48 protein-coding genes and 1 pseudogene (2 of these 49 cut by a window edge) are annotated in these 57,671 nt (G+C 45.9%); 21 read left to right on the forward strand and 28 right to left on the reverse strand.

Annotated features, from left to right (window positions below):
• Together Q1A40_RS15510 and Q1A40_RS15515 are read right to left on the reverse strand one after the other, a co-directional pair.
• Positions 1–2,217: the 5' portion of an FdhF/YdeP family oxidoreductase gene (locus Q1A40_RS15510; protein ID WP_300001598.1), read on the reverse strand. 99 nt of this gene lie to the left of the window's left edge; only the first 2,217 of its 2,316 coding nucleotides appear in the window; it begins with the start codon at positions 2,215–2,217; its stop codon lies off the left edge, out of view.
• 538 nt (positions 2,218–2,755) lie between these two features.
• A complete protein-coding gene (locus tag Q1A40_RS15515) occupies positions 2,756–4,378 on the reverse strand; it encodes an ABC transporter substrate-binding protein (protein WP_300001716.1) in 1,623 nt (540 codons plus the stop codon).
• Positions 4,379–4,603: 225 nt separating this feature from the next.
• Here Q1A40_RS15515 and mpaA point away from each other — a divergent pair, with 225 nt between their 5' ends.
• The gene (gene mpaA, locus Q1A40_RS15520; protein ID WP_300001600.1) at positions 4,604–5,314 is read left to right on the forward strand and encodes a murein tripeptide amidase MpaA; all 711 of its coding nucleotides are present in this window, start codon (positions 4,604–4,606) and stop codon (positions 5,312–5,314) included.
• Here the strand turns inward: mpaA and ycjG are convergent.
• Entirely contained in the window at positions 5,311–6,276 is a 966-nt protein-coding gene (ycjG, locus tag Q1A40_RS15525; protein WP_300001603.1) for an L-Ala-D/L-Glu epimerase, read from the reverse strand. The genes mpaA and ycjG overlap by 4 nt on opposite strands.
• Positions 6,277–6,408: 132 nt before the next feature.
• Between ycjG and tpx the strand changes: the two genes are divergently transcribed.
• Positions 6,409–6,915, forward strand: a complete 507-nt coding sequence (gene tpx / locus Q1A40_RS15530; RefSeq protein ID WP_300001606.1) for a thiol peroxidase — start codon at positions 6,409–6,411, stop codon at positions 6,913–6,915.
• Positions 6,916–6,997: 82 nt separating this feature from the next.
• Here tpx and tyrR read toward each other — a convergent pair whose 3' ends face one another.
• The 6 genes from tyrR to pspA form a co-directional block, all read right to left on the reverse strand.
• A complete protein-coding gene (gene tyrR, locus Q1A40_RS15535; protein WP_300001609.1) occupies positions 6,998–8,560 on the reverse strand; it encodes a transcriptional regulator TyrR in 1,563 nt (520 codons plus the stop codon).
• Between the two features lie 140 nt (positions 8,561–8,700).
• Entirely contained in the window at positions 8,701–9,777 is a 1,077-nt protein-coding gene (locus Q1A40_RS15540; RefSeq protein ID WP_300001611.1) for a YcjF family protein, read from the reverse strand.
• Positions 9,774–11,171, reverse strand: a complete 1,398-nt coding sequence (locus Q1A40_RS15545; protein WP_300001612.1) for a YcjX family protein — start codon at positions 11,169–11,171, stop codon at positions 9,774–9,776. Before Q1A40_RS15545 ends, Q1A40_RS15540 begins: the two co-directional genes overlap by 4 nt.
• 145 nt (positions 11,172–11,316) lie before the next feature.
• The gene (gene pspC / locus Q1A40_RS15550; RefSeq protein ID WP_300001614.1) at positions 11,317–11,676 is read right to left on the reverse strand and encodes an envelope stress response membrane protein PspC; all 360 of its coding nucleotides are present in this window, start codon (positions 11,674–11,676) and stop codon (positions 11,317–11,319) included.
• Positions 11,676–11,900, reverse strand: a complete 225-nt coding sequence (pspB, locus tag Q1A40_RS15555; protein WP_300001616.1) for an envelope stress response membrane protein PspB — start codon at positions 11,898–11,900, stop codon at positions 11,676–11,678. Before pspB ends, pspC begins: the two co-directional genes overlap by 1 nt.
• Positions 11,901–11,964: 64 nt before the next feature.
• The gene (pspA, locus tag Q1A40_RS15560) at positions 11,965–12,633 is read right to left on the reverse strand and encodes a phage shock protein PspA (protein WP_300001618.1); all 669 of its coding nucleotides are present in this window, start codon (positions 12,631–12,633) and stop codon (positions 11,965–11,967) included.
• Positions 12,634–12,812: 179 nt separating this feature from the next.
• Here pspA and pspF point away from each other — a divergent pair, with 179 nt between their 5' ends.
• From pspF to Q1A40_RS15580, 4 genes are all read left to right on the forward strand, one after another.
• A complete protein-coding gene (gene pspF / locus Q1A40_RS15565; RefSeq protein ID WP_300001621.1) occupies positions 12,813–13,808 on the forward strand; it encodes a phage shock protein operon transcriptional activator in 996 nt (331 codons plus the stop codon).
• A gap of 121 nt (positions 13,809–13,929) precedes the next feature.
• Positions 13,930–15,567: an ABC transporter substrate-binding protein SapA gene (gene sapA, locus Q1A40_RS15570; RefSeq protein WP_300001624.1), complete on the forward strand. Its 1,638-nt coding sequence runs from the start codon at positions 13,930–13,932 to the stop codon at positions 15,565–15,567.
• Positions 15,567–16,517 carry a putrescine export ABC transporter permease SapB gene (gene sapB, locus Q1A40_RS15575; RefSeq protein WP_300001626.1) on the forward strand — a complete coding sequence of 317 codons (951 nt, stop codon included), beginning with the start codon at positions 15,567–15,569 and terminating at the stop codon, positions 16,515–16,517. Before sapA ends, sapB begins: the two co-directional genes overlap by 1 nt.
• 369 nt (positions 16,518–16,886) lie before the next feature.
• Positions 16,887–18,647 carry a hypothetical protein gene (locus Q1A40_RS15580; protein ID WP_300001629.1) on the forward strand — a complete coding sequence of 587 codons (1,761 nt, stop codon included), beginning with the start codon at positions 16,887–16,889 and terminating at the stop codon, positions 18,645–18,647.
• Positions 18,648–18,769: 122 nt separating this feature from the next.
• On the opposite strand, the gene Q1A40_RS15585 is transcribed toward Q1A40_RS15580, so the two are convergent.
• From Q1A40_RS15585 to Q1A40_RS15595, 3 genes and pseudogenes are all read right to left on the reverse strand, one after another.
• Positions 18,770–20,143 carry a rhodanese-like domain-containing protein gene (locus Q1A40_RS15585; protein ID WP_300001632.1) on the reverse strand — a complete coding sequence of 458 codons (1,374 nt, stop codon included), beginning with the start codon at positions 20,141–20,143 and terminating at the stop codon, positions 18,770–18,772.
• A 25-nt stretch (positions 20,144–20,168) separates the two neighbouring features.
• On the reverse strand, positions 20,169–21,161 hold the full coding sequence (locus tag Q1A40_RS15590) for a YeeE/YedE family protein (RefSeq protein ID WP_300001634.1): 993 nt from the start codon (positions 21,159–21,161) through the stop codon (positions 20,169–20,171).
• A 538-nt stretch (positions 21,162–21,699) separates the two neighbouring features.
• Positions 21,700–21,900: pseudogene (locus tag Q1A40_RS15595) on the reverse strand (Arm DNA-binding domain-containing protein); the annotation flags it as partial.
• A 144-nt stretch (positions 21,901–22,044) separates the two neighbouring features.
• Between Q1A40_RS15595 and sapC the strand changes: the two are divergent.
• The 8 genes from sapC (at position 22,045) to Q1A40_RS15635 (ending at position 30,650) form a co-directional block, all read left to right on the forward strand.
• Complete coding sequence (gene sapC, locus Q1A40_RS15600; RefSeq protein ID WP_300001637.1) at positions 22,045–22,935, forward strand: putrescine export ABC transporter permease SapC; 891 nt, start codon at positions 22,045–22,047, stop codon at positions 22,933–22,935.
• Positions 22,935–23,927 carry a putrescine export ABC transporter ATP-binding protein SapD gene (sapD, locus tag Q1A40_RS15605; protein ID WP_300001639.1) on the forward strand — a complete coding sequence of 331 codons (993 nt, stop codon included), beginning with the start codon at positions 22,935–22,937 and terminating at the stop codon, positions 23,925–23,927. Before sapC ends, sapD begins: the two co-directional genes overlap by 1 nt.
• The gene (sapF, locus tag Q1A40_RS15610) at positions 23,927–24,733 is read left to right on the forward strand and encodes a putrescine export ABC transporter ATP-binding protein SapF (RefSeq protein ID WP_300001642.1); all 807 of its coding nucleotides are present in this window, start codon (positions 23,927–23,929) and stop codon (positions 24,731–24,733) included. Before sapD ends, sapF begins: the two co-directional genes overlap by 1 nt.
• 308 nt (positions 24,734–25,041) lie before the next feature.
• Positions 25,042–25,833 (forward strand): enoyl-ACP reductase FabI, encoded by a 792-nt coding sequence (fabI, locus tag Q1A40_RS15615; protein ID WP_300001644.1) that lies wholly within the window; start codon positions 25,042–25,044, stop codon positions 25,831–25,833.
• A 202-nt stretch (positions 25,834–26,035) separates the two neighbouring features.
• The gene (locus Q1A40_RS15620; RefSeq protein WP_300001646.1) at positions 26,036–27,220 is read left to right on the forward strand and encodes a CMD domain-containing protein; all 1,185 of its coding nucleotides are present in this window, start codon (positions 26,036–26,038) and stop codon (positions 27,218–27,220) included.
• Between the two features lie 77 nt (positions 27,221–27,297).
• Positions 27,298–29,232 (forward strand): exoribonuclease II, encoded by a 1,935-nt coding sequence (locus Q1A40_RS15625; protein WP_300001649.1) that lies wholly within the window; start codon positions 27,298–27,300, stop codon positions 29,230–29,232.
• A 347-nt stretch (positions 29,233–29,579) separates the two neighbouring features.
• The gene (locus Q1A40_RS15630) at positions 29,580–29,762 is read left to right on the forward strand and encodes a hypothetical protein (protein ID WP_300001652.1); all 183 of its coding nucleotides are present in this window, start codon (positions 29,580–29,582) and stop codon (positions 29,760–29,762) included.
• A gap of 315 nt (positions 29,763–30,077) precedes the next feature.
• Positions 30,078–30,650: a hypothetical protein gene (locus Q1A40_RS15635; protein WP_300001656.1), complete on the forward strand. Its 573-nt coding sequence runs from the start codon at positions 30,078–30,080 to the stop codon at positions 30,648–30,650.
• Positions 30,651–30,757: 107 nt separating this feature from the next.
• On the opposite strand, the gene yciH is transcribed toward Q1A40_RS15635, so the two are convergent.
• The 4 genes from yciH to Q1A40_RS15655 form a co-directional block, all read right to left on the reverse strand.
• Positions 30,758–31,081, reverse strand: coding sequence for a stress response translation initiation inhibitor YciH (gene yciH / locus Q1A40_RS15640; protein WP_300001659.1), 324 nt, complete (start codon positions 31,079–31,081; stop codon positions 30,758–30,760).
• Positions 31,078–31,815: an orotidine-5'-phosphate decarboxylase gene (pyrF, locus tag Q1A40_RS15645; protein ID WP_300001662.1), complete on the reverse strand. Its 738-nt coding sequence runs from the start codon at positions 31,813–31,815 to the stop codon at positions 31,078–31,080. Before pyrF ends, yciH begins: the two co-directional genes overlap by 4 nt.
• A 282-nt stretch (positions 31,816–32,097) precedes the next feature.
• A complete protein-coding gene (lapB, locus tag Q1A40_RS15650; RefSeq protein WP_300001665.1) occupies positions 32,098–33,267 on the reverse strand; it encodes a lipopolysaccharide assembly protein LapB in 1,170 nt (389 codons plus the stop codon).
• A 6-nt stretch (positions 33,268–33,273) separates the two neighbouring features.
• The gene (locus Q1A40_RS15655) at positions 33,274–33,573 is read right to left on the reverse strand and encodes a LapA family protein (protein WP_300001667.1); all 300 of its coding nucleotides are present in this window, start codon (positions 33,571–33,573) and stop codon (positions 33,274–33,276) included.
• A 495-nt stretch (positions 33,574–34,068) separates the two neighbouring features.
• On the opposite strand from Q1A40_RS15655, the gene ribA reads away from it, so the two are divergent.
• The gene (ribA, locus tag Q1A40_RS15660) at positions 34,069–34,659 is read left to right on the forward strand and encodes a GTP cyclohydrolase II (RefSeq protein ID WP_300001669.1); all 591 of its coding nucleotides are present in this window, start codon (positions 34,069–34,071) and stop codon (positions 34,657–34,659) included.
• Between the two features lie 148 nt (positions 34,660–34,807).
• Here the strand turns inward: ribA and acnA are convergent, their stop codons facing one another.
• From acnA to topA, 4 genes are all read right to left on the reverse strand, one after another.
• Positions 34,808–37,474: an aconitate hydratase AcnA gene (gene acnA / locus Q1A40_RS15665; protein WP_300001672.1), complete on the reverse strand. Its 2,667-nt coding sequence runs from the start codon at positions 37,472–37,474 to the stop codon at positions 34,808–34,810.
• 158 nt (positions 37,475–37,632) lie between these two features.
• Positions 37,633–38,106 (reverse strand): SDR family oxidoreductase, encoded by a 474-nt coding sequence (locus Q1A40_RS15670; RefSeq protein WP_300001674.1) that lies wholly within the window; start codon positions 38,104–38,106, stop codon positions 37,633–37,635.
• A gap of 382 nt (positions 38,107–38,488) precedes the next feature.
• Entirely contained in the window at positions 38,489–39,463 is a 975-nt protein-coding gene (cysB, locus tag Q1A40_RS15675) for an HTH-type transcriptional regulator CysB (protein ID WP_300001677.1), read from the reverse strand.
• Positions 39,464–39,762: 299 nt separating this feature from the next.
• Positions 39,763–42,360: a type I DNA topoisomerase gene (topA, locus tag Q1A40_RS15680; protein WP_300001679.1), complete on the reverse strand. Its 2,598-nt coding sequence runs from the start codon at positions 42,358–42,360 to the stop codon at positions 39,763–39,765.
• 400 nt (positions 42,361–42,760) lie between these two features.
• On the opposite strand from topA, the gene Q1A40_RS15685 reads away from it, so the two are divergent.
• Positions 42,761–43,006, forward strand: coding sequence for a YciN family protein (locus Q1A40_RS15685; protein WP_300001681.1), 246 nt, complete (start codon positions 42,761–42,763; stop codon positions 43,004–43,006).
• A 48-nt stretch (positions 43,007–43,054) separates the two neighbouring features.
• Here Q1A40_RS15685 and sohB read toward each other — a convergent pair whose 3' ends face one another.
• Positions 43,055–44,104 carry a protease SohB gene (gene sohB, locus Q1A40_RS15690; RefSeq protein WP_300001683.1) on the reverse strand — a complete coding sequence of 350 codons (1,050 nt, stop codon included), beginning with the start codon at positions 44,102–44,104 and terminating at the stop codon, positions 43,055–43,057.
• A gap of 375 nt (positions 44,105–44,479) precedes the next feature.
• On the opposite strand from sohB, the gene Q1A40_RS15695 reads away from it, so the two are divergent.
• Both Q1A40_RS15695 and cobO read left to right on the forward strand, forming a co-directional pair.
• The gene (locus Q1A40_RS15695; protein WP_300001719.1) at positions 44,480–45,241 is read left to right on the forward strand and encodes a YciK family oxidoreductase; all 762 of its coding nucleotides are present in this window, start codon (positions 44,480–44,482) and stop codon (positions 45,239–45,241) included.
• Entirely contained in the window at positions 45,238–45,828 is a 591-nt protein-coding gene (gene cobO / locus Q1A40_RS15700) for a cob(I)yrinic acid a,c-diamide adenosyltransferase (protein WP_300001685.1), read from the forward strand. The genes Q1A40_RS15695 and cobO overlap by 4 nt, the downstream gene beginning before the upstream one ends.
• A 78-nt stretch (positions 45,829–45,906) precedes the next feature.
• On the opposite strand, the gene rluB is transcribed toward cobO, so the two are convergent.
• On the reverse strand, positions 45,907–46,965 hold the full coding sequence (gene rluB, locus Q1A40_RS15705; protein WP_300001687.1) for a 23S rRNA pseudouridine(2605) synthase RluB: 1,059 nt from the start codon (positions 46,963–46,965) through the stop codon (positions 45,907–45,909).
• Positions 46,966–47,416: 451 nt separating this feature from the next.
• Between rluB and Q1A40_RS15710 the strand changes: the two genes are divergently transcribed.
• Positions 47,417–48,151 (forward strand): inovirus-type Gp2 protein, encoded by a 735-nt coding sequence (locus Q1A40_RS15710; RefSeq protein ID WP_300001689.1) that lies wholly within the window; start codon positions 47,417–47,419, stop codon positions 48,149–48,151.
• Between the two features lie 479 nt (positions 48,152–48,630).
• On the opposite strand, the gene Q1A40_RS15715 is transcribed toward Q1A40_RS15710, so the two are convergent.
• From Q1A40_RS15715 to Q1A40_RS15735, 5 genes are all read right to left on the reverse strand, one after another.
• Entirely contained in the window at positions 48,631–49,047 is a 417-nt protein-coding gene (locus tag Q1A40_RS15715) for a hypothetical protein (RefSeq protein WP_300001691.1), read from the reverse strand.
• Between the two features lie 615 nt (positions 49,048–49,662).
• Positions 49,663–51,414: an ATP-binding protein gene (locus tag Q1A40_RS15720; RefSeq protein ID WP_300001693.1), complete on the reverse strand. Its 1,752-nt coding sequence runs from the start codon at positions 51,412–51,414 to the stop codon at positions 49,663–49,665.
• Between the two features lies 1 nt (position 51,415).
• Positions 51,416–52,501 (reverse strand): SIR2 family protein, encoded by a 1,086-nt coding sequence (locus Q1A40_RS15725; protein WP_300001695.1) that lies wholly within the window; start codon positions 52,499–52,501, stop codon positions 51,416–51,418.
• A 325-nt stretch (positions 52,502–52,826) separates the two neighbouring features.
• Positions 52,827–53,426 (reverse strand): recombinase family protein, encoded by a 600-nt coding sequence (locus Q1A40_RS15730; RefSeq protein WP_300001697.1) that lies wholly within the window; start codon positions 53,424–53,426, stop codon positions 52,827–52,829.
• A gap of 333 nt (positions 53,427–53,759) precedes the next feature.
• A complete protein-coding gene (locus Q1A40_RS15735) occupies positions 53,760–54,431 on the reverse strand; it encodes a hypothetical protein (protein WP_300001699.1) in 672 nt (223 codons plus the stop codon).
• A 394-nt stretch (positions 54,432–54,825) separates the two neighbouring features.
• On the opposite strand from Q1A40_RS15735, the gene Q1A40_RS15740 reads away from it, so the two are divergent.
• Positions 54,826–55,038: a hypothetical protein gene (locus tag Q1A40_RS15740; RefSeq protein ID WP_300001701.1), complete on the forward strand. Its 213-nt coding sequence runs from the start codon at positions 54,826–54,828 to the stop codon at positions 55,036–55,038.
• Between the two features lie 382 nt (positions 55,039–55,420).
• Entirely contained in the window at positions 55,421–57,034 is a 1,614-nt protein-coding gene (locus tag Q1A40_RS15745) for a restriction endonuclease (RefSeq protein ID WP_300001703.1), read from the forward strand.
• Between the two features lie 304 nt (positions 57,035–57,338).
• Here Q1A40_RS15745 and Q1A40_RS15750 read toward each other — a convergent pair whose 3' ends face one another.
• Positions 57,339–57,671: the 3' portion of a tyrosine-type recombinase/integrase gene (locus tag Q1A40_RS15750; RefSeq protein ID WP_300001705.1), read on the reverse strand. It continues 315 nt past the right edge of the window; 333 of the gene's 648 nt are visible here — the last part of the coding sequence; the start codon falls outside the window, past its right edge; it ends in the stop codon at positions 57,339–57,341.

Raw genomic sequence — 57,671 nt, forward strand, 5'->3', positions numbered from 1 at the left:
GAAATTATCCAGCGCAATCAGGTTATTTGATTCAGGAAAATAGGTTGCCACACAGCGATCCGCCATATCGTGAATCACTATCTGAAGATTATCCACCCGTCGGTGCGTTTTGTTTTGCTGTTTATCCAGCGCGATAACATTCACTCTGTCACCTGCCACCAGTTTCTGTTTATCTGCCTCATCCTGGCTGATAAACAACACATCTCGCTGACCCAAAATACCCCGATAGCGGTCATTTAAACCATAGATGGTGGTGTTATATTGGTCATGGCTCCGTACTGTGGCTAATACCAGTTCACTGGCATTTGCTGATTCAGGATCTTCGAGTAAACCTTCAGTGGTAAAAAAGTTTGCCCGACCCGATGCGGTGGTCCACTTACGTTCAGACGCCGGGTTAGTCAAATGAAAGCCTCCCGGCTGGAGGATCCTCTCATTATAATTATCAAACCCAGGTAACACTGCCTCCATAGCATCACGTATCACATTGTAATCGTCTACCATACCTTGCCAGTCCACTTTACTATTCGGCAGCGTCGCTTGGGCAAGACCAGCAACAATCGCACATTCGGATTTCAGATAAGGACTGGCCGGCTCTAACATACCGCGTGAAGCATGTACCATCGACATGGAGTCTTCGACAGTTATCGCCTGTTCACCGCTCTTCTGTGTATCACGTTCGGTCCGGCCTAAGACAGGAAACAGAAAGGTATTACGCGCAGTGAGCAGATGAGAACGATTTAGCTTTGTCCCAAGATGCACAGCCAAGTCGAGCTTTTTCATCCCGCTAAAACAGGCATCCTGATCTGGCATGGCTACAGCCAGATTGCCCCCCATGCAAATTAATGCCTTTGAATGACCTTCCGATATCGCCTGCATACTGGCCACGGCGGCATGACCGAATTTATCTGGCGGGGTAAAACCAAATCGCGCTTCAAGTTTCTCTAAGAATGACTTACTCGGTTTTTCGGTAATACCTACAGTACGATCGCCCTGAACATTAGAATGCCCTCGTAGCGGGCAAATCCCGGCACCTTCACGACCGATATTACCTTTAAGCAGCAGCAAATTGACCAGTTGCTGAATATTTTGCGTACCATGCTGATGCTGAGTGATCCCCATGCCATAACAGATAATGGTACTCTTGGCGTCGGCGTAAGAAGAAGCAATCTGCTCAATATCCTGCTGAGTGATGCCGCTATGCTTAACGATATCTTCCCAGGATGTATTCTGTACATCTTGTTTAAGGGCTTCAAAGCCAGCAGTATGTTCTTGAATAAAGGCGTGGTCTAATAATGCGGGCTTACTATCCTGTTGCGCGATATCATCCCAGCCAATCAGCGTTTTCATTACTCCTTTAACTAAAGCCGTATCACCGCCAATACGAACTTTATAATAGTCACTCGCTAGTTGAGTAGACTGTAACGTCAGCATTTCAACGGGATCTTGCGGGGCAGTAAAACGTTCTAATCCTCTTTCTTTAAGCGGATTAATGGCAATAATTTTTCCGCCACGTTTCGACACTTCACGCAGCGAAGTTAACATGCGTGGATGGTTAGTTCCGGGATTATGGCCGATACAGATAACGAGGTCTGCTTTATCGAAATCTTCCAGCAGCACAGTACCTTTACCGATCCCTATCGCCGCTGCAAGGCCAACACTGGTGGGTTCATGGCACATATTCGAACAATCAGGAAAATTATTCGTGCCGTATTCACGGGCAAAAAGCTGGTAGAGGAATGCAGCTTCATTTGAAGTTCTTCCTGAAGTATAAAACTCTACAACATCAGGATTGCTATAACTTGCCAGTTGCTGGCCTATTTGTTTGAATGCCTCATCCCAGCTAATTTCTTCATAGTGGTCAGTCTGTTGGTTGTACTTTAGTGGATGGGTTAAGCGCCCTTCATTCTCTAAATCATAATCATTCCAGGACAGCAGTTCGGTCACCGTATGTTCAGCCAGAAACTGAGGGGTGGTTCTCTTTTTGGTACTTTCCCAGGCCATTGCCTTCGCACCATTCTCGCACATGTCGAATGATGCGCTGTGCTTAGGATCCGGCCAGGCACAGCCGGGGCAGTCAAATCCCTGAGGTTTATTCATTTCGAACATGGCAATCAGATCATGCCCCTCATTCATTTGCCCACGGATAGCCTCTGCGACAGCCTTAAGCGCTCCCCATCCCCCGGCAGGACCGGTATAGTTTTCTATTTTCTTATTCATTCTGCTTCCTTAATTTTATAATTAAGTGAATTAACCCGACGACATGCAATGTACTAAAAAATACTTCACTGCTTAATACTATATACAAAGCCATGGATTTTGCAGGGTAATGATTCTATTTTTGACGGGTTTGGTAAATAAGATCAATTTATGTGCTGAGAATGATATTATCTTCAAAGATACTCTCACGAAATCATGAGCATTTCCCCCGATACCCGCATTAACACGGGTTTGCGTATATAAAAAAATATACCTATGCCCAAAATAATTCGAGTGGCTTGTAGCCGCACCTCACGCATGCAACACCCAAGCAATTTGAAGTATGGCGGGTATATCACTCAACCATTAAGTGCATTTTTTATATAAGTTGCAACATAATTCACTATATACTCAAATATATAGCGAATGAGTGATTTGAAGAAATTTCAGAATGAACTTGTCGATATTCCCCCCGGAGGAAACTCGGGTAGCTTCATAAATAATGGCGCGATTGATCGCGCCATTCTCGAGTTTTACTGGGCTATTTGAGACCCGTATACTATTTATGCTCAACGATATACATCGTCCGGCTGTAGGCAATATCCTCAGGGTTATTAATAGGATAGCCTTTTAACCACGGCTTAATCAGCCGCCCATTGGTATACTGATAAATTGGCGCAATGGGTGCTTGTTCCAGCAGTATTTTTTCTGCCAGATTGTAGTCTTGATTACGTGCCTTAGCAGTCGTCTCAAGCGCAGCCTGGTTCAGTATTTTGTCATAAACGGGTGATTTAAAGCGTGAAATATTACCGCTATGCGTAGATCCCAGCAACGTTAAAAAGGTTGAGGGTTCATTATAATCCCCAACCCAGGATGCGCGAACCACGTCAAAATTACCGCTGTTACGGCTGTCAATATAGGTTTTCCACTCCTGGTTTTGTAACTTGACGTCTACACCCAGGTTTTTCTTCCACATTGCGGCGATAGCAATGGCTATTTTCTGATGGTTCTCCGAGGTGTTATATAACAGGGTCAAATCCAGCGGTTTATCTGGGCCATAACCTGCCGCACGTAATAACATTTTTGCCTGGGCATTGAGTTCTTCCTGGCTCATTTCTTCAAATGGTGAAGACTCAGGGGTAAAGCCCGCTGTGACTTCCGGGGTAAAACGCCAGGCCGGTTTTTCTCCCGTTCCCAGAACTTTATCCGCCATTAACCGACGATCTATCGTCATATTCAAGGCCTGGCGGACTCTGACGTCTGCTGTCGGCCCTTTCTCTGTATTGAATGCATAGTAATAGGTGCCAAGCTGTGGCGGGGTATAAACTTCTCCCGGAATATCTTGCTTGAGTTTCTGATACAAGGCTTTGGGAAATGACTCAGTGATATCAATGTCCCCTGCCAGGTAACGTTTTGTGGCAGCTGATTCCTGATTAACAGGAACAAAGGTCACTTTATTCAGTACCGTTTTGTCGTTATCCCAGTAATTAGCATTGCGTACTGCCACTAATTTTTCATTTACAACACGATCCTGCAATGTATAAGCACCATTACCGACCAATTTTCCCGGTTTGGTCCACTCAGCACCATACTGTTCTATGACATGACGTGGTACAGGATAGAGAGAAGCATTAACAACAAGGCTTGGGAAATACGGGACTGGTTTATCTAGTTGAACACGCAGGGTTTTATCATCTATCGCCGTCACACCCAATTTATCAGCGGGCATTTTTCCGTCGATAATATCCTGCGCATTCAGGATACCCGCCAGTGCAGCAAACCAGGCAAAAGAAGACGTATTCGCAGGATCGACAAGTCGCTGCCAGCTATAAACAAAGTCCTGTGCGGTCAGCGGGCTGCCATCAGACCAGCGAGCATTATCACGTAAGGTAAAAATCCACGTGCGGTTATCATTACTTTGCCAGCGTGACGCGACGCCAGGCACAATCTCCCCTTTTTCGGTTTGATTCGTCAAACCTTCAAACAAATCACGTATCACCTGAATTTCCGGTAAACCCACTATTTTGGCCGGATCCAGACTGGCTGGCTCATCTTTAATATGACGGACGACCTCCTGCTTTTCAGCAAGGACTGTCCCGGGGGGAACATCAGCCGCCCAGGCGAACTGGAAGAGCGCAGCCAGAGCTAATGCGCAACCACTAAACCGAAGGGTTATTTTCATCATTTTGCTATCCGTATCAGAGTCATGCGCAAGAAAACAAGTGAAGGTTACTGTACCGTACTTGGTTATTTTATTTCCAGGAAAACTGTCACATCCTGGAAAATAGATACTGTTAATTATTATCTTAACAAATTGATTTTTAATAACCGTATCTTGCTCTCGTAATATTTCTGGTAAAACATGATACTGATATGATTGATCAGTTGGTTATTCATAAGGATGATTATGACCCTCACCCGACCACGTCACCAACGCGGCCATTTACCTGCGGGCTGCAAGCAGTACGGAAACTCGGTATTAGGCGCCCCCCTACTCTATTTTCCGTCTACCGCCATCAGCAGTGATACAGGTCTCATTATTGCGGGTACGCACGGTGACGAAAATGCAGCGATGGTGACACTCTCTTGTGCATTACGCACGCTAAAACCAGGCACACCTCATCACCATGTGGTACTGGCTGTCAATCCCGATGGTTGCCAGCTCGGCCTGCGCGCTAATGCTAATGGCGTTGATCTGAATCGTAATTTTGCCAGTGCTAACTGGCTGGCAGGCAAAACGGTTTACCGTTGGAACAGTCAGGCTACGGAGCGGGATGTCGTGCTCTCGACTGGCCAGAAACCAGCTTCTGAGCCTGAAACTCAGGCTCTGTGCCAACTGATTAGGACCTTACAACCTGCATGGGTGGTTTCGTTTCATGATCCCCTTGGCTGCATTGACGATCCCCAGCATTCGCCGCTGGGGCAATGGTTGTCCGATAGTTTTCAGCTACCGCTGGTGACTGATGTCGGATATGCCACGCCCGGTTCTTTTGGCAGCTGGTGTGCTGAGCAAAACTTACCCTGTATTACTGCCGAGTTTCCACCTGTCTCAGCCGATGAGGCCAGTGAACGATATCTCGATGCAATGATAGGTCTGCTGCGCTGGTCTCTCTGCTAGAACGAGAGTCTGCCGCAGGAAAATGCCAGACCTGGCTGTACATCTTTTAGCAGCCAGGTTGGACCATCAAGATCGGCAAAACGCGCGCTGAGGGCCAAAGGCAGTACCGCGTTGATGGCGCGAGAACTGCAGAGCATACAGCCGACCATAATCGTAAAACCTTGTTCACGAGCCGCCCGGGCCAGCAGTAAAGCCTCTGTCAGCCCGCCGGTTTTATCCAGTTTAATATTCACCATCTCATAGCACCCAATCAGAGAATGAAGACTGGCGCGAGTGTGGCAACTTTCGTCGGCGCAAATTGGCAGAGGATGCGTAAACAGCGCCAGGGCTTCGTCCTGCTGTGCGGGCAGTGGTTGCTCCAGCATTGCCACGTTTAATTCAGCCAGCCGCTGACAGCGCTCCTCCAGTCCTTCGGGTTGCCAGGACTCATTCGCATCCACTATTAAGGTGGCTTCAGGAACGGCGCGCCGAATTGCCGTCATGCGCTCAATGACCTGATAATTATCCAGTTTTATCTTCAGTAACGAGGCACCTTTTTCCCATAACCGGGTAGCCGCTGTTGCCATCTGTTCCGGGCTGTCAATACTGATGGTCTGAGCGGTATCAAGCTGCGACGGCAAGCTGACTGCCAGTAACGAAGCAACACTTGTACCCGCTTTCGCAGCTTCCAGACTCCATAACGCACTGTCCACCGCATTACGTGCCGCCCCTGCCGGTAATAGTGTTTGTAGCTGCTCGCGGCTGACGCCTTGTTCCAGTGCCGGAATAATACTTTCAATTTGCTCCAGTACCGTCTGTTCGCTCTCACCATAACGGGGATAAGGGGTACACTCTCCGATACCAGACAGACCGCTTTCTGTTATTTCGACCACAACAACCCGAGCCTCACTTCGTATCCCTCTTGCGATAACAAAGGGAGTATGCAGTGGGAATCCTTGTGAATAGCATTTAATTGTTCTCATGCACCCTCTTTTTAGCGAAAAATACGCCTGATGGCTGAAGTTTTACAGATAACGCGAGTTTTTTATATTCATTCATTGAATCCTGGAATACACTGCCCCGGGTGTTAATTCAATGTAAAAGGAAAATCTGACATGTCACAAACAGTTCATTTTCAAGGTAACCCGGTAAAAGTTTCTGGCCAAATCCCACAAACAGGAAGCAAAGCGGCTCCATTTACCTTGGTCGCCAAAGATCTTTCCGACGTTTCTCTGAGCCAGTACGCAGGAAAACGTAAAGTTTTGAACATCTTCCCAAGCATTGATACCGGCGTTTGCGCGGCATCAGTACGTAAATTTAATCAGCTGGCTACCGAACTGGATAATACCATTGTTCTGTGTATTTCTGCTGACCTGCCTTTCGCTCAGTCTCGCTTCTGCGGTGCTGAAGGTCTGAGCAACGTGGTCACGTTGTCCACTCTGCGCCACCCTGATTTCCAGCAAACCTATGGTGTAAGCCTGGAAGACAGCGCACTGAAAGGTCTGACTGCACGTGCAGTTGTTGTATTGAATGAGCAAGACGAAGTTATTTTTAGTGAGCTGGTGAATGAAATCACCACTGAGCCTGACTATGCCGCGGCTCTGGAAGCTCTGAAAGCATAAAAAAATGCCCCGTAAACGGGGCATAGAATGAAAACAAAAGGGGCGAAAATAAATATTCGCCCCTTTTTGTGTTTTTAATCCGCTACTCTTCGCCTTTTTTCTGGTTAAGTCCATATTCCCGCAGTTTATTCGCGACCGCTGTATGAGAAACACCTAACCGTTTGGCCAGCTTACGTGTGCTGGGATAACTGCGATAAAGCTGCGTCAGGACGGAACGCTCGAATCGACCGATGATTTCATCCAGCGATCCTTGTACGGCTTCTTCACCAACAGCCATCTGAGGTGCATCAAAATCAGGTAAAACGATATCCTGGCTACGTAACTCATAGCCATCCAATTGTGTCAGTGCCCGATAAAGCGTGTTTTTTAGCTGACGAATGTTACCTGGCCAGCCATATTGGGTAAGTACGCTACTTAAATCATTTGCCAGTCTCGGACGCTCCACTCCCTGCTCATCGGCAAAGCGAGCAACAAAGAGCTTAGTCAACGGCATAATATCTTGTGGACAATCACGCAATGGCGGTAGTACCAGTGTTAACACGTTGAGTCGATAGTACAAATCTTCACGAAACAGGCCTTTTTGCACCAGTTCAACCAGATTTTTTTGCGTGGCGCAAATCACCCGGACATCGACGTTAACTTCATGATCTTCACCGACACGGCGGAAAGTGCCGTCATTGAGAAAACGCAGCAATTTTGTCTGCATTCGGGGCGACATCTCACCGATTTCATCCAGCAAAACGGAACCGCCACTGGCCTGTTCAAAAAAGCCTTTTTTACCTTCCAGCGCGTTAGCATAGGCTCCCGCTGCATGGCCAAACAGTTCACTTTCAATCACATCATCAGGAATCGAACCGCAGTTGAGTGCAAGAAAAGGCTTTTGTGCCCGAGGGCCACTTTTATGGCAAGCATGAGCAAATAAGTCTTTCCCGGTACCGGTATCACCGATAATCAGTAGCGGGGCATTAAGTAAAGCCAGTTTACGCGCCTGCTCAACAATATGGCGCATTTTGGGACTTACGGCGACGATTTGATTAAAGGCGTCCATATCATAGTGAGACAGTGTTTGAAGCTGTCGCCCCATTCGGACCGTGGAACGCAGCATCACGACAGCGCCTATCAGTATCGGTACACCGGTTTCATCGTCAAGATTAACCGGCGTAATCTCCATCAGAAAATGCTGCCCGTTAATGATTTGATGTTCGGTGTGGGACGTTTGCGGGGCACTTTCCAGCCAGCGGGAGAAACTAAAATCATGGATCAGGGTTGTTATCTGGCTACTACACAGACGTTCTTCCGACTGACCGAATAGCGTACAGCTCGCCGGATTAGCACGCTCAATGCGGCTTTTTAAGTCCAGCGAGAGTACCGGCTCCGGCAGTGCTTCCAGCAATGCACTTAAGGCACGATGTTCGAGCTCTGACGGCATCCAGGCACTGGTACGCACATCAGTTACGCCAGGAATGCGGCGGATCTCTGCCATTAAACGGCTGAAAGATTCAAAATCAAGCGTTGAGAAATTAAGGTATATACGCCCAATCGGATCGATTTCAATACCACGCAGGTCAATGCCGCGCAGCACCAATAAATCAAGTAACTCACGAGTCAAACCAAGACGATCCTGACAAAAAACTTCCAGACGCATGCAGATGACCTTATTTCATACTAAAAACAGTTTGGATTAACTGATAATACTCCAGTTCACGCCGCGCAAAAAGCGGCGTGTCATGAATAGTTGACAGCAGACTGGAAATGAACGCATCCATTACAAAATTCTATGCCTGCTCAACGAGAAATCTTTTCTGCCTCCGGATCGTTCACCTTGGTTTTAGTGAATGTTTCTTTTATCTGTCCCAGGAGCTGTTTACGGAAATCGCCCATCCTGGGTTTATCATCTTCAAGCCAGGGTAACGGACGGCACAATTCCATCGTTTTAATGCCAAGGCGAGCGGTTAATAGTCCGACGCCCAACCCCTGAGCCGCACGGGTTGAAAGACGTGCTGTAATATCCTGAGACATAATATCCATTCCGGCATCAGTCACAAACTCACTGGCACCCGCAACCGCAATATTCACAAGCACCATACGAAACAGGCGAATACGGCTGAAATAACCGAGTTCAATGCCATACAGTGACGCAATACGATTAATCAGACGGATATTACGCCAGGCAATAAACGCCATATCCACCAGCGCCAGCGGGCTGACAGCAATCATCACCGCGGATGCGGCGGCGGAACGACTAATTTCCCGGCGCGCTTGTTCGTCAAGTACCGGCTGAACCCACTGGGCGTATAGTGTCACAACTTCCCGATCATTATGGGTTTCATGCAGAGCGCTCTGCCAGCGTTGCAAAGCCGGATGCCCCTGATCCAGACCCGCCTGCTGCGCCAGTTTCTCACAAAACTGACGCCCTTTTCCTATCCCTTGGCTGGCAAGCAATTCATGAGCTTCGTCTCTTTCATCCGCTCTTTGACGTAAACGCCATAGTCGTCGCCACTCACTCACCACTGAGCCCACCCCGGCCACAATAATCAGGCCGCCCGCGGCTCCCGCACTCAGTGCAATCCAGTCCTGAGTTTCCCAGGCTCGATACAGCCAAAGACCGCCCTGGCCGATAACACTCAGGCCAAATAATACCAAGCCACAAACAACCAGGCGTCGCCAGAGACTCCGTTTTGGCCGTAGGGCATTAATGACGATGTCTTCACTTCTCTGCTCATCGATGTCTGCCTGCAGTTGTTCAGCAGTAAAACATTCTGACTCCTGTTCACTAAATGTGCGGGCTGTTTTTCCGCTGGCCTGTGGCTCGTCATGCGGAGTCACAGGAAAATCGATACGCGGTTTAATAGGCTGACTCATCGCAACTTATCTCCGATTAAAAATTCCAGTGCAGAATCCAGGCGGATATGCGGTAAGGGGCTATCCAGTGCCATGGACTGAGGACGAAAGGTTTCAAACTGGAATTGTTGAGCTTGCCAGAAATCGGCCCCCGGCAAACGGGGGGGAACATCGCCCGGATAAACGGTTAATGGCATACCATCAGAAAGCCGCTCGCCACGTAACGCAGGGAGCTTCTCTCCATCGACGGTAACGATACCACTTTGTGTCGCCTGCACCGAAGCAAGCCCCATACAATCCATACTGATCCCTTCAAAAGCCGCATGTTGTCGCGCTTCCTGGACTAACTGCTGAAGCAGTGAAACCAAGTTACCATGCTGATCTGCCGTCACATGGTCGGCCTTGGTGGCGGCAAACAGTAATTTATCGATAACCGGTGAAAACAGACGGCGGAACAGGGTTCGCTGGCCATAATGGAAACTTTGCATCAACTGGCTTAACGCAAGCCGCATATCATTGAATGCCTGAGGACCACTGTTAAGCGGTTGCAGGCAGTCCACCAGGACAATTTGCCGATCAAAACGGACAAAATGATCTTTATAGAAGCCTTTAACCACCTTGTCGCAGTAGTAATTAAAACGGGCATTTAACATGCCAAAATTCGTGTTTTTATCCGCCTGGACCAGTTTCGCTTCGCCAGACTGGTCGATATCAGGCCAGGGAAAAAATTGCAGCACTGGCGCACCGGCTAAATCGCCGGGTAAAACAAAACGGCCGGGCTGAATAAAGTGCAAGCCTTCATTTTTGCAGATATGGAGATAATCCGTCCAGGCTTCGGCGATTAATGCCAGTTGCCCCTCGTCTGCTGGCGCAAAGGGGTCTAGTTTTGCACAACGTGAACGCCATTCGGCACTCCATTCCGCCCGGTCGCCCTTGATCATATCCGTCATCTGTCGTGACCAGCTCAAGTAATCCTGTGCCAGCATCGGTAAATCGAGCAGCCACTCACCGGGATAATCGACGATTTCCAGATACAGCGTTGATGTATCTTTGATATGACGCAACACGCTGTTGGCAGAACGGTAACGTATTGCCAGCCGCATTTCACTTACACCCCGAGTGGCTGTCGGCCAGGACGGTGGAGAGCCATAGAGTTGCGCCAATCCTTGATCATAGGTAAAACGCTGTAATCCAAAGTCTCGCTGAGCAACACGTTTGACTCCAAGCAAACGCCCTTCCCGCGCCGCATTGAATAACGGTAAACGAGCGCCGGTATGGGTATTTAGTAGCTGATTAACCAGCGAAGTAATAAAAGCCGTTTTACCGCTACGGCTTAATCCCGTCACGGCCAGGCGTAAATGCCGGTCAACACCACGATTAACCCATGCGCTGAGTTCATTTTTGATTCGGTTCATCGCCATCCTGGTTTTGTCAGAAATTCAAGCGTCAGATTATTAATTGTAATCAAAGCCGTGTCAGGCAACCATGAGATTATTAAGGAGAGAAAATTGAAAAGCAGCAACACGCCAACCCGGTTTTGACGTGCTGTTTGGGATATATTCAAAGTTTACGAAAATTACTGCGTAATGTGTAAGTATCCGATGTCACATAACGTTCCATCGCTCTCAGTCTTTTCTCCCCGGCAGCCAGTTCTCTGTCCATTGCGCTTAATAGCTCACGGGCAGTGGGTTGATGCTTTTGTCGCTGACGGTTCGCAGGCATCGGGTCGAGTAAAAAGGTCAGCGCTATGTATCCCACTATCACAAAAAATGCGAACCCGAGAAAAAACGCCAGAACAGTAATCAGTCGTACCAGTTTCACCGGAACATCAAAATACTGCGCGATGCCAGCACAGACTCCTTTAATTTTTCCCTGTTCCGGGATACGCCATAACTTTCGGCACTGCACGCATGTTCTCATCAATTGTTCCTCCAGCCAGTATGCTCAGTATCAAGGATCTGCTCCAGGGACTGAATACGCTCGCGCATTTTCCGTGACTCGTCGGTCAGCTGTGCCAGTTTTTGTCGTTCAGCGGAAGAAAGCTGACTTCCAGAAGAGCGATTGTTGTAGTGTAACCAGAGCCAAAGAGGAGCAATAAAAAGCAAAAATATGGTCAGTGGTATCGCAAGAAAAAGCGCGCTCATAAGTACTCCTTACTTGTCAGTCTGACGGTGATGCGCATCTCCGCCAGACTAAAAAACTGCATAATTAGTCGCGTTCGGCATTCATTTTAGCTTTCAGCGCAGCAATTTGGGCACTAATTTCATCATCCGCCTTCAGTTCAGCAAACTGGGTGTCCAGTGAAGTCGGTTTACCAAAGCGCTGGCTTTCGGCTTCCGATTCCATCTGGTCAATGCGACGTTCAAATGATTCGAAACGCGCCATCGCCTGGTCGAGCTTGCCATTATCTAAGTGGCGACGCACGTCGCGGGAAGACGAAGCGGCCTGGTGGCGTAAGTTCAAGGCTTGCTGACGAGCACGTGTTTCAGTGAGTTTATTCTCAAGCTCACCAATTTCCAGCTTCATTCGCATCAGAGTTTCATCAACATGACTGACTTCCTGCTCAAGCACTGCAATTAAATCTGTCAGTTTCTGCTTTTCTATCAGGGCAGCACGCGCCAAGTCTTCTTTATCTTTACGTAATGCCAGTTCGGCTTTGTCTTGCCACTCAAGCTGCTGTGTCTCCGCTTGTTCTACCCGGCGTACCAGTTGTTTCTTTTCAGCCAGGGCTTTAGCGGATGTGGAACGCACTTCAACTAGCGTATCTTCCATTTCCTGAATCATCAGGCGAACCAGTTTCTGCGGATCTTCAGCTTTTTCCAGCAAATTATTGATGTTGGCATTCACAATATCAGCAAAGCGAGAAAAAATACCCATGGTGTTATCTCCTTAATCTTTTCTGTCTGTCATGTGTTCACTGAGAACCGTATAACACAGATAAAGCAAACCCCGTGCCAACTTTGCATTTCAATGATTTTAAACAATAATTTAAATTTGACCCTTCTCAGGAAACTGATACAGTAGGTTAATATCACTAACTATTGGTTAATTTAACTATGCAACAGGCAAAAGATAACTTAATAGGCGAAGCGAATAGCTTCCTGGAAGTTCTGGAGCAAGTTTCCGAGCTTGCGCCACTTAACAAACCTGTGCTGGTGATAGGTGAGCGCGGCACCGGTAAAGAATTGATTGCCAGTCGTCTCCACTTTTTATCTTCTCGATGGCAGGGACCTTTTATCTCGCTGAACTGTGCCGCGCTAAACGAAAACCTGCTGGATAGCGAGTTGTTCGGCCATGAAGCAGGGGCTTTTACCGGCGCACAAAAACGCCATCAGGGTCGTTTTGAGCGCGCTGAGGGCGGTACTCTTTTTCTTGATGAACTGGCCACGGCCCCAATGCTGGTCCAGGAAAAACTATTACGTGTCGTTGAATATGGTGAGCTTGAGCGGGTCGGGGGCAGTCAGCCGCTACAGATTAATGTTCGCTTAGTCTGTGCGACCAACGCAGACCTTCCCCTTCTGGCTCAACAAGGAAAATTTCGCGCGGACTTACTCGACAGGCTGGCATTCGATGTGGTGATGCTGCCCTCGTTAAAAGAACGACAATCGGATATCTTGTTACTGGCAGAGCATTTTGCCATTCAAATGTGTCGTGAGCTCAATCTGCCCTTCTTTCCAGGTTTCAGTGAAGAGGCCAGCCAGATCCTGTTACAGCACGCCTGGCCTGGAAATATTCGTGAATTAAAAAATGTGGTGGAACGTTCTGTCTATCGCCACGGCAACAGCGAAGAAGTGCTGGATCGAATTATTCTCGACCCGTTCGCCAGTGTGGCCTCACGTCTGCGTCCTTTGTTTCCTGAACCAGCATCAAACACACAGCAAACTTCTATTCCAGCACTGCCAGTGGACTTGCGACAGTTTCAGCATCAGCAAGAACTGACGCTATTGAAACAAAGTTTACAGCAGGCCTCGTTTAATCAACGTCGTGCCGCTGAATTATTGGGGATCACCTATCATCAGTTACGGGCAATGATGAAAAAGCACCAGCTGTAGATAAAAAAACAGCATTTTTAAATCGATATGCACGATTCTGTGGCTTCGTTAACAGGAATTTTGGGAACCCTGCCAGAGTAAGATATAATCCGGCCCATCACCTGATAAAATATAAGCCTTTATGCGTGCCATACTGTCCTCTCTGTTAGTGAGTTTATGCTGTCTGCACGGTTCAGTCCACGCGGCTGTGCCTGATGAAAAAACGGCTGATATCCGCAATAGCGGATTTATTTACTGTGTGAGTGGTCAGGTTAATACCTTTAATCCTCAGATGGCCAGTACCGGAGTGACAGTAGATACCCTGGCACCGCAACTCTATGATCGTTTACTGGATGTTGATCCTTATACCTATCGTCTGGAGCCTGAGTTGGCGGAGCGCTGGGAAGTGCTGGATAATGGGGCGACTTACCGTTTTCATCTCCGCCCTCAGGTTGAGTTTCAGAAAACCCCTTGGTTCACCCCTACCCGACCATTAAATGCTGATGATGTCGTTTTCACGTTTCAGCGCATTTTTGATCGCAATAATCCCTGGCATAATGTTAATGGCGGCCATTATCCCTACTTCGACAGCCTACAATTTGCCGAAAGTATCAAAAGTATTCGCAAACTCGACCAAAATACCGTTGAGTTTCGACTGAACCAACCGGATGCCTCCTTTCTGTGGCATATGGCGACACATTATGCATCAGTGATGTCTGCCGAGTATGCCGATAAGCTCACCCGAGAAGATAAAAAGGAACAGATGGATCGCCAGCCCGTGGGAACCGGTCCGTTTCTGTTAGATGAGAACCGCACCGGACAATATATTCGGCTGGCCCGTCATTCGGATTACTGGCGGGGTGAACCCTTGATGCCGCAAGTGGTGCTTGATCTCGGTTACGGTGGTACGGGACGCTTATCGAAGTTACTGACGGGTGAATGTGATGTTCTGGCCTGGCCTGCAGCCAGTCAGCTTAATATTTTACGCGACGACCCCCGTCTGCGCCTGACGCTGCGTCCAGGTATGAATATTGCCTATCTGGCTTTTAATACCAACAAGCCACCGCTTAATAATCCTGAGGTACGCCATGCGCTATCCCTGGCTATCAATAATCAGCGTCTGATGCAGTCGATTTATTACGGAACCGCTGAAACAGCAGCGTCTATTTTACCACGAGCCTCATGGGCTTATGATAATGATGCCCGGGTGACAGAATATAACCCGGCTAAAGCGCGTGAGTTACTGGCATCACTGGGCATTAAAGATCTTGAGTTGAAATTGTGGGTGCCAACCAGTTCTCAACCCTGGAACCCCAGCCCACTTAAAACAGCAGAATTGATTCAAGCTGATATGGCTCAAATTGGCGTCAAAGTCACGATTATTCCTGTCGAAGGTCGCTTTCAGGAAACACGGCTAATGGATATGAGCCATGACTTAACGCTTGCGGGCTGGTCAACTGACAGTAACGATCCGGACAGTTTTTTCCGCCCGTTGCTCAGTTGCGCCGCAATAGACTCGCAGACTAATTTATCCCACTGGTGTGACCCGCAGTTTGATGCTGTGCTACAAAAAGCGCTTTCATCTCAACAGCTCGCTTCCAGAGTTGATGCTTATCACGAAGCCCAGCAGATCCTGGCCACTGAAATGCCGGTACTGCCTTTAGCTTCGTCGTTACGCTTACAGGCCTATCGTCATGATATCAAAGGGTTGGTACTGAGTCCGTTTGGTAGCGCTTCGTTTGCCGGCGTGTCTCGTGACGGCGTCGAGGTGAAAAAATAATGATTATTTATACCTTGCGACGGTTATTGCTATTACTTGTCACATTATTTTTCCTGTCACTGGTCGGTTTCTCATTGCTGTTTTTCACCCCTCATGCACCATTGCAAGGTGTTTCACTTTGGAACGCCTGGAGCTTCTGGTTTGATGGCCTGGTACACTGGGATTTCGGGGTGTCGAGTATTACGGGTCAGTCGATTAACGATCAGCTACACGTTGTTTTCCCCGCAACGATGGAATTATGCTTGCTGTCATTCTCACTGGCATTACTGATAGGTATCCCAGTAGGTATTCTGGCGGGAGTGATGCGAAATCGCTGGCAGGACAAGTTAATCAGCGCCATGGCACTGCTTGGTTTTTCGATTCCAGTGTTCTGGCTGGCCTTACTACTGATCCTGTTTTTTTCGCTTACGCTGGGCTGGTTTCCTGTTTCCGGCCGCTTTGATTTATTGTATGAAGTTAACCCCGTGACAGGGCTTGCCCTGGTGGATGCCTGGCTTTCAGAGTCACCTTATCGGCATGAAATTATCGCAAGCGTAGGGCTTCATATGGTGTTACCAGTGGTGGCATTGGCGGTCGCTCCAACGACTGAAGTGATCCGTCTGATGCGCATCAGTACTATCGAAGTCATTGAACAAAATTATATTAAAGCAGCAGCTACTCGAGGTTTGTCACGTTTTACGGTTATTCGCCGCCATGTTTTGCATAACGCCTTGCCTCCAATTATCCCGCGTCTGGGGCTCCAATTTTCAACCATGCTCACCCTGGCAATGATAACCGAAGTGGTCTTTAACTGGCCCGGGCTTGGACGCTGGTTGATTAACGCTGTGCGCCAGCAGGATTATGCGGCCATTTCTGCCGGAGTGATGGTGACCGGATCGCTGGTTATCGTGGTGAATATTCTTTCTGATATTATCAGCGTGATGGCGAGCCCATGGAAAAATAAAAGCTAGAGCTCTCTCAGTCTTATCACGGCTAAGCCCCAAACAGGGTTTAGCCGTATCATTGTCTCCCCTTCTCTATTTTAGATAGAGACAAATATAAAATCAGAGATATCCTTTCAGAATGAATATTAATTATAATTAATATTTTAGATGGGAACATTTCTGATTAATTTATTTTTATAGAAAGTAAAAACACGCACTCAAAAAAAATAAACGTTAATTATAAATACAGAAAACCCATATCCTGTATAGTTCACGCCAAATAAAAGCAAACGCAAACTGCAGCTGTAATTATATCGTCACCAAATCAAATCAATGGGAAATATAAATCTTGTACGGACAATATATTAATAAATTAAACGACAAAGGAAAAATCGTATGTTATGTACTTCTGAAAAATTATCACAAAACCTTACTCAATATGATACTTCCGAAATAAATAACCAAAAAAAATATTCTCATAGCTCTGAGAGTCTTCCATTGTTCGAAAATATCAACAATGTGTCCAATACCACAGCCAACAAAACCAGACGTACTCCTGATATCAATAGAGAAGCATCCCCACAGGCCTGCTTGCAGAGGTTCAAGTCTTATCTAATTGGCATCGTGGTCGCAGCCGTAATCGTCGGGGGGGGTTATTGTTCTTATCTGCTAGTAAGATCGGGAGCAAATGGCCGTTCAGAGCTCCAACTTATGTCTCAGCCTCCGGAATTGACAAGCGAATATCCTTACTATGCTTCATCAGGCAGCATGTCAATGAACAACCAAGAGCCCCCCACCCCCTCTACATCGCACTCACCTTACTCTTATTATGAGGGGAAGTATGGCAGCAGTATACGAAATAAAAGATTATCACCATCCACAATCACAATACCGAACGCTGTAACAGTAAAAACAGAAAAAAACGACTCTGTCATTACAACAGAGCAATCACAGATACAACAAAGCGTTATCGGAATATCCAAATACCTAAATACAATATACCCGCATGACGATAAATGGGATTATTTTTATAATAACACTCCAAAAAGTAAGTATTATCCGATGAGTGTGTATGTTTATGACTCGATAAAAGAATTATGCAATGATGAAATTAAAAATACTCTAAATAAAGCTTATCGCACCAAACAACCAGCCAAAAGGTGTGCCTGTCTGGCACTCATGGCCATTAAGATCGATGAAGCAGCATCGTTTGATGCCAGTTCACGATATATGAATAGAAACAGGATATCATCAGCGCTTAAAGTAGAATTAGAAGTTGGAAACAGAAGAGAGCTGACAACACTTCTCCTGGCTGCCGAATATATTATTAAACATATAAATTATGCCCATTTTTACTCCGCTGCAATGAATGACCATAGAAATTACTCAATAGAAGAAATAGCAGAAAGAGAACGGAATATCATGAATTATTTCCTAACACATCATGATGACTGTAAAAAAGGCATCTCTAAGTATGGACTGTCAGATAGTATATCTATACAACCTGATGGCTCGTTAATAAGAAAAGAGTTAATGCCACCGGCTGGCATCAGCCTGTTTTCCAAAGATAAATCATCAACGGCAACATCCGTTATCAATATATCCCAATATCTGAATGTAAGATATCCGCATGAAGATAAAAAACATATTTTTTATGATACTATTCCAAAAGATAAATATTATCCTCTGGGTAAAAATCTTTATAATAATCTAGAGGAGTTTTGTAATGATGAGATTAAAAAAACCGTTAAAAAATCTTATAATACCCACAAGCCAGCCCAAAGGTGTGCTTTGCTGGCTCGCATAGTCCTTAACATCAATAGTTCAGCATATCTTGATGCTGCTGGAAGAACGATAAATAATGAACTAGGGGTATCTTCACCTGATGGATATGCAGAAGAAATTCTAGCCAGAAGGGAACTGACAACACTTCTCTTAGCAGCTGAATGCATTATTAATCATAAAGATTATGACTTTTTTTATCAGACTGCCATGGCTGATCATAAAGACTACTCAGTAGAAGAAATAATAAAAAGAGAAAGAGATATCATGAACTATTTCCCAGCGCACTACGATGACTGTAAAAAAGGCATCTCTGAATACGGACTGTCAACGAAGATATCCATACAACCTGATGGATCAATGATTTACGTATAATTTACCCGATAATTAATGATAGGGTTATATATAATTGAAAAGGTGGCCTGCGCCACCTTTTTTGTTGTAAAATGCATCTTAACCGTAATTAACAACACCAATCACTATGCGGTAAATAAGCATCAGCTTTTACAAGTCTGGCCCTGTTTTTTCGCCAGGGTTCCGAAATCATTATGCGCATCCAGCTGACTCATATTTCCAGGCGCACCATGCTGGACCGGGAATTTAGGATCCATCTGCCAGGCATTCCAGCCGCCATCATAGACCTGGCTCTGCTCCCAACCCGCTAACTGTGTCATAAACCAGGAAACACTCGCTCTCCAGCCGGTGCCGCAATAAAAGGCAACCGCGTCGGTGGGCTCAATACCCTGATTTTTCCAGAGCGCAAAGATCTCATTTGGATTACGAAGTGTGCCGTCCGGATCATAATAGTCAGACATGTCAGAAGCATCTTTACCCGCAAAGCCCCAGATTGCCCCTTCAGGTTCACCTGCGAGTGGAATGTAATCATAGCCACTGGTTTTACCGGTATACTCATCCCATGAACGGTTACTGATAAGTTTGAGCCCTCCTGCTTGTTTTTCTAAGGCTTCTTCTGGCATGGAGATATTAATATGTGGATTCGCTGGGATAGTGGTACCAAACTCTGCAATCGGCACAGGAATATTGACTGTCGTTTCAACCGGTAATTCTGCGTCAATCCAGGCATTTAAGCCGCCGTTCAGATAGCGAACATCTTCGACACCAGCCCATTTCAGTGCCCACAACACGCGTAGTGCCGCCATCTGATTAGCTGAATAAACCACAACCGGAGTGTCTTTACTGATACCACTTTTCAGTAAATTAGCTTGAATGACCTCAGGAGAAGACAGGTTCCAGAGCGGGCCATTTTCTATCCAGTCAGTATTAAAGTGATAAGCGCCTTTTATATGGGTATCGTAAGATTTTGCATCCTTAATCTCACCCCAGGACACTTCGAAAACAAGTGGCTTTTTATCGCTGGTATAACTTTCAGGTTTTTCACCCTTTAATGCTGCGTTAAGCCAGCCGGATGAAACACTCATCCAGTAATTAGAGAATTTATCCAGCGGATAATCGGAGTTTGCGTAATGAATGTAATCACTATAAGCCTGAACCTTATAGCCTTTTGCAGCAAATTCAGCGGTAACACGCTCTAAGTCATCTTGATTGGTGTCATAAAAAACCAAATTCTTATCTTTGGTGATCCCTCTACTGCTCATAAAACTATCAAATTTATTGTTTTCGATAAAATCTAACCAACCCGTGGTGAACTGCATTGCACCTTTAATATGCCCGCCTCTGTTAGCCTGGTTGCCTTTAAAACCAAAATACAGACTATCAGGACGTGTATCGATAATAACATAGTCAGGATTATCTAAATTTTTCACCAAATCATCGGTGCTAATATTTTTAACAACGGTCTGGTCACAACCTGCTAATATCGCAGCCAGAAGTGCCAGAGTTAATTTATTCATCACTTTTTCATATCCTGCTTGTAACCTAAATATTACATTGTGTGGGTTTAACAAAATAACTCACCAGCCAAACACCTGCCATGATGGCAAAAGTCGAGATCCAGCCCTGCCAGGAAAAATATGCCGTGGCCACCAGCGAATTAGTCACGGTACACCCGCCAGCCAGCGTTGCCCCTATTCCTAAAAAGGCACCGCCCACTAAACGTTTAACAGCGGTGATACCATCTGGTGGTAATGCCAGTGTAAATTCACCTCGAATTTTGGCACTGATCATTGAGCCGATTAAAATACCCGCGACAAAGACACTACCCCAGTTAAAATAGCGTTGTTGTCCGGTAACAAAATATTGAATAACGTTGGCAGAAGGAACAGAAATCCCAAACCCGAAGTTACGCCCATATGCTGCACTGACGACCCAGGCAATAATACCCAGCAGGCCAATCAGGATGGCCGTAACATTAAGTGGGATACGCTTAAACTTCCCTTCTGCCGGAGGGATGTAGCGAGGATGTTTATGCTGATATAGCAGCAGCCATGCTGTTATTAAGATTAAAATGGCAATCAGCATCCAGGGTGAAACATCGAAGGTACTGTAGAGGGTATCCATCTGGACAGGCTCGATAAACAAGGGTTCCAGCCACTTTTTCAGGCTGCCTTTTTGAGCTGCGGCCAGGGTTATCACAAAGCTAAATAAAGCCAGCCATGTGCCAATAAGTCCTTCCCCGGAACGAAACCAGGCGCCGCTGCCACAACACCCCGCAAGTACCATGCCAGCACCGAAGAGCAATCCACCTGATACCGTCGCGATAACAGGTAAATTACCCTCTGGGATCTGTAAAAAACCGAAACCCTGCAAACTATAAAAACCGATAGATTGAATCGTTATCGCAATCATTAGCGCAGTTAAAAAACGCGGATTTCGCTGATAGAGAATATTGCGAAAACCAGAGACAAAACAAAATTGCCCGGCTTGTAACAGGATGCCAAACGCGATCCCTATAATAACAGCGCTAATCATGAAATACCTATTTTATCAAAAGGTTAATAAGTACAGTATAAAGATATTCAGAATGCAGAAAGTTTCCCGAAAAAACTATAAATCACGAAATAATAAATATTAGCATTAACGCAAAGAAGTCTGTAATAGAATTTGGAATGACATGTTTACGCAGTGTTAATATTTTCGCGTGCGTAATAAAGTATTTATCACTCGGATAATTGTAGCTCATGATATTTCAATCAACACGGCAAAAAAAGAAAAATATAGCATAACCATCCGGATGTTATTGTCTGGATTCAATATCATTTTGAAAACTACTGTAAGTGACGAAATGATATTGAATTGATGTCGGCATAATGAGCAGGAGAATGGTCAATACCATGCTACCATGCGCTGCCCCCCAATATTAGACGAGTAACATCGGTTTGTTTACCTTCAAATTTCCCGCTTCGCCAGTCTGCTGCGCATTCTGATGGCTGCTGAACCCGTGCTCATTCAGATATTCATCACGAAAGCGCCCGTTAACGTTCTCAAGAAATCCGCTCTCTGTCAGCAGCTCTCTTGCATGAGAGAGTGATATAGAAGGATAATCCCCGATAGTCAGCTGCGCGCTCTTTCCGTTCCACCGGTATCGCTAAAAGAAGGTTATACTACCGATGATGGATAGTCTGACGCAAAGGCCATGGGAGTCAGGGAGGATTTCAACGTTGTCCCTTTTCTTTCCGAGAGACTTTCTTCGTTTTGCATCGGTCAGCAATGTGTACACATTAGCTCTGAATAACGTCGCGACAAGAAAACCAAAGCGAAACAGACTTAAAGCGCAAAAAGCCGGGAAACTCACGCAGCGCCTGAAAAAACAAAGAGACATGAAGCATGATAAGCAAAGTTAACGCGGTTACATATGCCCTACGATAGTGTTTATCGGGAAAAACGAACGCCCAGCACACTGCATCTGACGTGGAAGAAGTTTCATGGTGATACCACTGCAATGATTGGGCTGTATGGTTGCAGTGCGTTGTTATTACTGTGCCTGTTAGGCGGGTTTTTTGCTCCTTATCAGATAGATCAGCAATTTTTAGGCTTTCAGTTACTTCCACCTTCCTGGTCACGTTATGGAGAGATCTCTTTCTTTCTAGGTACGGATGATTTAGGTCGTGATGTTCTGAGTCGGTTATTATCCGGAGCTGCACCCACTGTGGGTGGTGCGCTGATCATCACGCTGGCGGCAACAGTGTGCGGTATTTTTCTCGGGGTAATTGCAGGTGCAACCCGGGGACTGCGCTCTGTGGTTCTGAACCATATCCTTGATACGTTGTTGTTTATTCCTTCCCTGTTACTGGCCATTATTGTGGTGGCATTTGTTGGTCCCAGTCTAAGCCACGCGATGTTTGCCGTCTGGCTGGCACTCTTACCGCGGATAGTTCGTTCAGTCTATAGTGCGGTGCATGACGAGCTGGAAAAAGAGTATGTTATTGCCGCTCGATTGGATGGTGCATCCACGCTTAACCTACTGCGTTTTGCCGTCATGCCCAATACTTCAGCCACGCTTGTCACCGAGGTCACCCGCACTTTATCTATTGCTATTCTGGATATCGCCGCTTTAGGGTTCCTTGACCTTGGTGCGCAATTTCCTTCCACTGAATGGGGGAGTATGCTGGGTGACTCGCTGGAGCTAATTTATGTTGCGCCCTGGACGGTGATGTTACCAGGTGCTGCAATTATGGTGAGTGTTCTGCTGATCAACTTGTTAGGTGATGGTCTGCGCCGTGCCATTAATGCCGGGGTACAATAATGCCGCTGCTTGATATTCGTAATCTGACGATTGAGTTTATGACCGCAGAAGGTTGGGTCAAAGCAGTCGATCGCGTAAGCATGACGCTTAATGAAGGTGAAATTCGTGGGCTGGTGGGAGAGTCAGGCTCAGGAAAAAGTCTGATAGCGAAAGCCATTTGTGGCATTACCCGCGATAATTGGCGCGCCACTGCCGATCGTATGCGCTTTGATGATATTGATTTGTTAAGGCTGTCTCCGCGCCAGCGTCGACGCTTAATGGGTTACAACGTTTCAATGATCTTCCAGGAACCCCAATCCTGTCTCGACCCTTCAGAGCGAATCGGGCGTCAGCTGATACAAAATATCCCCGGATGGACCTATAAGGGCCGGTGGTGGCGGCGTTTAGGCTGGCGGACTCGCCGCGCCATAGAACTGCTGCATCGGGTGGGGATTAAAGATCACCAGGATATCATGCGCAGTTATCCCTATGAACTGACCGAAGGCGAATGTCAGAAGGTCATGATTGCTATCGCACTGGCTAACCAGCCGCGACTATTAATTGCCGATGAACCGACCAATGCGATGGAACCGACGACACAGTCACAGATATTCCGTCTGTTGACCAGGCTTAATCAGAATAATAACACCACCATTTTACTGATAAGCCATGATTTACAAATGCTCAGCCAATGGGCCGATAAAATCAATGTGATGTATTGTGGTCAGACCGTCGAAAGCGCAACCAGCGAGGAACTGATTACCTCGCCTCATCATCCTTATACCCAAGCGCTGATTCGTGCTATTCCTGATTTTGGTAGCCCTATGCCCCACAAGAGTCGGCTGAACACTTTACCGGGCGCGATACCGGTACTGGAACAGCTACCTATAGGCTGTCGTCTGGGTCCTCGTTGTCCTTACGCACAGCGAGAGTGTATTGAAGTCCCGTGGCTTGAAGGAACAAAAAACCATTTCTATGCCTGCCATTTTCCACTGAACAGGGAAAGCAACTGATGCTGAATACCCTGCTGGAAGTTCGTAATTTAAGTAAAACGTTTCGCTATCGAAGTGGGCTGTTTAAACGCCATCACCTGGAAGCTGTGAAACCACTCAGTTTCACGTTACGTGAAAAGCAGACACTGGCTATTATTGGTGAAAATGGTTCCGGTAAATCGACCTTGGCTAAAATGCTGGCAGGGATGATTAAACCCACTAATGGCGAGATAATCATTGATGATCATGCGCTCCATTTTGGTGATTATGCCTATCGCAGCCAGCGCATACGAATGATTTTCCAGGATCCCAGTACGTCGCTGAATCCACGACAACGTATTTCGCAGATCCTCGATTTTCCTCTGCGCCTGAATACTGAGTGGCAGCAAGAGGAACGTCAGCAGCATATTCTTGAGACTTTGAGAATGGTGGGATTGCTACCTGACCATGCCAGTTACTATCCCCATATGCTGGCCCCGGGACAGAAACAACGTCTGGGCTTGGCCAGAGCCCTGATTTTACGTCCTCAAGTGATCATTGCCGATGAAGCACTGGCTTCACTGGATATGTCGATGCGCTCACAGCTGATTAACTTGATGCTTGAATTACAGGAAAAACACGGAATTTCATATATTTATGTCACGCAACACATTGGTATGATGAAGCATATCAGCGACCAAGTGATGGTGATGCATCAAGGGGAAGTCGTTGAACGAGGCAGTACCGCAGATGTTCTGGCTTCTCCCCTACATGAACTGACTAAACGACTGATAAACAGCCACTTTGGTGAAGCCCTGACGGCTGATGCCTGGCGCAAAGATCGCTAATTCTCTGGTCAGTGACCGGGGTGAGCGAGGAAAACTAACGCACCTGCGGCTTGAATTATGACGTCCCCCTAAATAATTCGAGTTGCAGGAAGGCGGTAACGCAGCGAATCCCCGGGAGCTGACTTTGGTCAGTGACCGGGGTGAGCGAGGAAAACCAACGCACCTGCAGCTTGAATTATGACGGGGGGAAAGTGGTCGGATTAACGCTTGACGCCAAGTCATGCTAGAATTGCCGCCGATTTAACGCTGGCCGGGACACCTTTTAATCCACGGGCCGCAAACAATAATGACAATTAAGGATTATCGCTATGGGTTTTCTGACCGGTAAACGCATTCTTATCACTGGCGTAGCCAGTAAACTCTCCATTGCTTATGGTATTGCTCAGGCTATGCATCGTGAAGGTGCTGAACTGGCATTTACCTATCAGAATGAAAAGCTGAAAGGTCGTGTTGAGGGTTTTGCTGCTGAACTGGGTTCAAGCCTGGTACTTCCTTGTGACGTGGCTGAAGATGAAAGCATTGAAGCATTGTTTACCGAACTGGCAAAAAGCTGGCCAAAATTTGATGGTTTTGTGCACTCTATCGGTTTTGCTCCAGCCGATCAGCTGGACGGCGATTATGTGAATGCTGTAACGCGTGAAGGCTTTAAAATTGCTCACGATATCAGTGCTTACAGTTTTGTCGCGATGGCTAAAGTCTGCCGTGAGATGTTAAATCCAGGTTCAGCCCTGCTGACACTCTCCTATTTAGGTGCAGAACGTGCAATTCCTAACTATAACGTAATGGGTCTGGCAAAAGCATCTCTGGAAGCTAACGTCCGTTATATGGCTAATGCTATGGGCCCTGAAGGCGTGCGCGTTAACGCCATCTCCGCAGGCCCTATCCGTACTTTGGCCGCTTCCGGGATCAAAGATTTCCGTAAGATGCTGGCTCACTGTGAAGCAGTTACACCTATCCGTCGTACTGTCACCACTGAAGATGTCGGTAATTCTGCTGCATTCCTGTGCTCTGACCTGTCTGCTGGTATCTCTGGTGAAGTTATTCATGTTGATGGTGGCTTTAGCATCGCAGCAATGAACGAGTTGGAATTAAAAGATTAATTTCTGATTTACGATGGGGCGTGCTTCAGCCGCCTCATCGCTTTGCGTCGTTTAATGCATCCTGCCTGTATCTTAATCTATATATCTTTCTGATATTTATTATCACCTATCATTCTTTGGTCTGTTGCCAACCTTGCGTCAGGATTAAAGCAGAATCCAAACCCAACTTTGGGTTTGATAAACTGTTGACCGAGGAAAACTCATGGAACAACGACGCTTTTCAGGTAAAAGCCAGTGGTATCATGAAACGCAGTCAAGCCAAAACCAGAATCATGTCCAGCCTTTGGTACCGGAAGCCGCCCAGGTTGATGACCGTTTTTTACTTGATCTCAAGGTGGCTGCCCCAAGTCAGGCAACTGACGGTGCGTGGCTGACCGTAGGACGGCAACTTGCCAGTATATTGCTACCAGACCAGGTAGAAACTAATCAGCTACACACACTAAGTCACTATGAGCGATTAAGTACAGCGCTGACCGTCGCCCAGGTCTTTGGCGTGCAACGGCTGTGTAACCACTATGCCGCCCGACTTGCCCCTGAGTCGAGCAGCGACTCATCTCGTGAAACCAATCGTCGCCTGACCCAAATCACTCAATTTTCTCGTCAGTTAGCCAGTCAGCCTACCAGCATCAGCGATATTTCACTGGTGCAACTTGATGAGTGTGGATTATCTGTCGAAGACATTGTCACGTTTAATCAGTTAATCGGTTTTATTGGTTTTCAGGCTCAAACCTTAGCGATACTACAGGCGCTTGCTCGACAGCCTGTACGTCAGATACCCGGTCTTACCGGACAACAAGATGCAGAAGTGGATCTATTCAGACAACAGGCGGTCCGCTGGCTTCCGAATTTGACGCCACTTGAACGCCGCTTTGCGAACACAGAACAGGTTCAGGCTCTGGAACCAGGCAAGTCCTCTCCACTGCTGAATGATTTGGTCAATATACTGGCTTTTGATACATCAACACTTCAGGCCCTGGAGCAACTGACCCATCTCCTTCAGCCAGCCACAGAGTTGCGGTCCGATGATGATTTAGTGGTTTTCATGCTGGTATCACGCATCAATGGTAGTCCTTCTTGTTTTAGTGATGCTGCTACGGCATGGCAAGGTAAACAAGGTCTGCCCGACGCGATGCGTAACGGTGAGCCTGCGCTGGTCGCCTGGAGCCATAATCATCCACGTGAGCGGGCTATCATTCAGGCTGTTAGTGTGTTGACAAGAACACCAGACAGATTTAGCTATGCAGAGCTCGCGCGACTCCTTGAACAAGGTTTTACAGAACCACAAGCGATCAGGCTTTTGCTCAGCTCTGGGCTGACAGGCTGGTTAAACAGACTAAAGATAGGTCTCGGTCGAACATCTGATGAACTAAAAACCTTACCCGTATAAGGTAATCATCACTTGCCGCAGGGTGCGGTTTCGCGTAAAACTGTCAACCGCTCTTTTGTCCACGAAAACTAAATAATATGCTTCAGGATAACCCGCTGCTCGCGCAGCTAAAACAGCAACTACATGCCAAAACTCCACGCGCCGAAGGTGTGGTGAAAGGTACCGAAAAAGGCTTTGGCTTCCTGGAGGTCGATGCTAATAAAAGTTACTTCATTCCGCCACCGCAGATGAAAAAAGTCATGCATGGTGACAGAATTAGCGCTGTTATTAATACGGATAAAGACCGCGAGACTGCTGAGCCAGAAACGCTTATAGAGCCATTTCTGTCTCGTTTTGTTGGAAGAATTCAGAAAAAAGATGACCGCTTGTCTATCGTACCGGACCATCCTCTATTAAAAGATGCGATTCCATGCCGGGCTGAACGCTCCGTGACTCATGAGTTTCAACATGGGGATTGGGCTGTGGCCGAGATGCGTCGTCATCCTCTCAAAGGTGACCGCGGATTTTATGCTGAGCTGACAGAATATATTACCTTCGCCGATGACCATCTGGCTCCATGGTGGGTGACATTGTCACGTCACCACCTGGAAAGAGTTGCGCCGGACGGGGGGGGAATAGAAATGCTGGACGAGAATCTGACACGTGAAGACCTCACCGCTCTCGATTTTGTCACCATAGACAATGCCAGCACAGAAGATATGGATGATGCGCTGTATGCTGAAGCGCTGGATGATGGTTGTCTACAATTGACTATCGCCATTGCTGACCCGACGGCGTGGATAGCCGAAGGCAGTCCACTGGACAACAGTGCCCGAGTACGCGCATTTACTAACTATTTGCCGGGCTTTAATATCCCTATGCTGCCACGTGAGCTATCAGACGATCTCTGCTCGCTACGGCCCCATGTTGTCCGCCCAGTTCTTGCCTGTCGAATGACCATCAATACCGATGGTTCGATCAGCGATGATATTCATTTCTTCACGGCTAATATCGAGTCCAAAGCCAAACTGGTTTATGACGAAGTCTCTGACTGGCTGGAAGACCAAGGCAGCTGGACCCCACCGAATGAGTCTATTGCCCGACAAATTCGTCTGTTACAACGTGTTTATCTGGCACGTAATACGTGGCGTTCACAGCACGCATTAGTATTTAAAGAACGCCCGGATTATCGTTTTATTCTCGGTGAAAATGGCGAAGTACTGGATATCATTTCAGAATCTCGCCGTGTAGCTAACCGTATTGTCGAAGAGTCGATGATTGCAGCCAATATGTGCGCCGCTATTGTTCTGCGTGAAAAGCTCGGTTTTGGAATTTATAACGTCCACACTGGATTTGATCCGGCCAATACTGAACAGTTAGCTGAAATGTTAAAAACTCACGGCATTACCGTCGACGCGCAAGACGTCCTTAGTCTTGACGGCTTCTGCAAGCTTCGCCGCGAACTGGATAATCAGCCAACAAGTTTCCTTGATAGTCGTATTCGTCGCTATCAGTCATTTGCAGAAATTAGCATTGCTCCGGGACCGCACTTTGGGCTGGGCCTGGAAGCTTATGCGACCTGGACTTCACCTATTCGCAAATATAGCGATATGGTGAATCATCGACTGTTAAAAGCGATTATCAAAGGTGAAACCCCTGCCCGCCCGGAAAGCGAAATTACGGTACAAATGACCGATCGCCGCCGTCTGAATCGTATGGCTGAGCGCGATGTTAGCGACTGGCTGTATTCCCGCTTCCTGAACAATAAAGTCGGTACCGAACACCGCTTCGCGGCTGAAATTATTGATATTAGCCGCGGTGGTATGCGTGTTCGTCTGATAGATAATGGTGCAACAGCCTTCATTCCGGCGCCATTTATTCATACCGTACGGGATGAATTGGTCTGTAGTCAGGAACAAGGCACCATTCAGATTAAAGGTGAAGTCGTTTATAAAGTATCGGATGTTATTGATGTCGCGGTTGCTGAAGTTCGCATGGAAACCCGCAGCATTATCGCCCGGCCTGTAGCCTAAGTGATTCTTGAATGTAAGTTAAGCCGGGTTTACCCGGCTTCAAATTGCTGACAAAGAAGGAAAAAACGGGGTTTTTCCTTGTTTTTATTCGACGATCCCTATTTATTCAGAGATAGTTTAAGGTTTGTCATTACTCTCAAGCCGGGTAAACCCTGCTTTTTTATCGTCTGCATCAGCTTAGATCTTGCTCTGAATCGGCAACTTATACAGACTAAAATTTATGATGCCCGGGCATAAGTTATTCATAATTAATTGTGAAAATAGCTAAAAAAAACAATTCTTAGCTTCTCTTTAGTGCTTTTATTTTGCATTATAGAGACACTCTAATCCCCATTACAGGACCTGCTATGTCAACGCTTGATCCACAACAATTAATCAAACGTATTGATACTATACTGGATATCCTGGTCGCCAAAGATTATCCTTCTGCGATAAATAACCTTGAGATCCTGAAAACTGAGTTAGTCGATATATACCGCGATGAAAACCTCAATCCTGGGGAACAAAAAAAATCGCCCTGGGAAATATAAATTTCCGTGTTCGCATAACTGGCTGGCATTCATCAGTAATTCCAGCCAGAGATTAAATCATAGATTCCGCTCTCATTTTTATGATGTGGTTATTGTCAAAATTCAATATCAGAAAAATTTTTTCATTTTATTGTTATTTGATAGACTGGATATCACGCAATATTTGAGAATACACCCCGCCAATATATACCGCGCCATATCGTATTATATTACATAATATACCCCAAATAATTCGAGTTACTTGTAGGCGCACCTCACGCATACAGCACCCAAACAACTTGGCGTATGACGGGTATAAATCAAGGAAGAATAAAATTGATCACATTCAATAGTAGTTCTGTTGTTGCTTGCTTAAAAGACACGTGGCCTGCAATAAAAAAACAATTTATAAAAGTGACGTCAATCTTAGCTCATCTCGCTAGTGTGACGGTCGATGGTACAAGTTTGAAAAGAAAACAGCCATTTTCTTGCCAGACAGAAAAACCAGCACTCTCATTTATGAACGTGTTGTCGAGAAATAAATCACAAAATCAGACAGCAAAATATCAAACATCAAGTTTATCAAACACCTCTGCGCCTGTTTTGGACGCGCTACAACACTATCAAAAGAAATTCGATGTAAAAACTGAACCTATGATACAAAATACAAAAACGCATTATCCACAAGGAAAGTCAAAACAACCCTCGGGGATTAATAAGCCGGATAATCATAAAACATTTAAATTTATGACAGAGAAAAATACAGACACCGAAAATCTGCTAAAACCGACTCGAGTGGCACCCGCTATTCCACCCATTCAGTTGATTGATGATCTTGTTAAGACTATCTCAATGACAGAAAAGTCTAAACAAGAAACGCTAGCCAGTGTAAAGCCGCGCGTGGCCTAACGTTGATACGTCAGACAATATATTGTTACCCTGGAACGTCTGACAGAACAAACCGGATAACTAAAATGATGCAGGTAAATAACAATACCTGCATCATTTCTATTCGTTTATCCGCCAGCCAGTTTAACTTTCATTCCTTTGGCCTCCAGCAAGGATTTAAGCAATTCTCGCTTATCCCCCTGAATTTCAATGATGCCGTCTTTCACCGCGCCGCCACAACCACATTTCTTTTTTAATTCTGCTGCAAGGCTGACAAGCGTTGCATCATCGGCATCAATACCGCTAATAAGACAAACACCTTTGCCTTTTCTGCCACTGGTCTGCTTTTGAATTCTTACGATACCGTCACCTTTAGGCCGTTGCACTGGAGTCTCAGACTCACGGATACGCCCTGTTTCGGTTGAATAGACCAGACGACTATCTTGACTCATAAAGCCTCCAGATTCAGCGATGCGCGAATATCACGTAATGTTTGTTCAGGATCGGTTGACTGAGTGATTGGGCGTCCAATAACCATATAATCGACACCTGCCTGTTGTGCTTGTAGCGGTGTCATGATTCGGCGCTGATCGCCGACATCACTGCCTTCAGGGCGGATCCCTGGGGTAATTAATTTAAAGCTTTGCCCCAATTCTTGTTTAAAACGTACGGCTTCCTGCGCGGAGCAAACCACCCCATCCAACCCACAATCACGGGTCAGCCCCGCCAGACGTGCAGCGTAGTCTGCAGGTTCAATATTTAACCCCAAGTCAGCGAGATCGCTGGCTTCCATACTGGTCAGAACCGTTACCGCAATCAGCAGTGGCGCATCTTTACCATAAGGTAACAATGCTTCACGAGCGGCGCTCATCATACGTTTGCCTCCGCTGGCATGGACGTTAACCATCCAAACCCCCAACTCTGCTGCTGCTGCAACTGCATGCGCAGTGGTATTAGGAATATCATGGAACTTCAAATCCAGAAATACTTCAAAACCACGTTGTTGCAGCTCACGCACTAAGCCAGGCCCCGCCAGCGTGAATAACTCTTTACCAACTTTAAGACGACAATCACGCGGATCAATCCGGTCAACAAATGCCAATGCTTTATCGCGACTATCATAATCCAGCGCAACCACAATGGGGGAATCGGTGGCAACACGGGAGGAGTAAGCAGTTGAATTCATAGCAGAGCCTTCTGACTGTTTGGCACCGATTGGCGCGGAAAGTTAAACGGCATGCATTCTACGCGTCAGCCTGAAAAATTGACAGTAGCCTTGGCGTTTAACCTCCATATTGTGAGTGAATATTCACCAAAAACAGGTAAACCGATCACGGCATATTCTTCAGTCTGGCAGGCCTCAGGGCTGCTTGCTCACTCTGTTGCTGAGGCGTGGTAATAAAAAACCATTAGTATGTTGTAACTAATGAAGACGATAAAAAAATTAACCGCAACGAGGAGTGGAACACTACTGGCCATCAAGACCTCGAATAGGTTTAACCGTTGACCATGCTCGGCAGGAGGGACAATGCCAGTAAAGGCTAAAAGCAGTGAAACCGCATTTCTGGCAGCGATAACGAGGTTTAGTCCGAATTTGCTCCCCCACCATATCGCGCAGGATCATCAGGCTCTCCTTTGCCCGGCCCTCCTCCGCTTCATGCAGGTGGTAATTCATTAACCGATGAAATCCCCGCATAGTCGGGTGGCGCTGAACTTGACGATTGATATATATCTGAGCCGTATCAGCCCCCTCTCTCTGCTCCAACACCTCTGCAAGCAGCAGCTCAGCACTGGCACCAACATTTTCTTCAACACAGCGACGCAGAAAACGTTCCCACTCTTCGACGTTATTCAGCTCTCGGTAACACGTTTGTAGCATATCAAGGGTTTCACTGACTAACTCGCTGTCTTGCTCTATCACACGGCTTAACGTTTCGGCAGCGCGGGTAAATTCCCCTTTTTCGATAAAGATACGCCCCATCATAATGGAGATTCTGGCACAGTTTTTATCCGCAGCAGCCCCTTTTTTCAACAATGCCAGGCCTTTATCAAGCGAGTCGCTCCCCATACTCAGGAGAGCCAATTCACAATAGAAGTGGGCAATTTCTGTTCGCTTTGTATCTTTACCAAACTTAACCAGTTTTTCAGCTACATCAATGGCTTTTTGCCAGTCACTGGTGGCTTGATGGATTTGCAGGAGCTGTTGTAATGCGCTGATACGATAGTCAGTTTCATCAATTAACTGACTGAACATATCTTCCGCGCGATCGTATAAACCCGCCGCCATATAATCACGCCCCAGTTGCTGGACTGCCAGCAACCGCTGATCATAATTAAGAGAGGCGCTTTCCATAAGGGTCTGGTGGATACGAATGGCCCGGTCGACTTCCCCGCGCTGGCGAAATAAGTTACCTAAAGTCAGGTGCGCTTCAACAGTACCGGTATCTTCTTTCAGCATTTCCAGAAACAGGTCGACGGCTTTGTCTTGCTGATTTGAAAGCAAAAAATTCACACCGGTAACATAATCACGCGACAGACGGCTGGCCTCTTGTTGCTTATCTTGCTGTGCGCTTCGACGCCCCATATACCAGCCATAAGCAGCTGCAACAGGTAACAACAAAAACAACAGTTCCAACATAGCGGTTTATTCCTTCACAGCCGGCGTACTCGTTGTATCAGATAAAGATACAACCTGCTGTTCAAGGCGTTTAACTTTCCGCTCAGACCGTGCCAGAGATAAACGAACGCGCAGCCAGAACAGACTGCAAATCAACCAGCCGAGGATAAACCCGGCAGCAAACAGCGTTGCCAGCAGTGTCGAGACACGATACTCGCCCTGCACTACCAGAAAATTGAAATTAACGACCTGATCGTTTTGCGCCCCCAGCGTAATTGAAATCACAAAGATGGCGAGCACTAGTAAGAAAATAAGTAAATACTTCACATGACGTCCCGTTGTGTGTGAAAGGTACACCATATACCCGGATGCGACCCGATGATAGCACCGACAAGGTCATATCACGAAATCCATTACCTGAGACAGGTTTTTTAAATGGGGGTTAAAAAGAGAAGATCAACCCATCTCTCAGATGTCCGGTGTGTCGTAACCATCAACTGCACTAAACACTCGACTAACATCTCGTTGTCATAGCATAACATTCCTGACAAAAAAGGTGTTGTTATCCCCTTACAATCACTGTCTCCAGGAAATTATTCCAGATTATTGTTAACCGATCGTTGATTGCGGCGACATTAAACTAAAAAACAGATAACACAGTTAAACTGCACAGAACGGTAAAGACATTTTGTTCAGGTCAGAGAAAATACTGTGCTTAGCAAGAGTTAAGGCATACGGTGCCATATTGTGGCAAAATAGCCCGTTATACTGCATTCGCTGTCTGGCTTATCTTAATGCCAAATCAAGTACCTGGAGAATCACATGCAACTTAAACGGGTGGCAGAAGCCAAACTGCCAACACCATGGGGAGACTTCCTGATGGTGGGTTTCGAAGAACTGGCAACCGGCAAAGATCACGTAGCCCTGGTGTATGGTGATATTACTGACAACAGTGCCGTACTGGCACGTATCCATTCAGAATGTTTAACCGGTGATGCCCTTTTCAGCCTGCGTTGTGACTGTGGTTTTCAGCTGGAAGCGGCTTTGGCGCACATTGCTGAGGAAGGCCAGGGTGTACTGCTTTATCATCGTCAGGAAGGTCGTAATATTGGTCTGTTAAATAAAATTCGCGCTTATGCTTTGCAGGATCAGGGGTATGACACTGTGGAAGCCAATCATCAGCTGGGTTTTGCAGCCGATGAACGCGATTTTACTCTTTGCGCTGATATGTTCAAATTACTCAATATCGATGGTGTTCGCCTGCTGACTAATAACCCGAAGAAAGTCGCTATTCTGGGTGACGCCGGGATCAATATTGTTGAACGCGTTCCCTTGATTGTCGGCCGTAACTCTAAAAATGAGCATTATCTGGATACCAAAGCGGAAAAAATGGGGCATCTGCTTTCACGATAACTGGCAGCAGTGATACTGCCGTTATACTCGTCATACTTCAAATTGCTTAGGTATTACCTGCGTCCAGTCCGCCGAATCACATAGTTTATCTATGCTCATCGACGGGCTGAACTGGAAGCCTACAAGTAACTCGAATTATACACTAACGTCACTTCAGCATATTACGAATCACATACTGCAGAATTCCCCCATGCTGGAAATAGGTTAACTCATTCCCTGTATCAATACGGCAACGACAATTCAGAGTCTGTTTGCTGCCATCAGCAAGCGTTAATATCACCGGAATATCTGACCCTGGCTTCAGGCTGTTCAGTGACATGACATCTATCAGCTCTTCGCCTGTGAGTCCTAGCGTTTTTCGTGTTGTTCCCGACGGGAATTCAAGAGGCAGGATCCCCATACCTATCAGGTTAGAACGGTGGATACGTTCAAAAGACTCGGCTATCACCACTCGTACACCAAGCAAATTGGGGCCTTTTGCCGCCCAGTCACGGCTTGAGCCAGAGCCATACTCTTTACCTGCAATCACCGCCAGCGGCAGGCCCTGTTGCTTGTAATGCATCGCGGCATCATAAATCGACATCACCTGGGTTCCAGGCAGTAAACGTGTCATGCCCCCTTCAACACCCGGTACCATTTCGTTGCGAATACGAATATTGGCAAAGGTACCACGCACCATCACTTCATAGTTACCCCGTCGCGAGCCGTAGGAATTAAAATCCCCCTCAACAATGCCATGTTGCTGCAGGTATCGCCCAGCCGGACTGTCGAGCTTGATGCTACCCGCGGGAGATATATGATCGGTTGTGACCGAGTCACCAAGCATCGCCAGTACCCTCGCGCCTTGAATATCCACCAGCGCCTCAGGCTCGGCTTCCATCAGATCAAAAAAGGGTGACTGACGAATATAGGTAGACTCATTCTGCCAGTGGTAGGTTTGCGAAGGTTCAACCACAATATTGCGCCATGCCTCAGTACCGGCAAAAACTTCGCTATACTCCCGGTCAAACATCGTAGTCGTAACCTGCGCTACCGCCTGGGCGATTTCTTTACTGTCAGGCCAGATATCTTTCAAGTAGATAGCCTTGCCGTTGTGGTCATGGCCTAATGGATCATGGCTCAAATCTACGCGCATATTTCCCGCCAGCGCATAGGCAACAACCAGCGGCGGTGAGGCCAGCCAGTTAGTTTTGACCAACGGGTGAATACGACCTTCAAAATTTCGGTTGCCTGAAAGTACGGCAGCAACCGTCAGAGACTGATCTTTAATTTCCTGCTCAATGGCTTCAGGTAATGGACCTGAATTACCAATACAGGTGGTACAACCATAACCCACTAAGTTAAAGCCTAGTTTGTCGAGATACTCGGTCAGTCCTGCTTTGTCCAGGTAATCGGAAACCACTTTTGACCCTGGTGCTAAAGAACCTTTAACCCAGGGCTTGGCAATTAATCCTGCCTGCACCGCCTTTTTCGCCAGCAGCCCCGCGGCCATCATCACTCCTGGATTCGAAGTATTGGTACAAGAGGTAATGGCCGCAATCACCACCGCACCGTCAGTCAGTTTATTTTCCTTGTCCGCAGCGTCAGTCCCCTGAGGCGAGTTTCTGGTATTGATTTCAAGCTCTTTGCTCGCAGTGAATGCATCAGGAACTGCACTTAGTGGTACCCGGTCCTGTGGCCGTTTCGGCCCCGCCAGACTGGCCTCAACATCCTGCATATTCAATGCTAATGTGCTGGTGAAGATCGGCGCATCTCCGGTATGACGCCACAATCCCTGCTCTTTCGAATAGGCTTCCACTAAAGCAATCTGCTGCTCACTGCGCCCACTCAGTCGCATGTAGTCGAGCGTAATACTGTCGACCGGGAAGAAACCACAGGTTGCCCCATATTCCGGAGCCATATTCGCGATAGTGGCCCGATCGGCCAGAGGCAGTGAGTCCAGACCATCGCCGTAAAACTCAACAAACTTGCCCACAACCCCATGCTGACGCAGCATCTGAGTGACGGTAAGCACCAAGTCGGTGGCCGTGATCCCTTCACGTAATTTCCCTTCCAGTTTAAAGCCCACCACATCCGGGATAAGCATTGAAACAGGCTGCCCCAGCATAGCGGCTTCTGCTTCAATCCCTCCCACACCCCAGCCTAATACTCCCAGCGCATTGATCATTGTAGTGTGGGAGTCAGTACCAACCAGAGTATCGGGATAAGCAACACACGCACCCCCCTGTTGTTCGCTCCAGACCGTTTTACCCAGATACTCAAGGTTAACCTGGTGGCAAATACCGGTACCCGGCGGAACCACGCTGAAATAGTTAAAGGCCTGCTGGCCCCAGCGCAAGAAAAGATAGCGTTCGTGGTTACGCGCCATTTCCAGGCTGACGTTTTGCTCAAAAGCGTCCGGGGTACCAAAATTATCCACCGTCACCGAGTGGTCAATCACTAAATCAACCGGGGTCAGTGGATTTACGCGAGTGACATCACCTCCTAAGCGGCGAACCGCTTCACGCATAGCAGCCAGGTCAACCACCGCAGGAACACCGGTGAAATCTTGCATCAAAACGCGGGCCGGACGATAAGCGATTTCTCTTTCAATATGCGCATGTTTAAGCCAGTCTGCGAAGGCCTGAATATCGTCCCGGGTGACAGAGTCTTCGTCCTGCCAGCGGATGAGGTTTTCTAACAGGACTTTAAGGGATTTGGGTAAGCGATGAATATCGCCAAGTTGCTCAGCGGCTCGCGCCAGGCTATAGAAATGGTAATTCTTATTGCGGACTTTTAGAGTATTTTTACTGATAGTCCTTAGTGTTGACGACATAGCTCCTCCTTCTTAAAAAACAGGGATTGCGTTACCCTGAACAATTGCCGGGTCTTCAATAAAGATAACACAAGCTGAGGGCAATGTTCTAAAAAGGGGCTGTTTAAGATATATCTGTCACAGTCGTGACAGAATACAAATTGGTTAAATATCAGATATCAAGCCGTGTAACCGCCATCAATCGCCAGCACTGCGCCGGTCATAAACCAGGCTTCCTCCCGGGCGACAAATTCAACCAGACCCGCAATATCTTGTGGCATAGCCAGCTTCTTTATGGCACAAAAAGAGAGCATCTGCTGCACCGCAGGAGAGTCATCGTCCCCCAGCATCCCGGTTCTGGTTGGGCCAGGATTGATAAGGTTAACGGTGATACCCTGCTCCGCATAGTCATGAGCCATGGCTTTAGTCATACCCACTAATGCTGATTTTGTCGTGGCATAGGCGACACGACTTTGCCGCGGAACCCTGACCGCATTCGTTGTCCCTATAGAAATAATGCGTCCACCTTGCGTCATATGTCGCGCCGCAGCTTGTGATATTTGAGCAAAGGTCTTTTCTGATACACCACCCAATGCTGAAAGAACAGCAATAGCCCCGGCACTTAATACAAATGACCTGCGAGAGATATTCACGTTATATATTTCCATGGAAAATTGAATTATTTAAAATTGTATGCAAGCAGTTAATCACATTCAATTTCTTTCAATGCCGGACTTATATTTTCATTTTCTTTATATATCTAAAAAAAGCAATAGCAATTAAAACAAACAGAAAATACAGAGAACACCATTAACTTATAAGAGGAAGATACGATTTATTTATTCAGCGTGAGTATAATTGATTCATAGTGATAGATGAGACTGAACATACCGGGAAATCACCGACAAAAATAATAACATGTGGTGACGTTTTATCAGAGGAAGGGATATTTCGCAGAATGACAGAAAGCAAGCAATGTAATAGCAATAATAAAAAATAAGGGTACCTTTACCGGTGTAAAGATACCCTTCTCGATTATTTTTCCGGTAATTTGATATCTTTAAACATCTCTTCAATATCTTCATTTGACCGTAATGCGACTGCGGTATCAACCACGTCGCGGGTTAAGTGCGGGGCGAAACGCTGGATAAAGTCATACATGTAGCTGCGCAAGAAGGTGCTACGTCTGAAGCCAATCTTGGTGGTGCTATGGCTAAAGATCCCCTGAGTTTCGATACGAACCAAATCAGGGTCAGTGACTGGATCTACCGCCATACTGGCAATCACACCCACCCCAAGCCCCAGACGCACATACGTTTTAATCACATCAGCATCAGTTGCGGTGAAGACGATACGCGGCGTTAATCCGGCACGGTTAAAGGCGGTATCCAGCTCCGAGCGACCGGTAAATCCAAAGGTATAGGTCACCAGCGGATACTGAGCCAGCTCTTCAATACTTACCGATGTTTTAGATGCCAGAGGATGGTCTGGTGTGACAACAATCGAGCGATTCCAGTGATAGCATGGCAGCATGACTAAATCGTCGTACAGGTGTAATGCCTCAGTTGCGATGGCAAAATCTGCATTACCTTTTGAGACCGCTTCTGCTATCTGAGTCGGAGAACCCTGATGCATATGCAAAGAGACTCGCGGATAGCGTTCGATAAAGCCCTTAATCACACCAGGCAGAGCATAACGGGCCTGAGTGTGCGTGGTGGCAACATATAACGAACCTTTATCAGGCCAGGTGTGTTCCCCGGCCACAGACTTAATCGCCTCTACTTTGGAGAGCACTTCACGCGCGATACGGATAATCTCCACACCCGCGGGAGTCACTTGGGTCAGATGCTTGCCACTACGGGCGAAAATTTGGATCCCCAGCTCATCTTCCAGCATACGAACTTGCTTACTGATACCTGGTTGGGAGGTATAAAGCCCTTCCGCCGTCGAAGACACATTAAGGTTGTGATTGACGACTTCAACAATATAACGAAGCTGCTGTAGTTTCATGATTGAGCATCCAGAGTCAAAAATATTCGCCATAACGATGGGCTAAAGCAGCATCGTGAGCACAAAAGAAAACCGTCTTGGTTATAACCTTCAAATTTCAAGTTGCTCCCAGGCGTAAAGCGTCGACATGATTGGCTGTCCATGCTGCGGCAACACCCTGGCAACTTGAAATTTGAAGGGCATACATCAATATATAGCCAGTTTATATATATGCAACAAAAAAATAATAAACAGGTTATATAGAATGATAAAAAAAACCGGAGGTTTTGTCTCCGGTTTATGAAATTACCTGCTGCGAGCTATTTCTTACCCTCGACCCATTTACCTTCAACAAAGAAGGCGGACCAACCCGTTGCTTTTCCGTCTTTTTCAGAAGAAACATACTGCTGTTTGGTTTTACGGCTAAAGCGCACGACCGATTTATTACCTTCGGCATCCGCTTGCGGCGCATCGGCCAGATAGCGTAATTTTTCTGGAAGACGATCGCGGAAGCGATACAGTTCTTCAACCAACGGGGCGCGCGTTTCACGAGATTTCGGGAAGGTGTTCGCCGCGAGGAATACCCCAGCTGCACCATCACGCAGAACGAAATAAGCATCTGACTTTTCGCAAGGCAGCTCAGGTAGCGGCACCGGATCTTCTTTCGGCGGTGCGACTTCACCATTACGCAGGATCTTACGGGTATTTTTGCAGTCGTCGTTGGTACAGCCCATGTATTTACCAAAACGCCCCATTTTCAGGTGCATTTCTGAACCACATTTCTCGCACTCAACGATCGGCCCGTCATAACCCTTAATGCGAAACTCGCCCTCTTCGATCTCGTATCCATCACAGGTTGGATTGTTACCACAAACATGCAATTTGCGTTTCGGATCAATTAAGTAGCTGTCCATCGCGGTGCCACATTTCTGGCAACGTCGTTTGGCTCGTAATGCGTTTGTTTCGGCATCGTCACCTTCGAGAACGTTCAGAACTTCATTCTCAGCCACCAGATTGATCGTCGTTTTACAACGCTCTTTCGGGGACAAGGCATAACCGGAGCAACCTAAAAATACGCCGGTGCTGGCAGTACGAATACCCATTGCCCGTCCACAGGTTGGGCAATCAATACTGGTCAGTACCATCTGGTTGGGACGCATTCCGCCCTGCTCAGGATCCTGTTCGGCCTTTTCCAGTTGCGCGCTGAAATCATGGAAGAAACGGTCCAGAGCCTGCTTCCATTCAGCTTCATTATTGGCTATCTGATCAAGCTGATCTTCCATATGAGCAGTAAAATCATAGTTCATCAGCTCACGGAAGTTTTCTTCCAGACGATCGGTAACAATTTCACCCATTTTTTCCGCATAAAAACGGCGGTTTTCGGTACGGACATAACCGCGATCCTGAATGGTTGAAATAATCGATGCATAGGTAGAAGGACGACCAATACCGCGTTTTTCCAACTCTTTTACCAATGAGGCCTCACTGAATCTGGCCGGTGGTTTGGTAAAATGCTGAGCCGGAAGCAATTCCAGTAATGACAAGGTATCACCGGGATTAACTGCGGGTAAAATTCTGTCTTCGTCACCTTTACGCAAAGCTGGCATCACTTTCGTCCAGCCGTCAAAGCGTAAAATACGGCCACGGGCTTTAAGACGATAGTCACCCGCTTCAACCGTCAAGGTTGTCGCGTCATACTTAGCAGGTGTCATCTGACAGGCAACAAACTGGCGCCAAATCAGCTGATATAACTTCTGTGCATCCGCTTCCATATCCTTGAGAGCTTCAGACTGCACCTTGATATCAGTGGGACGAATGGCTTCGTGAGCTTCCTGCGAGTTATCTTTACTGGCGTACTGATTGGGTTCTTTTGGTAAATATTTTTCACCAAAACTGTCAGCGACATAATCACGTACCATGGTGAGCGCATCCTGGCTCAGGTTGGTAGAGTCAGTACGCATATAGGTGATGTGACCCGCTTCATAAAGACGCTGTGCCATCATCATGGTTTTTTTCACCCCAAAGCCCAGGCGCGTGCTGGCCGCTTGTTGCAATGTTGAGGTGATGAAAGGCGCACCAGGTTTGCTACTGGTCGGTTTATCTTCACGATCCCGTACCTGATAGTTCGCTTTTTCCAGCAATGCCACAGCCGCCATCGTTTGATCGCGGTTAACCGGACGGAAAGGCTTATCCTGATGGTGACTCACTTCCATCGACAGCGCATCACCTTTCGGTGTATTCAGGCTGGCATTAATTTCCCAGTACTCTTCCGGAACAAACGCTTTGATTTCACGTTCGCGTTCAACCACCAGACGTACAGCAACAGACTGAACGCGTCCGGCAGACAAACCACGAGCGATTTTTTTCCATAGCAGTGGCGAGACCATATAGCCCACCACACGGTCCATAAAACGGCGAGCTTGCTGGGCGTTAACCCGGTCTATATTGAGTTCACCGGGTTTCTCAAAGGCCTGCTGAATCGCATTTTTAGTGATTTCATTAAACACCACACGACTGTAACGCGTATCGTCCCCACCGATCACTTCCCGCAGGTGCCATGCAATAGCTTCCCCTTCGCGGTCAAGGTCGGTTGCGAGATAGATATGATCTGCATTTTCAGCCAGTGATTTAAGTTCAGAGACCACCTTCTCTTTACCTGGCAGCACTTCATAGCGTGCATCCCAGTTATGCCACGGGTTAACCCCCATGCGATTGACTAACGCAGCTCGTTCGTCCTTTTTGACTTTTTTCGTCCCTTTAGGGGGCGTTGTCTCACTGCTTTTTTTGGTGGTTGATCCGCTGGTCGGCAAATCACGAATGTGACCGACGCTGGACTTAACCACGTAGTCATTTCCGAGATATTTGTTAATCGTTTTGGCTTTTGCCGGGGACTCAACGATGACGAGAGCTTTACCCATATTCACCTTTACCTATTTAATTCTTCCAGGAATACGTCGCTGGTTTCACCATCCGTTGGCGACGAGCCTCACTATTGTGGCCACGTCGGATAAGATCAACCCTTTTCATTTATCAACTGCGCCATAATCCACGACACAGCAAGGTGTTAAACATTCACGCTTTCGTGCAAGTGCTACAGCACGACGGATATTTGGTTGAATGTCAAGCAATTCTGATGTCTGATTCGCGAAAGCGTCACACTCTACCTGATAAAATATGTTACGCAACTTTATTAGCACGCATTTTTAGTGCCTGGTAGTTTGCTTAACATTTTAACGCCATTAATGATACCAGGTTATTTGCCCCGACAGGAAAAATCGACGTACACTAGTATCATTTTTCACAACAGGCAGATTACACATGCAAATTCAAACCATCGATAGCGCATCACTGCTGGCTGAAGCCAATGCAATCATCCGCGAACATGAAGACTTTATACACGGCATGGCTGTCATCAGTGTAGAACAGAAAAATGGATTCTTAATTTTTCAAGGTGATTATTTTCTCGATGAACAAGGGTTACCAACGCCGAAAAGCACTGCCGTATTTAATATGTTTAAGCACTTGAGTCACGTACTTTCCGAGAAATACCAGTTGATCGACTGACCTGACACGCCATATGTAATACGGGGTCCTCAGACCCCGTATTAACATTTATAGCAAAGGTTTTTCACCACGCTGCCACCAGCGTAATAACAATCGATCGATACTTTTTGCCGCACTGCCGGTGAATCTGTCCATGACTCTCTTCCGTTTTGCATAACGAACATGCACTACATCATACTCTTTCATTCGTGTCAGGATCAGGTCATCACTGGTCGATATTTCGTCCACCAGTCCCTTTTCCCTGGCCTGAGTACCGTACCAGTGTTCACCGGTTGCCACGGCATCAATATCCAGACTTGGCCGCATGTCTTGTACAAACTGCTTAAACAGTACGTGCGTTTCATTTAAGTCTTCACGGAACTTTTCGCGGCCCTGTTCGGTATTTTCACCAAATAAGGTGAGCGTCCGTTTGTATTGTCCGGCAGTGTGCAGTTCCACATCAACATTATGGCGCTGTAACAAGCGATGGAAATTAGGCACCTGCGCTACCACACCAATTGAACCAATGATAGAGAATGGTGCGGCAACAATATGTTGCGCCACGCATGCCATCATATACCCACCACTGGCCGCCACTTTATCGACAGCGACAGTAAGCGGCACCTGTTTTTCACGTAAACGCTGCAGTTGTGATGCCGCCAGCCCGTAACCATGGACCACGCCACCAGGACTTTCCAGACGCAACAAAACCTGATCCTGGCTTTTAAACACCGATAAAACCGCGGTTATCTCTTCACGTAAGGATGTAACCTCATGAGCATCCATACTGCCTTTAAAATCAAGCACAAACAGGGTAGGTTTACCGGAACTTGCGGTTTCGCCGCGTTTCGCCCGCGCCTTCGCCTCTTTTGCGTCCAGCTTATGTTTCTTTCTCTCCCCTTTGTGCCACAGTTTTTGCTGATGACTGTCGAGCATGGCAACGTGCATCTCTTGTTGCATCTCTTGATATTGTTCACTGAGATGCGTCACCTTCAATTCTCCACGCGCGCTGCTTCTGCGTAAGGCAATATTTGCGATGATAATCGCAATCGCAGCAATGGCCACCACAACGGTGACAATTTTGGCCAGGAAGAGTCCATAATTAGCAAGTAAATCCACAGGTTCCGCCTTTATCACTAATATTATTTGTCTGATTGATTGTACCCGACCTCATGCCCTTCCGTCTGTAAACTACGATAAAGGTTAGCCCGAAATACAACATAAAAAGAGGCTGAAAAAGGTAAAAGTGTGCAACGAAAAGCCTGTTGTCACGCAGAATCATTGAAATAACCTGAATTTTCGGGCATAACCCCTGTCAGCAATAAATTAATGATTATACCCGTCATAATTCAAGTTGCTTGGGTGTTGCCCGCGTGAGGCGCACCTACAAGCAACTTGAATTATTTTGGGTATATATACTTGTGTTGCCTCCAGAACTCAAATAGCACATCAGCAGGTAACAGCATTTCTGGCACAATCCCCATGGAGTCTATTTTGCTTTATCAACCGGCAGAAAACATATTAGAAAAACGGATTATTCTGGTCACAGGTGCCAGTGATGGTATAGGTCGTGAAGCGGCTATAACCTATGCGCGCTTCGGTGCCTCTGTCATTCTGGTTGGTCGTAATCAAGAAAAACTGAATACGGTTGCCCGGCAGATCAACGATCAAGGCTTTCCTCAGGCTGAGATTCTGTTGCTGGATTTTGCCCACGCAACATCGGCTGATTGTTGGCAACTGGCGAGCCAGCTGGCAGAGAAAGTGCCCTGTCTCGACGGCGTCTTGCACAATGCCGGTATTCTCGGTGACCGGGGAATGATGACGGAACAAAATCCTGAAACCTGGCAAGCCGTAATGCAGATTAATGTCAATGCCACATTCTTTCTGACCCAGGCATTACTCCCCCTGTTGCTCAAAGCGCAGTCTCCTTCTCTGGTGTTTACCAGTTCCAGCGTCGGACGGCTTGGCAGAGCGGGCTGGGGAGCCTATGCCGTCTCTAAATTTGCCACCGAAGGCATGATGCAAACGCTGGCGGATGAATATAAACCAGAAAAATTGCGGGTTAACTGTATCAATCCTGGGGGAACACGTACGGCCATGCGCGCCAGCGCCTTCCCGACCGAGGATCCCGGCAAACTGAAAACCCCAGCCGACCTGATGCCCCTCTACTTATGGCTGATGACAGATGACAGCCGAGGTCAGACAGGGCAAAGTTTTGATGCACAACCGCAGCGCAAACCGGGAATAGCAGAATGAGTGATTCACGTTATCAGCAACGGCAGCAACGGCATAAAGAGAAAGTGGATGCAGGTATTGCCCGTGCTCAGGAAGAACGCGGCATCCTGATTGTTTTTACAGGCAACGGCAAAGGGAAAACCACCGCCGCGTTCGGCACGGTGACCCGTGCAGTCGGACATCAGAAAAAAGCCGGCGTTATTCAGTTTATCAAAGGAACATGGCCCAATGGTGAGCGTAATTTACTCGAGCCTCTTGGCGTGGAATTTCAGGTCATGGCGACCGGATTTACCTGGGAGACACAAAACCGGGAAACCGATACCCAAGCCTGTCTGGACACCTGGCAGCATGCATTGCGAATGCTGGCTGACGAGCATCTGGACTTGGTAGTACTGGATGAGCTGACCTATATGGTGACTTACGGTTATCTGGCCCTTGAGGAGGTTATTGCCGCGCTTAATGCACGCCCGGCTCACCAAACCGTTATCATTACCGGTCGCGCCTGTCACCGTGACTTGCTGGAGCTTGCTGATACAGTGAGCGAATTGCGTCCGGTCAAGCATGCCTTTGAGAGTGGTATCAAAGCGCAGCAAGGTATTGATTACTGAAAATATTGACTGAAAGAAAAAATGCGATGGTAAGCAGAGGGAAAATATGACTTCCCTCTGACCAGTCAGCAGGGTCGATTAACCAGAACGGCTACCGGAGTTTTTGCCTGAACGCCCACTTGCACGTCCACCTGCACTTTCACCAGTACGTCTGCTTGGACGTCCGCCAGACTTTTCACCTGTACGACTACTTGGGCGCCCACCCGGACGTACAGCACTGTTTTCACCGCTACGACTACTTGGACGTCCACCAGCAGATCGTCCACCGGAACCTTCTGTGGAACGGTCATTGTTAACCTGGCTATGACGTTTCACCGCACGACGGATCTGATTAGCTTTCATCGGACGGCGATCTTTCTCTACCGCAACCTTGCTGTTGGTTTCTTCATCTAAATCAACCAAAGCACGCAAGTAGTTAGTTGGGCCAAGATCAAGCTCGGTATAACCGCCACGCGGCAGGCCTTTTGGTAACTGAATATCGCCATAACGTACGCGGATAAGGCGGCTTACCTGCACTCCGACTGCTTCCCAAAGACGACGAACCTCACGATTACGGCCTTCGGTCAACGTCACGCTGTACCATTGGTTAATCCCTTCACCGCCGGTAAACTTGATACTTTTAAAGGCTGCCGGACCGTCTTCCAACTGTACGCCACGGGAAAGTTGCTTGATTTTATCGTCACCCACTTCACCAAAGACACGCACAGCATATTCACGTTCCACCTCACGGCTTGGATGCATCAGACGGTTAGCCAGTTCACCATCGGTCGTGAACAACAGCAGACCACAAGTATTCACATCCAAACGCCCTACTGCAATCCAGCGCGCACCTCGCAGTTTAGGCAAACGGTCAAAAACCGTTGGCCTTCCTTCCGGATCGCTACGGGTACAGAGCTCACCCTCTGGCTTGTAATAGGCCAGTACGCGGCAAATCTGCTCAACGGACTCTTTAACAGAAATCAGATGGCCATCAATACGAATTTTGATCGACGGGGTGACTTCCACCCGGTCTCCCAGTGTGGCTATTTTGCCGTCAACGCTTACGCGGCCCGCTGAGATAATGGTTTCAATCTCACGACGAGAACCATGACCAGCACGTGCCAGTACTTTTTGTAGCTTTTCGCTCTTTTCGCTCATTGAGCTTCCTCGGTGTCGCCTTCACAGGCGTCTTTGCAATATTGTAATTTATTTAATTTTCAATAACTTACTTGTTATGTTGAGTGTTATTATACAGCCTTTTCACCATAGTGTAACCCGGTTTGTTGTACATCATTTCTTTATCGTTTATGTACTCTTAAAGTCAGTCAAGTAAGCGCTACATGGCAGGATAAACTCTAGGGTCTGATTATAAAAACAACAAATAAAATAATTCTTGCAATCAACATCCTTTTGATGTAAAGTAAATTTGGGATTATATAAGCATTAAACTTTGTACGAAAAAAATATACACCCCACTACCCGCCGGAGCCTTGCTTGGTGTGGCTTGCGTGAGTTATTCATCTACCTGATTGTGAGTGTCATAGATGGTAATAACTCTTTAGGTCTTATCCAAAGTATCGGTTTATAGTCAATTACAACAGGAGGAACATTGTTACAACAGATCAACACAGAACCAGCCCCCCTACAGACAACACCTTACAAAATCATAACGCACCAGCATGGGCGGTATAAACTCATCGTCGGCGATCGATTTATCCATAATGGCTACCCTTATAAGATTAACACTACGGGGTTGTCAGGCGTCAGGCTGGATATCCTTGAACCCATAGCAGCAGAACTTGATGTCATGCAGTCAATGTACAGCCATGTGTTTTTCGCTCGTTTCGACTTAAGGTTGCCAGTTGGCACCCCTGTAGAAATCAGTAACGAATGGATGCGCCAGCTCTTCAAAAAATTACGTGAGCGCCTCAAGTCCAAGAATAAAAGACCGCCGAATGTCACTACTCCAATTAACAACTTTGCTTTCGGCTGGGTACGGGAAAAAGAAACAGCCAAACAGGATCACTACCATTGCTGGATTGCTCTTCCCCATCGACAGATACAACGATTGGGTGGTCGAACATATGGCATCGGCAACGCGATTATGGAAATTTGGTGCCAACTGACAGGTGGTGACGATTCACTGGTCGAACTCTTAGGCAAGGATGAACGGTTCCCGACTCACTATATTATTGAACGTGATAAAGCAGAAAGTTTGGAGGGTATTTTCTACTGGGTATCTTATCTGGCAAAAGTACGGGGGAAGTACCAAACAGGGAAAGGAGATCGCGTTCATTCAACTTCACAATTACGCAATAAAAAAGTCAACGATCAGAATCCTTAGCCAAACGCATCAGGAGCCACGCAGGCAGCCAAGCAGTACCTATGCATTACCTATAGCAAAATAATTGCTTACAATGGCTCTCAGCTCGCTTAGCAAGGCTTTGATTGCGATATCTTTGGGTTAACTTTAAAAAATAACACTAAACAACCATCTTTACAACTAAATATTCAGGGTCTATGCCGACACTGAGTTTGATGGTCGGTTTTATCACTGCTTAAAAATACATCTAAAATACAGGTAAATTAAACATTAAATGTTTGTTAAATCCGGTCATGGTACAACTGCATACTCCGCTTAAGTACCCGTAATATAAATTAGGCAATAACTTATAGTTACTTTGCTTATTAGGATAAGAGCTAAAAAGCACAGAATATTAAATGTCTGCTAAGAGCGAAGCGGACGGACATCAACACTTGATGAATGTTTACACGATGCAATTAAAAATCTGATATCACGTATGTGTCCGCTGTGCCTGTTGGCTATTTATCTAATTGACGATAGTCAGTTATAGATCCGTCGAATGAAGTATCTGGAATATGAATACGACAATTCAGTTTTACCCCTGAATAGTTTTCTGTAAATGAAAATTGTGTAGTTGTTGTTGCATCATTCCTCATTACTCGAGGATTTTTCGACCTATTATCTACTACAAAGGTTCTATCACGTATGCGTTCAAAGGCTCTGTGCAATCCGCTATCTGCACCTAAATAGAAAGAAGCATTCATTAACGCTTCAACTTGATTGAAAGAATATGTCTGAGCTGGATTGCTCACAATATAATCAATAGCAGCTTCTAATCTTGAAATACCTTCGGGAATTAGCTCAGCCTCTCTCATCAACTTTAGAGCATAATTGCAACCTATTGACACACCTTTTGCTTCATCATTTCTTTTCATAATTAATCCTTTTTTATCTTCGCCGATTTTATAACAACGTCCGCTTAAGAGCGGCATAACAGCTTGACTAAGTTAGCCTAATTCTTTTTGATATTCCATTATACTTGATTGTCTGCTGGCTCAGTTTTAGCTCAAACAGTGCTTTGAATTAGCTCACTTCCTTTGCTAAACCCCTGTGACTGTGACGGCGCTTACAGCCAGCAGAATCCTTGTGTGCGATACAGCAAGTGCTGCTGGTGGCAATGGTGGCAGAGTGATTGCCAAACACGATCCATTCCCTGCTTAGCAAGTGAATGCACACAAAATAGTATATGAGTACATATTCTCATGAACGGTCTAACGTAAGCAGGTGTACCAATACCCACAGCGAGCGATATGGGCTTAATTTTATCATGATAAATGATGAATAATTGATTGTGATTTAATAAAAAAAAGAGTCTTTTAGACTAATGAGGTTACAAGGGTAATCGAGGGAGCAAAGGTGGCTTAGTCTATAAGTCCAGACTAAGCCTAGTATTGCGATGAGCTTAATCTAAGCTGGCAGGTGATTTTGTGGCTGGTATTATGCAGGGAGCAGATTATCCGATACTGCCCCATGGCTTGAGTAGCCTCAGGTTATAACTTTGTCCTATTTTGTCGGCGCATGTTTTCTACTGCCAATGCAAAGTCAGAATTGGTAATGTTCTCTTGCCAGCGAGACCAAAAATCTATTGTTGCACTTAACGGTTTTTCAGTTGGCGGATCAATTTTAATCCTACTTGGCAGCAGCACTGAATCACCTACTACCATGGCTTCTCCAACATCCATGATAGGAAGTGCTTCTAAGAGACTCTCTAGGCTTTCAGGTAGCAATTTTCGTACTGTCGCTTGGTCATCAGCATTCGTTAAACGCAGAGAAATGATGTTGTTACATTGGCTGAGAATGGTTGTACTTACATCAGAAGGCCTTTGACTTACAATCATCAATGCAACTCCATATTTACGTCCTTCTTTAGCGATTTTTTCAAAGGCTTCAACTGCTCTGCGTTCAACTGGATTACCTTCTTTTTTGGGTAGATATAGATGAGCCTCATCACAGACAAAAGCAATTGGTCTGCGGTCTTTCGGATCAGTCCAAAATTGAATTTGATAAATGATACGGGCAACCAGACCAATGATTACTGGCAGTATATCAGCCGGAACTTCTGAGAAGTCGATTACTTTAATGCTTTGCTTTTGCTTACCGAACCCCATCAGTTTTTCAGCAATCATGCTTAATGAATCGTATTTGTTATATTTATCAGGGCTATTGAAAAGAAATCCATAACGTCGATCTTGCAAGCGGCTAGCCATCCTGACAAGTAATCTTGAAAATTCACCGTTAAAAGGGCCATTTTTCTCCTTTCCAGCTTGTGCCCCAGGAACTCTTTCTTCATTTAAAAGCTTTAATTTTTCAATGACATTTTCGAGAGAATAGGGAATTGGACTATCGAGTGTAAAAGACTGCAACAGGTCGGTACGATCATTAGCTCGTAGGAATGCTTTCTTTTGCTCTGTAATTGCATCTTGCACGACCACAACTTGGTTATGTGCACTGAACTCACTCCGATCAACGAATAATGACTGAATTTCTTCCGAATTGAGCAACCAATAAGGCAGAAAAAGGAGCGAATCATCATCTACATTTACTTCATCCGGCCCTGGTATTCTCAATTGTTTCGCATATGAAAGCTCCTTGTACTCACCGTGTAAGTCAAATACTACGAGGTTTGAAGACGGTAATTTGGAGCTTCTTTCCAAAATTGAAGCAACTGTCCATGATTTACCAGAGCCTGTGCTACCAAGTAAAGCGGCATGTCGCTGGAATAATTTGTTTCCATCAACGTAAGCTCGAGCACTCTCATTCAGTTTATATGCCCCCAATTCTAAGGAGTGTTTCCCATCGCCAGACTCAGAAATCACCTGCATAAATTCTTCTAGCTGAGCGTCCTTAAGCACATAGCAAGTTGAGTCTATTTCAGGGACATGATCAAGAGATCTTGAAAACTTATACTTTTGCTTAATTGCATTCCATCGAGTTGCCCCCATTAACGTGATTTTAACTGTGTTGACTACGCTGTCTTCAAAAGTATCTATATCGTCAGTATCATCATCGTTATCTTGCACTTCGAGAGTAATTGGTTGAGCGACTACAGCTTTTATGACTTTATCAATCATGCCGATAAGCCAACATTCAGTTGCACCGCTGAGTTGTACAGTTACAAGCTGCCCCACTCTGGCTTTACGTAGGTCTTTATCACTATTTACCAGAATAGTAACTTTTCTAGTATCAACTTCACGGATATTGCCAAGAGTGTAGCCATCATCATTAAAAGTGAAAAGTGCCATATTACCCTCCTAAAAATTCGTTGGTGAATGTTTCAAAACGCCATAATTCCTTATCATCTATATGCAGCCAATTTTTAAACTTTTTGTTGTATATTCTACTGTTATCTGAGTTGAGCTGTTTGCATATAAGCCACATATTCGGACATTTATTTAGCCATTCTTCGATTCTCGGATTCGAATCACGAGTGATTACTAATGCACGGCATTGGTTTTGTTCAAGCTTTTGCCTAAATGTATTGTTAACAAGCTGAGAATCATTAAAACCAAATCCTAAAAACAGAAAGCTGGTGTGGTTTCCTACGGCATTATCGTATTCAGTCAACTGGGCTCTGTCTTTGTGTAAGCGCTGATATTTTGCTGTACCAGGAGTAATCATTGATCGTACAACGCCTTCTGGTTTGTTGAGCATCCAGCTATTACATTCTATAAGCTGAGCATCCCATTCAAATGTATTTAACGAGCCATGCGGTTTGTGTAGCCGAACATGTTTGCATTCAACGATTCTTGGTGGTTGCCTTTGCTTGCCTAGATTTTTCTGTATCGACTGAACTGCCTTTTTCGCTTCACTCCAGTCGTAATGTCGAAGGAAGCCACCGTGAAATCCCGTAATGTATGGAAGCTTATATCGGACAAATGCGTACTCAGCTAATAAATCATAATTCGGTGTTGCAACATGGAGTTGTTTATCGGCCTGTGGTAAAGCCTCAACCAGCTTTTTTAGTAGAGAACCTGCTGGCCAATCACATAACCCTGACATAATTGGATGGGCGTAGGTGTTATCGAGTTGTGCGACAAAGTTAGCTGTTAGTTCCACTATTCGAGCGGTAAGAGCCTCATCCTTGATGAAGTCCATAGCAGATTCAAAATCATGGCTTTTATCATCAAGCGCAGAGATAACTTGCTGCCATTGTTGTACCTGGGTGTCGGTCATATCACTAGTCAGCTCGGCTCGAAGATGACTCTCTAGAGCTGGCATCCCAAATTGCAAATCAAGAGCACATGAAGTTCCTGTACCAAACAAAACAAACGGCTTATCAGTAAAAAACTCGGCAATTGCTTGATATGCAAATTCCTTTGTCAGCTCCATCTTTCTCCTCACTTAAATCATTAAATTTCAGTGCATAAACTTTAATAACTGTAGCATCAGTGTTCTATTCTCTTACATTAAGGTATCAAGTTTTTGCTAGTCGGAAATTGGTCTTTTACGCAGAATCGGCTTTAGAACACAGATATAAAAGGGTATTACTACCTTAAGGATATCTCTCGCTTCGTTTATTAATACCAAATGATGGTAGTAATTCTTTCATTAGTTGCGAAAGCCGTTTGGAATTTCTGTTTTTCATTCAAAATAGATAGTCAAACTTGTTGTGCTTAACAGAAAAAACTACCAGTTCAAATATGGGAAACGCAGTTTACGCTTCTTTTTTGACATTCCAGTTACGTTTAATCGTCGGTAGGCTCAAACCTAACTCAAGCACCGCCTTAGACTGACTCAGCCCCTTTGCTTTAGCTTCCTGTACTCGTTTTAAGGTGTCCGTTGCTACTGGTCGACCTAGCTTCTTACCCTCGGCTTTAGCCCGTTCCAGCCCTTCTTTGGTACGTTCAATTATCCGAGACTTCTCGAACTCAGCAAAGGCCGAAAACATTTGCAACATCAACTTACCTTCGGCACTGGCAAGATTGCTTACAGGCAAATCGAGTGAGACAACATCAATTCCCTTCTCCATCAACATTAAGATAGTCTGCTGGACATCGATATTGTCTCTTCCCAAGCGATCCAGCTTCAACACTACCAGCTTATCTCCGGGCTTGTCTTTGTCTTTGCCTTCGAGCTTATTAGTTACCATATTGGCAAATTCTTTACGCTTCATGGCCTGTACTCCACCGGAGACAGTTTCAGAGATAACCCTACTATCAGGGATATCATAACCAGCCTGACGAATCGCCATGATCTGGTTTTCTGTTGTTTGTTCACTAGTTGAAACACGGCAATATGCAAAAGTGCGGCTCATAATATGGTGTCCCTTAGCTGGTATCAGAAACGGTATCATAATCCCCTATTGGTATCATTATATCAATATGCTAATTTATTGACACCTCATTTATGGTGTATTTGCTGGTGTCGTAAAACGAACGATTGTTGATACCAACAAATAGCAGCTCCGCACCCTATAGATATTTGATAAAGATTCAGAGTAACCCCTATGAATGATATGAACCTGCTAGACCGTGCTGACAGTGCGCCAAAGATATTTCTATACTGGCTATGAGTAAGGCTGTGAAGGCTACTGATGATTTTTCGGGGCGGGGGTAATAGAGGCAGAAAAAACTGCCTCCGGTAGATCTTACTTAAAACTCTTAAGCGTGTATCTATATGATATATCATCAGAGCCTGCGTAAAGCTCACTGATTTTAAGACCGGAATTATCAATCATGAAGGCAACGTTGAATGGCACATCTCTTGTTCCACTCCAGCGATTAGAGTATTGCCCCGATTCTCGCCATATCACGTAATCACCAGAGAGTTTGCAGTCAAAGGAAAATAGTTGATTATCCGCTGGGCGACGGTATGAAACAGTGTACACGCCAGCAGTATCAGTTTTCACCGCTTTCATCGTGTTGACTTCACGCCCAAACAACCCAGCTATTGTTGCCCTACAGACCTGAGAGATCGTAAAAGGCTTAGTTTCCGCAGGAGCCAGATTTACCGGGGCTGCCATTTTTACTTTAGCCATCTCAGGGGAAATAAAATCCGCACTTGTTGGTGAGTTACTACTAGCAATACCATTTGAAGAGTAGGAATTGCTTGAACCGCTATTCGATGATTTATCACCAAAAAAATATGCCCATCCCCCCCCTATGATGACTAGAGCAAGAATAATTTTAGCCACTGCCTCTCCCAACTGAGGAGATATGCTTTTACCTCCTGTATCTCCCCATTGAGACGATTTGTCCTCACAGTCTGGGACTATTTGCCCACATTCCTTGCATCTTTTTCCTTCTTTGTCTTCATTCATTGTTAAATTTTTTCCTCAATCTTTTACTTCGACAGTCCAACGTCCACCCCGATCTTTGATTATATACTCATAGATATCGTCGCAGAACACAGGAAAACCCCATTAACTTTGTCGCATTGGTAATCTGCCGACTCAATTACTGCTTTAGCGGCTGTCTTCAATTCGGGTGAGCCATCATTTGCAAATACACTTCCCACCATCAAACCCATCACTACCAGAAGTATTTTTTTCAAAATCAGTTCCTTAATCAATTTTCATAAGAAAAGATGTACTTATTTTAAATGGTTTTGCCAGTCAAATTCACACTATTGATCGATTTCATCAATCAATTTAGCGATGGACAGGTGATATGCTCAGGATATCCCTGAGGAGAATTTCAACGAGGAGACTAGGAATGAGAGGTTACAGGCAGGTTTTGTTATTGGGTCTGATACTGTCGTTTAACGCTGTGGCAGGCAAAATCACGATGAATGCCCCAGAGCAGTCGACCACCGCTAATGGGCAGACTCTATGCGTGTACAGCAACAGCATCGACACCTTTACTTATGTAACAAAGTCGAAACACTGCCCGTATACCAAAACATTTAAAACGGAAGATGCAGAGTAGTAGATATGGGGTAGGAAATTAAGATACCGCGTGTCATAGATTATAAATACCAGAGCCGTATACACCTGACTTATAGCTGAGCAGTATCAGCCCAAATTTTTCCTAAAACAGCCATAGCACAAAGCTAAGTCTAACCTGACAGGTCGTACTGTGCTATGAGCGGATCTTGATAAATTCGTACTTAATCAGTTTATGACCAGCCCCCCATTAGTTAGTTAAAAGGCAACAAACCTGAACATTTTAAGATGTTAGCTTATTGCTTTTTTTAAAATATTATAGATTGACTTGGTGCTAATAGAGTAAATTAATTGCAGGTTAATTGGGTGGAAAGTTACTTGAGGCAAGCTAACTGAACATTCTGTTGGAGGCTGTGGAGACTGGAATGGGACGGAGATCAGGATTTGGAAGTTTAATACGTGCTACTGGCAGAGCCGTTGCAGCAGCAGAGCGTGAGCGTAAGAGATCGGAGCGTAATTATTTTGCCGAGGCTCGCCGCATAGAACGTGAAATAAAACGTGGTAATGCTCAGAGACTTCGTGAGCAAAAAGAGGCGGATAAATTAGCAAAATCCATGTATCTGGAAGAGCGTCAAGATGAAGTTTCTGATCTTAACGCTGAGCTGAACGATAATATCACCGCTCTTTCTACACTTTTGGAACATACCCTCGAATTTGATGATTCGATTGATTTTTCAGCACTGAAAAAGCCCCCAAATTTCGAAGACTTTAAAACTCCCCAGCATCTCTTACCAGACCCGGAGCCAGTGATGAAAGTCGTGAATGCTCCGGCTGCATGGAAGACTATTTTCCCTTGGATAAAAAACAAATATTATCGAGAATTGCAGAGTGCCGAGGAATCTTTTAGTAAAAACAAGGAAGATTATTTAGTTAAACTTTCAACTCAGAAGATTGAGCTTGATGCTTTAGTTGCTGATTATCAGATCCGAAGATCTGCTTATCTCGAAGAAATAAAAAGTCAGCACGATGAAGTTGACCAGTTTGAACAAGACTATCTCAATTGTGATCATGACGGAGTATTGGCTTACTGCGAAATGGTGTTAACACGGTCTGAATATCCCGAAAAGGGGTTTCCACAAACCTTTAGGTTGGCCTATTTACCTGACAGCAAAGAGTTGGTAGTTGAATACAGCTTACCTGAAATTACAGTAGTACCACGCGAGCTGGAATACAGATATGTCAAAACAAGAGACGCTATTGATGCCAAGCCGCGAAAGATTGGTGAGATTAAAGAACTTTATCAGAACATAATCGCCGCAATTACTCTCCGCACAGTACATGAGCTTTTCGAGGCTGACAAGGCATCTGCTTTAACATCAGTTCTGTTTAACGGTGTAATCGAAACTATCGATCCTACAAGCGGACATGACATCAAAGTCACATTAGTCTCTGCCCGTGCTCATAAGGACGATTTCATGCAAATAAAACTTGAAAGGGTCGAAAAAAGCGCATGCCTTAGAAGTCTAGGAGCACAAGTTTCAGGGCGACCAGATGAACTCCAGGCAGTAAAACCTATTCTCGAATTCAACATGGTTGATAAACGCTTCATTGAACAAGGTGATTCTTTATCTGCCCTTGAGACAAGACCAAACCTTATGGAACTTTCACCGTCTGAATTTGAGGTGTTAGTATCAAATCTTTTCAGTCAGATGGGGCTGGACACCAAACTCACCAGAGGGACAAAAGACGGCGGTGTTGATGCCGTTGCATTCGACACTCGCCCGATCCTCGGAGGAAAAGTGGTAATTCAGGCTAAAAGATATAAAGATACAGTTGGTGTCAGTTCTGTTAGAGATCTTTATGGAACAATGATGAATGAAGGGGCTAACAAAGGAATTCTGGTCTGTACAAGTCAATACGGTAAAGATGCATATCGTTTCTGCGAAGACAAACCAATCGAACTCATTGATGGAAGCGGGCTTCTTTATCTCTTAAAAGAGCATGCTGGGGTATCAGCACGTATTAACCCTAATTTTTAATTACAGAACCAGATTCGGACTAATGTTTGTCACGAATGTTCACGAATAGAAATTCAGCACGAGCTTTTAGTCGAGTAATTAAAGGATATATAAACTTAGGGCAGAAACGTCTGCCCTATCTGTTATCCCATTGAGCTGAGCTGCTCTTCGTTGATTCCTATATCGCAATATCCACTTAGTAGAATATGTTCACTCTCCGCTAAGAACAGACGGTCAGGTATAGTTATGTTCTATCAACAAAAAATATCAGCTTAAGTCTGAGCTAAACAGTTGAGCGGAGCTGACTTTCTTTTCAACAATATACTTACCAGTCAATGCAATCGACTGCGGGAAGAAATTTTTCCAGTGCCATTGTTTCTGGGTGAGTGTAATTTCCCGAAATACCCAAGGTTTTAGTTATAGCGTGACCAACACAAATCTGCACGATTGGATGCAGAGCTTTTGTCATGGCCTCCGATACAAAAGTATGTCGAAGTGAGTGCAGCGTTCTCTTTTTTCCAAATTCACTTAATTTCTGTACTTCGGACTGCTGCATAATACTGTGCCATTCAAGCCCGATTTGCTCATATGTTGGTAAATCACCAAAAACAAGATCTGTGGCTTTGAGTGTTCTAATCCGCGCTAAGATTAATTTTTC

Source organism: uncultured Cedecea sp., from assembly GCF_947498825.1.
In the GTDB taxonomy this organism is placed as follows: domain Bacteria; phylum Pseudomonadota; class Gammaproteobacteria; order Enterobacterales; family Enterobacteriaceae; genus JGM124.

Bases quoted from the DNA above. Each gene is read 5' to 3' on its own strand.
- Q1A40_RS15515 (WP_300001716.1), bottom strand. From the start codon at position 4,378: ATGAAAATAACCCTTCGGTTTAGTGGTTGCGCATTAGCTCTGGCTGCG.
- mpaA (WP_300001600.1), top strand. From the start codon at position 4,604: ATGACCCTCACCCGACCACGTCACCAACGCGGCCATTTACCTGCGGGC.
- ycjG (WP_300001603.1), bottom strand. From the start codon at position 6,276: ATGAGAACAATTAAATGCTATTCACAAGGATTCCCACTGCATACTCCC.
- tpx (WP_300001606.1), top strand. From the start codon at position 6,409: ATGTCACAAACAGTTCATTTTCAAGGTAACCCGGTAAAAGTTTCTGGC.
- tyrR (WP_300001609.1), bottom strand. From the start codon at position 8,560: ATGCGTCTGGAAGTTTTTTGTCAGGATCGTCTTGGTTTGACTCGTGAG.
- Q1A40_RS15540 (WP_300001611.1), bottom strand. From the start codon at position 9,777: ATGAGTCAGCCTATTAAACCGCGTATCGATTTTCCTGTGACTCCGCAT.
- Q1A40_RS15545 (WP_300001612.1), bottom strand. From the start codon at position 11,171: ATGAACCGAATCAAAAATGAACTCAGCGCATGGGTTAATCGTGGTGTT.
- pspC (WP_300001614.1), bottom strand. From the start codon at position 11,676: ATGAGAACATGCGTGCAGTGCCGAAAGTTATGGCGTATCCCGGAACAG.
- pspB (WP_300001616.1), bottom strand. From the start codon at position 11,900: ATGAGCGCGCTTTTTCTTGCGATACCACTGACCATATTTTTGCTTTTT.
- pspA (WP_300001618.1), bottom strand. From the start codon at position 12,633: ATGGGTATTTTTTCTCGCTTTGCTGATATTGTGAATGCCAACATCAAT.
- pspF (WP_300001621.1), top strand. From the start codon at position 12,813: ATGCAACAGGCAAAAGATAACTTAATAGGCGAAGCGAATAGCTTCCTG.
- sapA (WP_300001624.1), top strand. From the start codon at position 13,930: ATGCGTGCCATACTGTCCTCTCTGTTAGTGAGTTTATGCTGTCTGCAC.
- sapB (WP_300001626.1), top strand. From the start codon at position 15,567: ATGATTATTTATACCTTGCGACGGTTATTGCTATTACTTGTCACATTA.
- Q1A40_RS15580 (WP_300001629.1), top strand. From the start codon at position 16,887: ATGTTATGTACTTCTGAAAAATTATCACAAAACCTTACTCAATATGAT.
- Q1A40_RS15585 (WP_300001632.1), bottom strand. From the start codon at position 20,143: ATGAATAAATTAACTCTGGCACTTCTGGCTGCGATATTAGCAGGTTGT.
- Q1A40_RS15590 (WP_300001634.1), bottom strand. From the start codon at position 21,161: ATGATTAGCGCTGTTATTATAGGGATCGCGTTTGGCATCCTGTTACAA.
- sapC (WP_300001637.1), top strand. From the start codon at position 22,045: ATGCCCTACGATAGTGTTTATCGGGAAAAACGAACGCCCAGCACACTG.
- sapD (WP_300001639.1), top strand. From the start codon at position 22,935: ATGCCGCTGCTTGATATTCGTAATCTGACGATTGAGTTTATGACCGCA.
- sapF (WP_300001642.1), top strand. From the start codon at position 23,927: ATGCTGAATACCCTGCTGGAAGTTCGTAATTTAAGTAAAACGTTTCGC.
- fabI (WP_300001644.1), top strand. From the start codon at position 25,042: ATGGGTTTTCTGACCGGTAAACGCATTCTTATCACTGGCGTAGCCAGT.
- Q1A40_RS15620 (WP_300001646.1), top strand. From the start codon at position 26,036: ATGGAACAACGACGCTTTTCAGGTAAAAGCCAGTGGTATCATGAAACG.
- Q1A40_RS15625 (WP_300001649.1), top strand. From the start codon at position 27,298: ATGCTTCAGGATAACCCGCTGCTCGCGCAGCTAAAACAGCAACTACAT.
- Q1A40_RS15630 (WP_300001652.1), top strand. From the start codon at position 29,580: ATGTCAACGCTTGATCCACAACAATTAATCAAACGTATTGATACTATA.
- yciH (WP_300001659.1), bottom strand. From the start codon at position 31,081: ATGAGTCAAGATAGTCGTCTGGTCTATTCAACCGAAACAGGGCGTATC.
- pyrF (WP_300001662.1), bottom strand. From the start codon at position 31,815: ATGAATTCAACTGCTTACTCCTCCCGTGTTGCCACCGATTCCCCCATT.
- lapB (WP_300001665.1), bottom strand. From the start codon at position 33,267: ATGTTGGAACTGTTGTTTTTGTTGTTACCTGTTGCAGCTGCTTATGGC.
- ribA (WP_300001669.1), top strand. From the start codon at position 34,069: ATGCAACTTAAACGGGTGGCAGAAGCCAAACTGCCAACACCATGGGGA.
- acnA (WP_300001672.1), bottom strand. From the start codon at position 37,474: ATGTCGTCAACACTAAGGACTATCAGTAAAAATACTCTAAAAGTCCGC.
- cysB (WP_300001677.1), bottom strand. From the start codon at position 39,463: ATGAAACTACAGCAGCTTCGTTATATTGTTGAAGTCGTCAATCACAAC.
- topA (WP_300001679.1), bottom strand. From the start codon at position 42,360: ATGGGTAAAGCTCTCGTCATCGTTGAGTCCCCGGCAAAAGCCAAAACG.
- Q1A40_RS15685 (WP_300001681.1), top strand. From the start codon at position 42,761: ATGCAAATTCAAACCATCGATAGCGCATCACTGCTGGCTGAAGCCAAT.
- cobO (WP_300001685.1), top strand. From the start codon at position 45,238: ATGAGTGATTCACGTTATCAGCAACGGCAGCAACGGCATAAAGAGAAA.
- rluB (WP_300001687.1), bottom strand. From the start codon at position 46,965: ATGAGCGAAAAGAGCGAAAAGCTACAAAAAGTACTGGCACGTGCTGGT.
- Q1A40_RS15715 (WP_300001691.1), bottom strand. From the start codon at position 49,047: ATGAAAAGAAATGATGAAGCAAAAGGTGTGTCAATAGGTTGCAATTAT.
- Q1A40_RS15720 (WP_300001693.1), bottom strand. From the start codon at position 51,414: ATGGCACTTTTCACTTTTAATGATGATGGCTACACTCTTGGCAATATC.
- Q1A40_RS15725 (WP_300001695.1), bottom strand. From the start codon at position 52,501: ATGGAGCTGACAAAGGAATTTGCATATCAAGCAATTGCCGAGTTTTTT.
- Q1A40_RS15730 (WP_300001697.1), bottom strand. From the start codon at position 53,426: ATGAGCCGCACTTTTGCATATTGCCGTGTTTCAACTAGTGAACAAACA.
- Q1A40_RS15735 (WP_300001699.1), bottom strand. From the start codon at position 54,431: ATGAATGAAGACAAAGAAGGAAAAAGATGCAAGGAATGTGGGCAAATA.
- Q1A40_RS15740 (WP_300001701.1), top strand. From the start codon at position 54,826: ATGAGAGGTTACAGGCAGGTTTTGTTATTGGGTCTGATACTGTCGTTT.
- Q1A40_RS15745 (WP_300001703.1), top strand. From the start codon at position 55,421: ATGGGACGGAGATCAGGATTTGGAAGTTTAATACGTGCTACTGGCAGA.